The 47001-nt window shown below is 56.9% G+C and carries 50 protein-coding genes (1 of these 50 cut by a window edge); 21 read left to right on the top strand and 29 right to left on the bottom strand.

Annotated elements, in window-relative coordinates; translation table 11 throughout:
- Both H8S11_RS10785 and H8S11_RS10790 read right to left on the bottom strand, forming a co-directional pair.
- A protein-coding gene (locus H8S11_RS10785) for a DNA-3-methyladenine glycosylase I (protein ID WP_186853147.1) crosses the window boundary here: on the bottom strand, positions 1 to 583 show its 5' portion. 8 nt of this gene lie to the left of the window's left edge; only the first 583 of its 591 coding nucleotides appear in the window; it begins with the start codon at positions 581 to 583; its stop codon lies off the left edge, out of view.
- 11 nt (positions 584 to 594) lie between these two features.
- Positions 595 to 1134: a methylated-DNA--[protein]-cysteine S-methyltransferase gene (locus tag H8S11_RS10790; RefSeq protein ID WP_147571086.1), complete on the bottom strand. Its 540-nt coding sequence runs from the start codon at positions 1132 to 1134 to the stop codon at positions 595 to 597.
- Positions 1135 to 1432: 298 nt separating this feature from the next.
- Here H8S11_RS10790 and ychF point away from each other — a divergent pair, with 298 nt between their 5' ends.
- The 4 genes from ychF (at position 1433) to H8S11_RS10810 (ending at position 4401) form a co-directional block, all read left to right on the top strand.
- Positions 1433 to 2521 (top strand): redox-regulated ATPase YchF, encoded by a 1089-nt coding sequence (gene ychF / locus H8S11_RS10795; RefSeq protein WP_186853148.1) that lies wholly within the window; start codon positions 1433 to 1435, stop codon positions 2519 to 2521.
- A gap of 119 nt (positions 2522 to 2640) precedes the next feature.
- Entirely contained in the window at positions 2641 to 3198 is a 558-nt protein-coding gene (locus H8S11_RS10800) for a chromate transporter (RefSeq protein WP_147571088.1), read from the top strand.
- Positions 3195 to 3758, top strand: coding sequence for a chromate transporter (locus H8S11_RS10805; RefSeq protein WP_186853149.1), 564 nt, complete (start codon positions 3195 to 3197; stop codon positions 3756 to 3758). Before H8S11_RS10800 ends, H8S11_RS10805 begins: the two co-directional genes overlap by 4 nt.
- Positions 3759 to 3837: 79 nt before the next feature.
- Positions 3838 to 4401 (top strand): prolyl-tRNA synthetase associated domain-containing protein, encoded by a 564-nt coding sequence (locus H8S11_RS10810; protein ID WP_147571090.1) that lies wholly within the window; start codon positions 3838 to 3840, stop codon positions 4399 to 4401.
- Between the two features lie 48 nt (positions 4402 to 4449).
- Here H8S11_RS10810 and H8S11_RS10815 read toward each other — a convergent pair whose 3' ends face one another.
- The 4 genes from H8S11_RS10815 to H8S11_RS10830 all read right to left on the bottom strand — a co-directional run bounded on the left by H8S11_RS10815 (position 4450) and on the right by H8S11_RS10830 (position 8356).
- Positions 4450 to 5154, bottom strand: coding sequence for a coenzyme F420-0:L-glutamate ligase (locus H8S11_RS10815; protein ID WP_147571091.1), 705 nt, complete (start codon positions 5152 to 5154; stop codon positions 4450 to 4452).
- A gap of 102 nt (positions 5155 to 5256) precedes the next feature.
- Positions 5257 to 6549: a tRNA (N(6)-L-threonylcarbamoyladenosine(37)-C(2))-methylthiotransferase MtaB gene (mtaB, locus tag H8S11_RS10820; RefSeq protein ID WP_186853150.1), complete on the bottom strand. Its 1293-nt coding sequence runs from the start codon at positions 6547 to 6549 to the stop codon at positions 5257 to 5259.
- Positions 6546 to 6881 (bottom strand): cupin domain-containing protein, encoded by a 336-nt coding sequence (locus tag H8S11_RS10825; protein WP_147571093.1) that lies wholly within the window; start codon positions 6879 to 6881, stop codon positions 6546 to 6548. The genes mtaB and H8S11_RS10825 overlap by 4 nt, the downstream gene beginning before the upstream one ends.
- A gap of 56 nt (positions 6882 to 6937) precedes the next feature.
- Positions 6938 to 8356, bottom strand: a complete 1419-nt coding sequence (locus H8S11_RS10830) for an AAA family ATPase (RefSeq protein WP_186853151.1) — start codon at positions 8354 to 8356, stop codon at positions 6938 to 6940.
- 243 nt (positions 8357 to 8599) lie between these two features.
- Here H8S11_RS10830 and H8S11_RS10835 point away from each other — a divergent pair, with 243 nt between their 5' ends.
- The 4 genes from H8S11_RS10835 (at position 8600) to H8S11_RS10850 (ending at position 14740) form a co-directional block, all read left to right on the top strand.
- Positions 8600 to 9601 carry an SH3 domain-containing protein gene (locus H8S11_RS10835; RefSeq protein WP_186853152.1) on the top strand — a complete coding sequence of 334 codons (1002 nt, stop codon included), beginning with the start codon at positions 8600 to 8602 and terminating at the stop codon, positions 9599 to 9601.
- 104 nt (positions 9602 to 9705) lie between these two features.
- Positions 9706 to 10083, top strand: coding sequence for a BlaI/MecI/CopY family transcriptional regulator (locus H8S11_RS10840; protein WP_147571096.1), 378 nt, complete (start codon positions 9706 to 9708; stop codon positions 10081 to 10083).
- 1 nt (position 10084) lies between these two features.
- The gene (locus H8S11_RS10845; RefSeq protein ID WP_186853153.1) at positions 10085 to 12673 is read left to right on the top strand and encodes a M56 family metallopeptidase; all 2589 of its coding nucleotides are present in this window, start codon (positions 10085 to 10087) and stop codon (positions 12671 to 12673) included.
- A gap of 144 nt (positions 12674 to 12817) precedes the next feature.
- Complete coding sequence (locus tag H8S11_RS10850; protein WP_186853154.1) at positions 12818 to 14740, top strand: NAD(+) synthase; 1923 nt, start codon at positions 12818 to 12820, stop codon at positions 14738 to 14740.
- A gap of 96 nt (positions 14741 to 14836) precedes the next feature.
- Here the strand turns inward: H8S11_RS10850 and H8S11_RS10855 are convergent, their stop codons facing one another.
- A complete protein-coding gene (locus H8S11_RS10855; RefSeq protein WP_186853155.1) occupies positions 14837 to 15766 on the bottom strand; it encodes a LysR family transcriptional regulator in 930 nt (309 codons plus the stop codon).
- Between the two features lie 200 nt (positions 15767 to 15966).
- Between H8S11_RS10855 and H8S11_RS10860 the strand changes: the two genes are divergently transcribed.
- Positions 15967 to 16908, top strand: a complete 942-nt coding sequence (locus H8S11_RS10860; RefSeq protein ID WP_147571100.1) for a D-2-hydroxyacid dehydrogenase — start codon at positions 15967 to 15969, stop codon at positions 16906 to 16908.
- Between the two features lie 317 nt (positions 16909 to 17225).
- Here the strand turns inward: H8S11_RS10860 and ilvD are convergent, their stop codons facing one another.
- Entirely contained in the window at positions 17226 to 18887 is a 1662-nt protein-coding gene (gene ilvD / locus H8S11_RS10865; RefSeq protein WP_147571101.1) for a dihydroxy-acid dehydratase, read from the bottom strand.
- Between the two features lie 107 nt (positions 18888 to 18994).
- Here ilvD and H8S11_RS10870 point away from each other — a divergent pair, with 107 nt between their 5' ends.
- The 3 genes from H8S11_RS10870 to H8S11_RS10880 all read left to right on the top strand — a co-directional run bounded on the left by H8S11_RS10870 (position 18995) and on the right by H8S11_RS10880 (position 20460).
- A complete protein-coding gene (locus tag H8S11_RS10870; RefSeq protein ID WP_186853156.1) occupies positions 18995 to 19702 on the top strand; it encodes a FadR/GntR family transcriptional regulator in 708 nt (235 codons plus the stop codon).
- Positions 19703 to 19796: 94 nt separating this feature from the next.
- Positions 19797 to 20090, top strand: coding sequence for a zinc-ribbon domain-containing protein (locus tag H8S11_RS10875; RefSeq protein ID WP_147571103.1), 294 nt, complete (start codon positions 19797 to 19799; stop codon positions 20088 to 20090).
- Position 20091: 1 nt separating this feature from the next.
- On the top strand, positions 20092 to 20460 hold the full coding sequence (locus tag H8S11_RS10880) for a DUF2085 domain-containing protein (RefSeq protein ID WP_147571104.1): 369 nt from the start codon (positions 20092 to 20094) through the stop codon (positions 20458 to 20460).
- A gap of 53 nt (positions 20461 to 20513) precedes the next feature.
- On the opposite strand, the gene H8S11_RS10885 is transcribed toward H8S11_RS10880, so the two are convergent.
- Positions 20514 to 20660, bottom strand: a complete 147-nt coding sequence (locus tag H8S11_RS10885; RefSeq protein WP_186853157.1) for a hypothetical protein — start codon at positions 20658 to 20660, stop codon at positions 20514 to 20516.
- Positions 20661 to 20744: 84 nt separating this feature from the next.
- Between H8S11_RS10885 and H8S11_RS10890 the strand changes: the two genes are divergently transcribed.
- Both H8S11_RS10890 and H8S11_RS10895 read left to right on the top strand, forming a co-directional pair.
- Positions 20745 to 20969: a hypothetical protein gene (locus H8S11_RS10890; RefSeq protein ID WP_186853158.1), complete on the top strand. Its 225-nt coding sequence runs from the start codon at positions 20745 to 20747 to the stop codon at positions 20967 to 20969.
- A 115-nt stretch (positions 20970 to 21084) separates the two neighbouring features.
- Entirely contained in the window at positions 21085 to 21414 is a 330-nt protein-coding gene (locus H8S11_RS10895; RefSeq protein ID WP_147571106.1) for a hypothetical protein, read from the top strand.
- A gap of 77 nt (positions 21415 to 21491) precedes the next feature.
- Here H8S11_RS10895 and rpsR read toward each other — a convergent pair whose 3' ends face one another.
- The 4 genes from rpsR to H8S11_RS10915 all read right to left on the bottom strand — a co-directional run bounded on the left by rpsR (position 21492) and on the right by H8S11_RS10915 (position 23251).
- On the bottom strand, positions 21492 to 21731 hold the full coding sequence (gene rpsR, locus H8S11_RS10900; protein WP_374740045.1) for a 30S ribosomal protein S18: 240 nt from the start codon (positions 21729 to 21731) through the stop codon (positions 21492 to 21494).
- A 44-nt stretch (positions 21732 to 21775) separates the two neighbouring features.
- A complete protein-coding gene (locus H8S11_RS10905; protein WP_147571107.1) occupies positions 21776 to 22258 on the bottom strand; it encodes a single-stranded DNA-binding protein in 483 nt (160 codons plus the stop codon).
- Between the two features lie 12 nt (positions 22259 to 22270).
- Positions 22271 to 22567: a 30S ribosomal protein S6 gene (gene rpsF, locus H8S11_RS10910; protein ID WP_186853159.1), complete on the bottom strand. Its 297-nt coding sequence runs from the start codon at positions 22565 to 22567 to the stop codon at positions 22271 to 22273.
- 198 nt (positions 22568 to 22765) lie between these two features.
- A complete protein-coding gene (locus H8S11_RS10915) occupies positions 22766 to 23251 on the bottom strand; it encodes a deoxycytidylate deaminase (protein ID WP_147571109.1) in 486 nt (161 codons plus the stop codon).
- 246 nt (positions 23252 to 23497) lie between these two features.
- Between H8S11_RS10915 and H8S11_RS10920 the strand changes: the two genes are divergently transcribed.
- Positions 23498 to 23893 carry a hypothetical protein gene (locus H8S11_RS10920; RefSeq protein WP_147571110.1) on the top strand — a complete coding sequence of 132 codons (396 nt, stop codon included), beginning with the start codon at positions 23498 to 23500 and terminating at the stop codon, positions 23891 to 23893.
- Between the two features lie 527 nt (positions 23894 to 24420).
- Here the strand turns inward: H8S11_RS10920 and H8S11_RS10925 are convergent.
- The 8 genes from H8S11_RS10925 to H8S11_RS10960 all read right to left on the bottom strand — a co-directional run bounded on the left by H8S11_RS10925 (position 24421) and on the right by H8S11_RS10960 (position 31636).
- A complete protein-coding gene (locus H8S11_RS10925; protein ID WP_186853160.1) occupies positions 24421 to 25377 on the bottom strand; it encodes a hydroxymethylglutaryl-CoA lyase in 957 nt (318 codons plus the stop codon).
- A gap of 31 nt (positions 25378 to 25408) precedes the next feature.
- Positions 25409 to 26707, bottom strand: coding sequence for a TRAP transporter large permease (locus tag H8S11_RS10930; RefSeq protein WP_186853161.1), 1299 nt, complete (start codon positions 26705 to 26707; stop codon positions 25409 to 25411).
- Positions 26707 to 27216, bottom strand: coding sequence for a TRAP transporter small permease (locus H8S11_RS10935; RefSeq protein ID WP_186853162.1), 510 nt, complete (start codon positions 27214 to 27216; stop codon positions 26707 to 26709). The genes H8S11_RS10930 and H8S11_RS10935 overlap by 1 nt, the downstream gene beginning before the upstream one ends.
- A 105-nt stretch (positions 27217 to 27321) precedes the next feature.
- The gene (dctP, locus tag H8S11_RS14090; RefSeq protein ID WP_186853174.1) at positions 27322 to 27714 is read right to left on the bottom strand and encodes a TRAP transporter substrate-binding protein DctP; all 393 of its coding nucleotides are present in this window, start codon (positions 27712 to 27714) and stop codon (positions 27322 to 27324) included.
- Complete coding sequence (locus H8S11_RS14095) at positions 27690 to 28394, bottom strand: TRAP transporter substrate-binding protein (RefSeq protein ID WP_186853163.1); 705 nt, start codon at positions 28392 to 28394, stop codon at positions 27690 to 27692. The genes dctP and H8S11_RS14095 overlap by 25 nt, the downstream gene beginning before the upstream one ends.
- Positions 28385 to 29314: a transketolase family protein gene (locus H8S11_RS10950; protein WP_186853164.1), complete on the bottom strand. Its 930-nt coding sequence runs from the start codon at positions 29312 to 29314 to the stop codon at positions 28385 to 28387. Before H8S11_RS10950 ends, H8S11_RS14095 begins: the two co-directional genes overlap by 10 nt.
- A 22-nt stretch (positions 29315 to 29336) precedes the next feature.
- Positions 29337 to 30152 (bottom strand): transketolase, encoded by an 816-nt coding sequence (locus tag H8S11_RS10955; protein WP_186853165.1) that lies wholly within the window; start codon positions 30150 to 30152, stop codon positions 29337 to 29339.
- Positions 30153 to 30199: 47 nt separating this feature from the next.
- A complete protein-coding gene (locus H8S11_RS10960) occupies positions 30200 to 31636 on the bottom strand; it encodes an aldehyde dehydrogenase family protein (protein WP_186853166.1) in 1437 nt (478 codons plus the stop codon).
- A 267-nt stretch (positions 31637 to 31903) separates the two neighbouring features.
- On the opposite strand from H8S11_RS10960, the gene H8S11_RS10965 reads away from it, so the two are divergent.
- Both H8S11_RS10965 and H8S11_RS10970 read left to right on the top strand, forming a co-directional pair.
- A complete protein-coding gene (locus H8S11_RS10965; protein ID WP_147571114.1) occupies positions 31904 to 32794 on the top strand; it encodes a LysR family transcriptional regulator in 891 nt (296 codons plus the stop codon).
- 778 nt (positions 32795 to 33572) lie between these two features.
- Positions 33573 to 33953 (top strand): hypothetical protein, encoded by a 381-nt coding sequence (locus H8S11_RS10970; RefSeq protein ID WP_147571115.1) that lies wholly within the window; start codon positions 33573 to 33575, stop codon positions 33951 to 33953.
- Between the two features lie 45 nt (positions 33954 to 33998).
- On the opposite strand, the gene H8S11_RS10975 is transcribed toward H8S11_RS10970, so the two are convergent.
- The 3 genes from H8S11_RS10975 to H8S11_RS10985 all read right to left on the bottom strand — a co-directional run bounded on the left by H8S11_RS10975 (position 33999) and on the right by H8S11_RS10985 (position 37412).
- Entirely contained in the window at positions 33999 to 35057 is a 1059-nt protein-coding gene (locus tag H8S11_RS10975; RefSeq protein WP_186853167.1) for a PTS sugar transporter subunit IIC, read from the bottom strand.
- 122 nt (positions 35058 to 35179) lie between these two features.
- Complete coding sequence (locus H8S11_RS10980) at positions 35180 to 36595, bottom strand: GH25 family lysozyme (RefSeq protein WP_147571117.1); 1416 nt, start codon at positions 36593 to 36595, stop codon at positions 35180 to 35182.
- 304 nt (positions 36596 to 36899) lie between these two features.
- On the bottom strand, positions 36900 to 37412 hold the full coding sequence (locus H8S11_RS10985) for a transcription repressor NadR (RefSeq protein ID WP_147571118.1): 513 nt from the start codon (positions 37410 to 37412) through the stop codon (positions 36900 to 36902).
- 185 nt (positions 37413 to 37597) lie between these two features.
- On the opposite strand from H8S11_RS10985, the gene proS reads away from it, so the two are divergent.
- Positions 37598 to 39043 carry a proline--tRNA ligase gene (proS, locus tag H8S11_RS10990; protein WP_186853168.1) on the top strand — a complete coding sequence of 482 codons (1446 nt, stop codon included), beginning with the start codon at positions 37598 to 37600 and terminating at the stop codon, positions 39041 to 39043.
- 100 nt (positions 39044 to 39143) lie between these two features.
- Here the strand turns inward: proS and H8S11_RS10995 are convergent, their stop codons facing one another.
- The 4 genes from H8S11_RS10995 to H8S11_RS11010 are packed head-to-tail and all read right to left on the bottom strand — an operon-like array spanning position 39144 to position 43834.
- Positions 39144 to 40553 carry a DUF4340 domain-containing protein gene (locus tag H8S11_RS10995; RefSeq protein ID WP_186853169.1) on the bottom strand — a complete coding sequence of 470 codons (1410 nt, stop codon included), beginning with the start codon at positions 40551 to 40553 and terminating at the stop codon, positions 39144 to 39146.
- On the bottom strand, positions 40540 to 41994 hold the full coding sequence (locus H8S11_RS11000; protein ID WP_186853170.1) for a GldG family protein: 1455 nt from the start codon (positions 41992 to 41994) through the stop codon (positions 40540 to 40542). The genes H8S11_RS10995 and H8S11_RS11000 overlap by 14 nt, the downstream gene beginning before the upstream one ends.
- On the bottom strand, positions 41994 to 42857 hold the full coding sequence (locus tag H8S11_RS11005) for an ABC transporter permease (RefSeq protein ID WP_147571122.1): 864 nt from the start codon (positions 42855 to 42857) through the stop codon (positions 41994 to 41996). Before H8S11_RS11005 ends, H8S11_RS11000 begins: the two co-directional genes overlap by 1 nt.
- Positions 42854 to 43834: an ABC transporter ATP-binding protein gene (locus H8S11_RS11010; RefSeq protein WP_186853171.1), complete on the bottom strand. Its 981-nt coding sequence runs from the start codon at positions 43832 to 43834 to the stop codon at positions 42854 to 42856. Before H8S11_RS11010 ends, H8S11_RS11005 begins: the two co-directional genes overlap by 4 nt.
- A 161-nt stretch (positions 43835 to 43995) precedes the next feature.
- Here H8S11_RS11010 and H8S11_RS11015 point away from each other — a divergent pair, with 161 nt between their 5' ends.
- The 3 genes from H8S11_RS11015 to H8S11_RS11025 all read left to right on the top strand — a co-directional run bounded on the left by H8S11_RS11015 (position 43996) and on the right by H8S11_RS11025 (position 46537).
- On the top strand, positions 43996 to 44505 hold the full coding sequence (locus tag H8S11_RS11015; RefSeq protein ID WP_147571124.1) for a hypothetical protein: 510 nt from the start codon (positions 43996 to 43998) through the stop codon (positions 44503 to 44505).
- Between the two features lie 98 nt (positions 44506 to 44603).
- Positions 44604 to 45278, top strand: coding sequence for a response regulator transcription factor (locus H8S11_RS11020; protein WP_186853172.1), 675 nt, complete (start codon positions 44604 to 44606; stop codon positions 45276 to 45278).
- Positions 45275 to 46537 carry a sensor histidine kinase gene (locus tag H8S11_RS11025; RefSeq protein ID WP_147571126.1) on the top strand — a complete coding sequence of 421 codons (1263 nt, stop codon included), beginning with the start codon at positions 45275 to 45277 and terminating at the stop codon, positions 46535 to 46537. Before H8S11_RS11020 ends, H8S11_RS11025 begins: the two co-directional genes overlap by 4 nt.
- Before the next feature lie 314 nt (positions 46538 to 46851).
- On the opposite strand, the gene H8S11_RS11030 is transcribed toward H8S11_RS11025, so the two are convergent.
- Positions 46852 to 46995 carry an acetyl-CoA hydrolase/transferase C-terminal domain-containing protein gene (locus H8S11_RS11030; RefSeq protein WP_243201031.1) on the bottom strand — a complete coding sequence of 48 codons (144 nt, stop codon included), beginning with the start codon at positions 46993 to 46995 and terminating at the stop codon, positions 46852 to 46854.
- Positions 46996 to 47001 lie beyond the last annotated feature (6 nt).

Genomic DNA, 47001 nt, shown 5'->3' on the forward strand with positions numbered 1-47001 from the left:
CCGCTTCAGAAAGCGGGCCGGGTCCGGGACGGTGCTCCAGAAAGCAGCCCTCCTCATGGGACCAAATGACCCCTACGGCCTGGAGGTAGGCGTAGATGATGACTGTCCCCACAAAAGTCATTCCCCGTTTTTTCAGATCCTTGGATACCCGGTCGGACAGCGGGGAGCTGGCCTTCCCCTGCTCACAGACCACCTGGCCCTCCGTCCAGTGCCACAGATAGCGGTCGAAGCTGCCCCATTCCCTCTGAATCTCTCGGAACACCCGGGCGTTCTGGACGGCGGCAGCGATCTTCCTCCCGTTGCGGATGATGCCTGGGTCACTTTTCAAGCGGGCCTGCTCCTCCGGTCCATAGGAGCACACTTTCTCCAGGTTGAAGCCGTCAAAGGCCCTGGAAAAAGCCTCCCACTTATTGAGGACACACTCCCAGGACAGTCCAGCCTGAAAATTCTCCAGGATCAGCATTTCAAAGAGCTTTTGGTCGTCGTGGACGGGGACCCCCCACTCCTTATCGTGGTATTGGAGGTACCGGGGGTTGTTGGGGTTAGCCCACGGGCACCTTGTCTTTCTATCTGGCCAGTCCATGCTCCCCCTCCTCACAGCGCCGTTCCCCGTGTAGGGGTGCTGAGTGTTGTCACATCAATCCCCTCCAAAGAGAGGAGATACCTTTTCTTTTCCAATCCTCCGGCATAGCCGGTCAAGCTGCTGTCGCTCCCTACCACCCGGTGGCAGGGAATGATGATGGAGATGGGATTATGCCCCACCGCGCCGCCCACTGCCTGGGCCGACATGGAGGCTCTGCCCAGTCGAGCCGCCATCTCTTTCGCCAGGTGACCATAGGTCGTCAGCTCTCCATATGGAATCTGGCACAGCAGCTCCCACACCGCCTGGCGGAACTCTCCGCCCCGCGGCGCCAAGGGGAGCTCCGACGGGTCAGGCCTCTCCCTGGCAAAGTACCGCTCCAGCCATGTTCGGGTCATAGCAAAGACGGGCAGGTCATCCCTTTGGACCAGTTCCTCCCGGATGGCGCCGCCAAAATATTTCTGGCCCTCCATCCACAGGCCTGTCAGACTGGTCCCGTCGCTGGCCAGCATAAGAGGGCCGACGGGTGAATCATAGCTGGTCCGGTAGTACATCGTTTTTCCTCCTCTACTCTATGTTTCAAACCGCCCAGGTACGCTCCCGCCTGAAATTGGCTTCTGGCGGTGAGGGAAGGGACAAGGCGGTTAGATTCTTTCATAGAACTATTATACCATATTTCTCTAAAAATCGCCCCGTTTTTTTATCCACTGGACCGGCCTTTTGGGCCACTCCACAGGGAAAATCCAAGCCTCCCCGTCGGATTTCTGCCTGTCACCCCTTGCATCCCCGGCTTAAAACAGATATAATATTTGGGCTGATTCATAAAAATACCATTTGGAAAGAGGGATCGCCTTGAAATTGGGCATCGTGGGGCTTCCAAACGTTGGAAAGAGCACCCTGTTCAACGCCATCACCAACGCTGGCGCCGAGAGCGCCAACTACCCCTTCTGCACCATCGACCCCAACGTGGGCATGGTGGCTGTCCCTGACTACCGGCTGGATAAGCTGTCCGAGATGTACCACCCCAAGAAGACCACACCAGCGGTCATCGAATTTGTGGACATCGCCGGTCTGGTGAAGGGAGCCAGCAAGGGAGAGGGCCTGGGCAACAAATTCCTAGGCAACATCCGCATGACCGACGCCATTGTCCATGTAGTCCGGTGCTTTGATGACGACAACGTCATCCATGTGGAGGGGTCCACTGATCCCGTCCGGGACATGGACACCATCGACCTGGAACTGGTAATGGCTGATTTGGAGATGGTAGAGCGGCGCATTGACAAGGCCAAAAAGATGGCCAAGGGGGACAAGAAGTTCCTTCAGGAGGCGGCCGACTTTGAGGGCCTGCGGGACTGGCTCAACGACGGCAAATCCGCCCGCTCCTATGAAGCGGTGGATATCGCCGCCGAATATCCCGACTGTGAGTTGCTGTCCTTAAAGCCCGTCATCTACGCCGCCAATTTGGACGAGGAGGGATTCTCAGATCCCCACTCCGTCCCCTACTACCAGCAGGTGGAGGAGCGGGCCGCCGCTCAGGGGGCCCAGGTCATCCCCGTGTGCGCCAAGCTGGAGGCGGAAATCGCCCAGCTGGACGGCGAGGAGAAGAAGATGTTTCTGGACGACCTGGGGGTAGCCGAGTCCGGCCTGGACCGGCTGGTGAAGGCCAGCTACACCCTGCTGGGCCTGATCTCCTACTTGACCTCCGGCGAGGACGAGTGCCGGGCCTGGACCATCGTGAAGGGGACCAAGGCCCCCCAGGCCGCTGGCAAGATACACTCCGATTTTGAACGGGGTTTCATCCGGGCTGAAGTGGTCTCTTACGAGGACCTGATGGCCTGTGGCACCATGGCCGCCGCCAGGGAGAAGGGCCTGATCCGCTCTGAGGGCAAGGAGTATGTCGTCCAGGACGGCGATATCATCCTCTTCCGATTTAATGTATAGGACCTGTCCGCCTAGCCAGGAGCACCCCGCGCCCCACCGACACGCCGCGTTGAAGGCGGGGGCCGCCGTCCTGTCTGGGCTCTATATCTGAATATTGATCGCTGAGAGGTAGCTGCTACATGAATATTATGGTCGATCTGTTCGTCACCTTCGCCAAGGTGGGGGTATGCACCTTTGGCGGCGGCTATGCCATGCTTCCCATCCTTCAGCGGGAGGTGGTGGAGAAAAAGGGCTGGGCCACCGAGGAGGAGCTCACCGACTACTTCGCCGTGGGACAGTGCACCCCCGGTATTATCGCGGTAAATACCGCCACCTTCATCGGATACAAGTACAGGGGAATCCCTGGCGGTGTGCTGGCCACCCTGGGCCTGGTCTTTCCCTCCCTTGTCATCATCACCTTGATCGCCGCCTTCCTGTCCAACTTTGCGGATATCCCTGTGGTCCAGCATGCGTTGGCGGGCATCAACGCCGCTGTGGTGGCCCTGATTGCCGCCAGTGTGGTCAAGCTGGGCAAGTCCAACTTGAAGGACGCCCTGTCTGTATGTATTTTCCTGGCTGTCCTGCTGCTGGCCTTCTTTGTGGACCTGTCCCCCGTCATTCTTATTGTGTGCTCCGGCGTGGTTGGCTATGTGGCCCGTATGATAGCCGGTATGAAGAAGGGAGGGGCTGACCAATGATCTTACTGCGCCTGTTTTTTGAATTTGCCAAGGTGGGCCTCTTTGCCGTGGGCGGTGGACTGGCCACCATCCCCTTCCTCCAGGACATGGGGACCCGCACTGGCTGGTTCACCGACGTGGAGCTGACCACCATGATCGCCGTGTCCGAGTCCACCCCCGGTCCCATGGGTGTCAACATGGCCACCTATGTGGGCTTTGAGATCCTCGGTCTACCCGGCGCTGTGGTTGCCACTCTGGGGCTCATCTTCCCCTCCATCGTAGTTATCATCATCATCGCCGGCTTCCTCCAGAAATTCCGCCAGTCCAAGGCGGTGGACGCCGTCTTTTACGGCCTGCGCCCCGCCTCTACCGGGCTGATTGCCTCCGCTGGGTTGAGCGTGGCTGTTTCGGTATTCCTGCTGGTGGGCGGCACTGCGGAGCACACCTTTGCCCTCCACTGGCCCTCTATCGCCCTGGCCGTAGCTATCTTCCTGTGTATGCAGACCAAGAAGCTGAAGAAGCTCCATCCCATTGTCTTTATCGCCGCTGCCGCCGTGATCGGCGCTATATTCCAGTTTTAAAGCGGACAGCGCCCGCCCCATGGAGGGGCAGGCGCTCTCTTTTCACGTTCCACTACCATCTAAATTACGAGGGACCGATATGTACATAGATAAAAACCGCTATACTACCCGCCCCACTGACGACCGCATCCCCCAGGAATTTGCCATCTATGACCGGCTGGAGGAACTGTCCATTCCCTTTGTCCGGGTTGACCATGACCACGCCGACACCATTGAGTTCTGCCAGGAGGTAGAGGCGGTCCTGGGCTCTAAGATCTGCAAAAATCTGTTTCTCTGCAACCGCCAGCAGACGGAGTTCTATCTGTTGATGATGCCGGGCGACAAGCCCTTTAAAACCAAATTCCTGTCCGCCCAACTGGGGTGCGCCCGGTTGTCCTTCGCCGATGACGGCCATATGCGAGACTTCCTTCAGACCGTTCCCGGCTCCGTATCCGCTCTGGAGCTGCTCTTTGACGCCCAACATCAGGTCCAGTTGGTCATTGACCGGGATCTGCTGGCCGACGAATTCATCAGTGGCCACCCTGGCCGCTCCACCTCTACCCTCCAGTTGAAGCGGGAGGATCTGCTGAGATTTGTGGAGTCCACCGGCCACAGCCCCATCTATGTGGATCTGCCCGACCCCCGTATGGAGGATCAGGCATGAAAAAGCCTCCGGCCCCTTGCTAACGGGCCGGAGGCTTTTGTTTTCCTGTTATGCCCGGCGGATGATGCCCATGGGCGTACATTCCTCTCCCTGGCCCAGGGGGTTATCCCCCAGGATCTTGGCGATCTGGTCCATAGAGGGCTGTTTTTCCGAGAAGCCTAAAATATTGGCCCCCAGGTCGTTGATGTCCACGATGGCCACTGGGTGTCCAAGGGCCTTCGCCAGACTCTTGGCCGTCCCCATGGGGTCGGCCGGAGTGAGGACCACATAGTGGTCATAGGGCGGAATGGTGCCCTCCGTAGGGCCGTCGATGCCTCTGGCTTTCGGTCCGGCCACAATGTAGAACCACCCCTTCTTTCCCAGCAGCTTGCCGATGACCGAGCAGAAGGCGGCGAAGAGGATGCGCAAGGTACCGCACTCCTGAAGGGCCATCTCCATAGTCTCCGGAATCCCCAGGCCAATGCCCGCCGGGGTCTTAGTGACATAGCGGCTCAAGGTGACGGCCAGCTTACGGGGCTTAATATCCTCCATGGGGATGGCACGGCACTGGGTACAGGCCACTGCCTTCTCCGAAATGAAGAGAATATCTCCCTCCCTCATCAGATCCTGGGGATATTTTTTCACCACGTCCGCCATATCGTCATCCTTTGTGATCAAGTGTGTCTTGACCGGGATACGCATATAGTCCACCCCATCCACCGCGCGGATCAGGTTTTTCCCCGGATTGGGGGTAAAGTTCATCTCTTCGCTCATTTGTGAAGCGCTCCTCTCAACGGGCAGCGTGATGCCCTAAACATTATCGCCCAGCAGCGGCTCCTATTATAACACCGGCGGCCTTCGAGAGCCACATTTTTTTCACTCCGCCTCCCGCCCCAGCAGGACGCTGCCCTCCACAGCGGTGAAAGTTACCTGTCTGATCTGATTGTGCAGGTTCTCCCCGCTTTGGAGGGCAACCTCTGTATACCGGGTGGTGTGGCCCCGCCACAGGCCGTCCCGCTCCTCCTCAAAGAGGACAGGCAGGGTCCGCCCCACAAACCGCTCCAGGTATTCCCGCTCCATCTGGGCGGCCACGGCCGCTCCCCGCCGAGCCCGCTCCTCCTTGATGGCCTTAGGCACCTGGCCCGCCATCTGGGCCGCCGGAGTGCCCGGCCGCCTGGAGTAGGGGAAAATGTGCATGGCGGAAAATGCGCACCGCTGGATAAAGTCCATTGTCTGCCCAAATTCCGCCTCCGTCTCCCCCGGAAAGCCCACGATCATATCCGTAGTGATGGCCGGGTCCTCGAAGTGGTCCCGCAGCAGGGCCACGCTCTCATAAAACCGCTCTGTGTCATATTTCCGGTTCATCCGCTTCAGGGTGGCGTCGCAGCCGCTCTGCATGGACAGGTGGAAGTGGGGACACAGGTTGTCCAGCCGGGCCGCCCTGGTACAGAACTCTCTGGTGACAGTCCGGGGCTCCAGAGAGCCCAGCCGGACCCGGCAGCCGGGGACCGCCTGACACACCCCTTCGACCAGGTCGATGAGAGCAGTGCCGTCCTTTCGCTCCTGTCCCCATGAGGAAATTTCGATGCCGGTGAGGACCAGTTCCTGGTAGCCCTCCGCCGCCAGTTGGGCGGCCTGTTCCTTCGCTTTTTCCAAAGGCAGGGACCGGATTGGGCCTCTGGCGTATGGGATGATACAGTAAGTACAGAAGTTGACGCAGCCGTCCTCCACCTTCAGCATGGCCCTGGTGCGGCCCTCCAGCCCGCCGGCGGGCAGGACCTCAAAGGCCCGCCTTTTCAGCGCGTCGTCCAGGGCGGTGATGGGCTGGCGCTCCCGCCAGGTCCGCTCCAGCAGGTCCACGAAGCCGGCCCGGTCCCCGGTGCCGGACACCAGGTCAACGGACAGCCCCTCCAGCTCCGCCGGATGCGTCTGGGGATAGCAGCCGCACACGGCAATGACGGCGTCCGGGGCGCGCTTTCTGGCCCGGCGGATCACCTGTCTGGACTTCTTGTCACTCACCGCGGTGACCGTGCAGGTGTTGATGATGTAGGCGTCTGCCTCTCCCTCAAAGGGCACCAGAAGATGGCCACGGGCAGTCACGATCTGCTCCAGGGCCTGTGTCTCGTACTGGTTGACCTTGCATCCAAGGGTGTAAAAGGCGATTCTCATGCGCCGTGGTTGGGAATGATGGCCACCAGGACCAGGTCCTCGGTGCCGTCATTCATCAGGCGGTGGCCATGGCCCTTGGGGCAGTAATGAAAGCTGCCGGGAGCCAGCGGCTCGTCCACTCCGTCACACAGTACCTTTCCGGTCCCGGACAGGATATAGAACGCCTCGCTGTCCACCTCATGGGTGTGCATCCCCAGGTGGCTGCCGGGGGTCAGGCGGATCTGCATGATCTTGTTATTTTCGTCCTGGAAGGTCCGGGTGTACATCTCCCCCTCCCCGCCTCGAGGCTTGGGGACCAGGTTCTCCTGCAGCTTTTCAAACTCTATGAGCATAATTTTTCCTCCTTATGTTGCGCTCTTTCCCTCTGTCTTTCAGGGGAGAGCAGTTCTTACGGCTTGATATCCTGGGGCAGCAGCTCCATCAGCTGCTCCCTGGTGGGGCCGTCCAGCTGGGCCACCCGGTCCGCCTGACGAGCCACCGCCTTCTCAAAGAGGTTGCGTACCTCTCTGGCGTTGCCAAAGTTCTCGTCCCGGTTCCGGTACAGCTCCTCCAGTTCCCTTCGAGCCAGCCCCTCCCCCTCTCCGGACAGGGCATAGCCGTTCTTACGGCACATGGACACGAAAATATCCATAAGCTGGGCGGCGTCGTAGTCCTCAAAGAAGAAATACTTGTTGAATCGGGACTCCAGTCCCGGATTGGCGTGGATGAATCGCTCCATCCGGTCCGTGTAACCGGCCACGATGACGATCAGGTCCTTTCGGTGGTCCTCCATGTTTTTCAGCAGCACCTCGATGGCCTCATGTCCGAAGTCGTTGGCGCTGTCCGTACCGGCCAGGGCGTAGGCCTCATCGATAAACAGCACGCCGCCCACCGCCTTCTGTACCGCCTCCTGGGTCTTCAGGGCCGTCTGGCCCACAAAGCCGGCCACCAGTCCGGACCGGTCCACCTCCACCAGCTGCCCGGTAGACAGCACCCCTATCGCCTGGTATATCTTGGCCAGCAGCCGGGCTACCGTGGTCTTGCCAGTACCCGGATTTCCCATGAATACCAGGTGGAGGGACATAGGCGGGACGGGCAGGCCCGCCTCCTCCCGAAGCCTGCGCACCTTCACCAGATTGATGAGGCTCTTCACATCGGACTTCACCTTGTCCAGGCCGCATAGCCCGTCCAGCTCGGCCAGCAGCTCCTCCAACTTGGGACGTTCAGTGGCAGGCCCTTCCTCTTTCTTTTCCGCGGGCTCCTCCCTCTGCGGCTGGGCAGGGGACGGAGGCGGGACAGGCCGCCGGGCGATGAAGTCGTCCGCCTTCAAGGGGGGACGGTCAGCACGCAGCCCCTCCTGGTCGCACAGGTGGAGGAGAGTGTCGTTACAGGAGTTGACAAACCCCGCCTCGCTCTCGCTCACCACATCGTCCACAGCGGCCAGCAGGAGTAGGACCAGGGTAAGCTGGTCAGCAAATCGCCGGGCCAGAGTGGTTCCCTTCATCCGGTCGTACCGGAGCAGGTCCTGGAAAAAGGCGGGGGGCTGAAACAGGTCAAAGCCGGCCACCCCTGTGGCCACCTCCCAGTACAGGGCGGAGGGCACCGGATTCCCGGCAGAATAGACCGCATTATAAAATTCCACATGTCGGGGAGTGATGGCGCTGGCGTTGTCCGCCTGCCACACCCCCAGGGCATATTGGCGCATATAGCCGTCCACCTGACGGCTGAACGTCAGGCGCAGAGCTGGGTCCGGAATCAATTTGCGGAAGGCGGTGACGATCTCGTTGTACTGCTTATGCACCTCGCCGGCGGTCATAGTCCCCTTCATCGCGCACCCCTCTCTTCCCGCGCCAGCGGCACGGGGGCTTTGTTCCTTTTATTATAAAAGAAAGGGGGGCGGCGGTCAAGGATACACGCCTCCCTTTCTCTCCTTCTCACGAAATTCCGACATAAGATTATGAACATTTTGTTATTTCGACATTTTTCGTTGACGACACTATAAAATCCTTGTACAATGGACTATATCCCCTTGTTGACGCAAGGATATCCTAGCTTGTGGAGGAACTCGATCATGGCAGAAAAACAGGCCCCCTCCCGCCGCGGCGGAGCCAGCACCCAGAATGCTCCCCGGCGCAACGATGTGATACGCTGTGACAAATGCGGCGAGTACTACGCAACTACTTATAAACGCTGTCCCTTCTGTGACGAGCGCCCTGGACGGGGCGGAGGCAGTGGACGGCGTGTGGCCAATACCCGAGGCGGCGGCTACGGAGGACCGGTGAATCCGGTCCAGGTGGTAGCTCTGGTCATCTCTCTGGTCTTGATCATCGCCGCGCTGTTTATCGTCTTTACCAAACTGCTCCCCCTGTTTACCCAGGACAAGGACGGTGGCTCCTCCTCGGCGGGTACCAGCCAGAGCACCTCCATCGGCGGCTCCACCTCTACAAGCTCCCCTGACGGCAGCTCCCCCAATTCCAGCCAGAGTGGCGGAGACCAGTCAGAGCAGCCGGATCCCCAGCCCGACCCCGAACCTGTGGCTGTGTCCAGCCTGACGCTGAATAAGTCCGACATCACCCTCCAGGCCAATGAAACATTTGAATTTGTGGTCAAGGTGGACCCCGCCGACGCCACAGTTGCCTGGTCCAGCAGCGATGAGTCGGCCCTGACCGTCACCCAGGACGGTATGATCACCAATGTGAATACCACCGGTAATCTGGTCAAGGTCACGGTCACCGCCACCGCCGGAGACAAGACCGCCCAGTGTACTGTTTACTGCAGGGGTTCTGGCACCTCCTCCAGCGGCAGCACCGGCGGCCAGAGTGGAAATACTGGCTCCACCGGTGGGAACACTGGAACTACCGGCACCATCGCCCCTAACACGCCCGCCACCATTGTAAACGCTGAGAACGGTTTGAATATCCGCTCCGGCCCAGGCAAGGAGTACGACGTGGTGGCCAGTGCTTCCAACGGCGCCAAGATCACCGTCTTGGAGGAAACCAACGGCTGGTGCAAATTTGACTACGGCGGAGGCAAAATCGGCTACATATCCAAGGACTATGTCTCGGTCGGCTGATATTCATTGAAAGCTGGGGCCCGCTGGGCCCCAGTTTTTCTTGACATTCCAATTAGACAGTTGTAAAATATAGATAGACAAACGTCTAATAAGGAGGTGCCGATATGACCGACGCGCTGACCCGACTTCCCGACGCGGAGCTTGAGGTGATGCAGGCCCTGTGGGCCCTGGACACCTACCCTGCTCACACGGCGGACATCGCCGCCCGGCTGGAGCGGGACTGGAAGGCCCCCACCCTGCTCAAGCTGCTCTCCCGGTTGGAGGAACGGGGCTTCGTCCGGGGGGAGAAGGCCGGCAGAGCGAACCTGTATACCCCGCTGGTCGCCCAAAAGGACTATCTGAAGGCCGAGAGCCGCTCCTTTCTGGACCGGCTCCACGGCGGCTCGCTGCCCAGTCTGGTGGCCGCCCTGCTGCCCGACGCCAAGCTGACCCAGGAGGACGTGGCCGCGCTGGAGGCGCTGCTGGAAAAAGGAGGTCGCTGATATGGCAGAAAATCTGACCCATCTTCTGGCCACCAGCCTGGGCTTCGGGGCCCTGATCGCCCTGCTTCTGTTCCTGCGCCGGCGGCTGGAGGGGCGGTTTGCCCCAACCTGGTGGCGGCAGGTGTGGACCTGGCTGATGGTGGTCATGTTCCTGTACCTGCCCGCCCGGTCCTTTCTGGCCGTCTGGGTACCCTCCCTCGTTGATGTGGCCACCCCCCAGGCGGTGGTGGAGGGGGCTTACGACCGGGTGAACGGCTATTCGCGGGACCACGAGCGGATCGTGGAGGCCGGGAGCGGCGGGGCCGGCGGAGCCATGGCGACCATTGATGGAGAAAATATCTGGTTCCGACACCATGTCCACTATGAGGATGCCGCGGGCCGGGATGTGCTGATCCGGGACAACGACTACCTGCGCACGGTCACCATAGACGGCGCCACCACCTACACCGTACACTGGACCGGGGCGGCCTATCTGGTCTACGAGCTGACCGCCGCCGCCCTCTTTTTCGGGGGGCTGGTCCGCTATGGGCTGTTCCGCTGCCGGGCTCTCCGGCAGAGCACCCTCGCCGGGGAGGAGGATCTGGCCGTCCTGGCGGAGCAGAGGAGGGTGGTGGGCTGTGACCGCCCGGTGGAGCTGTACCGCTGCACCCTGGTCCACACTCCGCTGCTCATGGGATTTCTCCACCCGGTCATTCTGCTGCCCCAGGGCCAGACCGGCGGCAGTCTGGGGACCGCCCTGGCTCACGAGCTGACCCATCTGAAGCACCGGGACACCGGCTATCTGCTTCTGATTTCTCTGGTCCGAAGTCTCCACTGGTTTAACCCTCTGGTATGGCTCATGGCCCGCCGGGCGCGGCAGGATGTGGAGCTGTGCTGTGACTACGAGCTGCTGAAGGCCCGGGACGAGGCGGGCCGCCGGGCCTATGGCCGGACCCTTCTGGACCAGATGACCGCCGGGGAGCATGGCCTGTCCCGGCTGACCACCGGCTTTTCCGGGGACAAGAGGGAGGTCTTTGCCCGCTTCCGGGCCATCATGGACAGCTCCCCCAAGCGCCGGGGCCGGGCGGCCATGGCAGCGGCGATGGCCGCCGCTGTGCTGGCAGGCAGCCTGGTTGGCTGTCAGGCCGAGGCAGATAGGCCGGAGGGGGATGGAGCCTGGATCACCGCCCTGGACCCGGAGGCGGGCACAGTCGCCTATGTCCCCCTGACCCGGGAGCAGTTGTCCGACCCCGACGCCCTGTGGGATGAGGTATTTTCCGGAGATCTCCTGTCCCGTGAGCGCACAGCGGAGCTGGCGGAGGGGGCGTCTCTGCTCCACACCTGGGAGGGGGAGGCCTACTCCCTCAACCCCGTCACCATTCAGCACACCGTTGGCATGTCCCAGGCCGGCGTCCCCGGCGAGGTGGTGCTGGACGGAGCGGGGCGGGCGGTCCGGGTCCAGCTCTCTGACAGCGCCCATTTGGCTTTGGACGGGGCCGGCCTTGACTTTACCGGCTGGTGCGGCCGGATAGCGCTTCCGGGGCCGGGGGCCGCCCTTCTCTCCTCCATTCCCGTGGAGCCGGGCAGCATTTTTTTCTACGACGGCGGGGATAGTGTGACCATCGACCCGCGGAGCGGACAGGGCTCCGACAGCAACCACACCCAGTATACCCTGCCGGTGTCGGCGGAGGCCGCCCAGGACTGGGCAGAGCTGGAGGGGGACGATTTGGCCTATGGATATACCCTCACAGTGGTGGACGGCACGGTTACTCAAATTGAGGCGAGGCCCTCGCCGGGGGCCTACCTTCCGTTGCCTCCCTCTGACGCGCTGGAGGCCATGTCGGACCTTCAGGGCGGGGATATTGTGGATATCTCCTTCTCCGGCGGCCCAGTGACCGTCGGCTGGGCGGAGGGGTTGGACCGGGATAAGCTGGCCCGTATGATCCGTCAGGCCGCCGGGCAGCCTCAGGTTCCAGAGGCTGTCACGCACAGTGACGAGGGCTTTCTGGACTATGGGCTTTGGACACTGAACCTCTATCTCAAAGACGGCAGCCGCCTTTCCCTCTACGCAGGGCGGGCAGAGGATCAGGTCAGCATCTCGGAGACCGTCCATCTGGAAGAATGCCCGGAGCTGTATCACTTGATCCGTTCCGCCTCAGACAGCGCCCAGCACATCGCCGTCACAGACCCTGCCATCCTGGAGGTAATGGATCAGGTGCTGACAGATACCCTGGCCCTGTGGAATACGCCGGACCACGGCGGCGAATACAGGGCGTCCTATCTAGACGCTCAACTCACCGCCCTCTCCCTGCTGGAACCTCCGGAACCACTGGGGGACAGCGTGGCGCTGTACGGTTATGACCTGGGCTTTGTGGTGGATGACCTATTCAATGCCCCATGGGCGGACAGCTCCTGGGTAGACAGCCAGCTTCGCTATCATACCGGACTTAACGCTTATCTGGCGGCAGAGCGTGGAGGGGATGGCTCCGTCCTCCGCTGGGGTACCTTTCTGCACAAGTGCTCTCCGCCCTTTGGCAGTTGGGATGAAGAAATGCGGAGCGCCTTTTCCACCAGCGCCGCCCACGCCCTGGAGCGGGGCGGGGTGGAATAGCACCCCAACGACAGTGCGTGAGGCCGGCGGCAGAAAGCCGCCGGCCTCTTGAAATTTCCCATAAATTACGGTAAGATAACAAAAGAAACTGGGCGGCGGGGCCGCTCTTGTCAACGAGATTCACTCCATAGGAGGTTTTTTATCATGCGGGACGGATTTATCAAAGTGGCCGCCGGTACCCCGGAGATCCGGGTGGCCGACTGTGCCTATAACGCCCGGCAGTGCATCGCCCTGATCCGGGAGGCTCAGGGGCAGGGCGTCAAAGTCCTGGCCCTTCCGGAATTATGTCTGACCGGCTATACCTGTGGCGACCTGTTTTTCCAGGACACCCTGCTCCGCGGCGCCGAAGATGCGCTGGGGCAGATGCTGGAGGCCACCCGTCCCGTGGATATGCTGGTGGCCCTGGGGCTTCCGGTGCGGGCGGAGGGCAAGCTTTACAACTGCGCCGCCGTGCTCTGCCGGGGGAAGCTACTGGGGCTGGTGCCTAAAACCTGCCTGCCCAACTACGGGGAATTTTATGAGAAGCGGTGGTTTGAGCCCGGGCCGGAGGAGGAATTTCTCTCTCTGACCCTGTGCGGACAGGAGGTCTTTCTGGGCAAGCGCCACCTGTTCCGGTGCGACACTCTGCCCGATCTGGTGGTCGGCGTGGAGATCTGCGAGGATCTGTGGTCCTCCGCCCCCCCCTCCGTTTTTCTGGCCCAGTCCGGCGCCACGCTGATTCTGAACCTGTCCGCCTCCAACGAGACGGTGGGCAAGGCGGACTATCGACGGGCTCTGGTTGCCGGTCAGTCCGGGCGTCTGATGTGCGGCTATGTCTACGCCGACGCCGGCGAGGGGGAGTCCACCACCGATCTGGTCTTTGCCGGCCACAATCTGATTGCGGAAAACGGGACCGTCCTGGCGGAGCGCCGCTTTGCGGATGGACTGACTGTCAGCGAGGTGGATGTGGCCCGGATCGCCTTCGAGCGCCGCCGCATCACTACCTTCCCCCCCGCCAGACAGGAGCGGATGGACTGGTCCGAATTCTCGCTGGAGCCGGTGGAAACCTCCCTCACACGCCCCATTGGGACAAATCCCTTTGTCCCCGACGACAGCGGTGACCGGGACCGGCGCTGCCGGGAGATCCTGCATATCGCCGCTCTAGGCTTAAAAAAGCGGCTGGCTCATACTGGGGCCAAAAGCGCCGTGGTGGGGCTGTCCGGTGGGCTGGACTCTACCTTGGCCCTGCTCATCACCGCCAGGGCCATGGATTTGCTAGGCCGGCCCCGCACGGACATCACCGCTGTCACCATGCCCTGCTTTGGCACCACCAGCCGTACCAAGTCTAACGCCCAGCTGCTGGCCGAGCGAATCGGGACCACATTCCAGACCATCGATATCGGCGAGGCGGTGCGAGTCCACTTCCGGGATATCGGCCAGTCTATGGACGACCTATCCGTCACCTTTGAAAATGGCCAGGCCCGGGAGCGTACCCAGGTTCTGATGGATGTAGCCAACCACCAGGGTGGGCTGGTCATCGGTACAGGCGACCTCTCCGAGCTGGCTCTGGGCTGGGCCACCTACAACGGAGACCATATGTCCATGTACGGCGTGAACGGCTCTATTCCTAAAACTCTGGTACGCCATCTGGTGGCCTACTCCGCAGATACGGCGGAGCCCTCCGACCCCGAACTGGCCGCCGTGCTGCGGGATATCCTGGACACTCCCGTCTCTCCAGAGCTGCTCCCCCCCAAGGAGGGGGAGATCGCCCAACGGACCGAGGATCTGGTTGGACCCTACGAGCTGCACGACTTTTTCCTTTACTACGCCGTCCGCTGGGGCTTCTCCCCCCGCAAGGTGTTCCGGCTGGCCTTGTACGCCCTGGGGAACCGCTATGACCGGGCGGCCATCCTGAAGTGGCTCCAAAATTTCTACCGCCGCTTCTTTGCCCAGCAGTTCAAACGCTCCTGCCTGCCCGACGGGCCCAAGGTGGGCTCCCTGACTCTGTCTCCCCGTGGAGACTGGCGGATGCCCAGCGATGCGGTGAACTCCCTCTGGATGGAGGAGCTGGATCAGCTTCAAAGCTGACCGGAAATAGGCTATCAGCCGCTTTTGAGACCCAGCCCAGATCCGCCTGCAACAGAAAAGGCAAACCGCGGCCCCGGTGTTTCGGGGCCGCGGTTTTTACTGCAGCACTTCCTTTGTAATCTCTATAAACCGCTCGCCAAAGTGGGACAAATATCGGTCCTGACGAAATCCAGCTACCAGCTTGCTGAAGGTGGAGGGGTCCGTGAGGGGAAACAGGTCTACCCCACCCGCCGATGCCGTGGGGGATGGAATGGCCCGTAGAAACAGCTCCGGACAAATGGTAATCCCGATGCCAGATTGCGCCATCGCTAAGGTGGTAACCGTATTTTCTGTTTCCAAAATCAGCTTTGGCTTGAAGTAATACCGGCTGAAATACTGATCAATAATATTCCGTGTCCGGTTTCCCCGCTTAATGAGGATAAAAGGCACCTGCTGGAACGCTCCGATATCCGCTCCCTGTGCAAACTGGGCCCGGACCTCCTCCGCTCGCTCGCCAAATAACTCGTCGGTGAAGGCTCTGGGCACCACCATGACTAATCTTTGCTCCGTCAGAGGTTCGGTTCGCACACCATCCATCATGATGGGCTGAAAGCAGATAATCAGGTCCACTCGGCCGTGGGACAGCTCGTCCTCCAACTGGGTAGAGTTTCCCTCAAAAAGAGAAAATTCCACCAAAGGGAACTCCTGTCGAAATTTTGGCAGGATATCCGGCATAAGCGCCAGACCGCAGGTATGGGAGATCCCGACCCTCAGCATTCCTAAGTAGTGGCGGTTGATATCTCCTACTTTGGTCTGATATTGGCTGTACAGGTCTAGGATCTGGGTAGCCGTTTCCACCAGCAGACCGCCGGCATAAGTCAGAGACAGTTTGGGGGAGCGGGTAAAGAGCTTGACATCCAGTTCCCGCTCCATATTGCTGATGTGATTGGACAAGGACTGTTGGGAGATATACAGCCGCTCTGCGGCCCGAGTAATGTTTAGTTCTTCAGCTACCATCAAAAAATATTTTAGATGCAGAAAATTCATACTTAGCCTCCTTGACTTTGACGGAGTTCCTTCACTTTTTTTGTGGTATGCAACTATTTTATCACAGTCAAACAGTTGTGGCAACCATAACCAAAAAAGTGATATTCTTGGCAAAGATTTTGTGGCATAATAGGGATAGTGAAAAAGGAAATCAACAAAAGGTATGTCCAAACATATTTTTAAGGAAGGATTGATCATTTATGAAGTGCCTCATCATTGACGCAGTCCATAGCTCTATTGCCGAGGAGCTCGGCAAGTACATGCAGGTCGATACGAAGATGCTCCCCACCCAGGAGGAGCTGGTCGCTCTGATCCCTGACTATGACGTACTCATCATGCGGGTGGACCCCGCCATTAACAAGGAGATTTTGGACGCTGCCAAGAATCTAAAGGTCATCGGAGTCTGCTCCGTGGGTCTGAACCACATTGATATGGACACGGCGAAGGAGAAGGGCATCCAGGTCATCAACGCCCCCGGCTTGAACGGAAACGCCGTTGCCGAGCTGACCATTGCCAAAATGCTGGATATCGCGCGTCATACCATCCCTGCCTGCTATGACGTGAAGGTAAACAAGAACTGGGACAAGTATAAGTTCGTAGGCTCTGAGCTGCGTGGCAAGACTCTGGGCGTGCTGGGCTTCGGCCGCATTGGTCAGCGCGTGGGTGAACTGGGCCGTGCCTTCCTGATGAACGTGGTCGCTTATGATCCCTATCTGCCCGCCCATGTGTTTGAGGAGCAGAAGGCCACCAGCATGACCATCGATGAGGTGTTGAAGGTGTCTGATTATGTGACGATTCATATGCCTCTCACCGACGAAACCAAAAATCTGTTCAATGCTAAGTCCATCGCCGAGATGAAGGACGGCGCTGTGGTTCTGAATATGGCTCGCGGCGGCATCGTCAACGAGAAGGATATGTATGAGGCGCTGAAGTCCGGTAAGCTGGGTGGATACGGCTCGGATGTCATGGAGAACGAGCTGGCTGCTGGCGGTTTGACTGAGGGTGCCGGCTTTGACTCCCCCCTGTTTGAGTGTGATAACTTTATCGTCACCCCCCACCTGGGTGCCCAGACAGTGGACGCCTCCCGTGACATCGGCGCTCACATTATCGCCAAGGTGAAAGAGGCCCTGTCCCTAACCTAATCTTCCCTATTTTATTTAAGCTCTCCGGCCAAGCCGGAGAGCTTATTTTTGCCCTGTTTAGGCGAGCAGCAGCTGCTCACCACCGGGTCTGTTTCAATCTCTGTGTTGTCTTTGTTGAAGTCCTTCAGGTTCCATTGTCTGAGCCTGTTCTGGGTAATCCATCTTGTGACGATCCCTTTCATGAAGCGCCGAAAAGCGTCCGCAGTGGGACGGTTTCACGTGATTTCCCAAAATGATATGCAAGGCGACTTTTTAACAAAACACTGGGGCTCCCATATAGGTGGGAGCCCCCTCTTTGTTTCTATCAGACGCACTGTTTATTCCAAAATAGCGCCCCTGTCAGCGGACGACACCAGCTTGGCGTACCGGGCTAGATAGCCGGTCCTGATCTTGGGTTCGGGGCAGGACCACTTGGCCTTCCGGGCAGCCAGCTCCTGGTCAGGCACCTTCAGAGTGATGGAGTGGTTGGGGATATCGATGGCAATTCGATCTCCCTCCTCCACCAGTCCGATGGGACCACCGCTGGCCGCCTCCGGGGACACATGGCCGATGGAGGCGCCCCGGGTGGCGCCGGAGAAGCGGCCGTCGGTGATGAGAGCCACGTCCTTGTCCAGTCCCATTCCGGCGATGGCGGACGTGGGGTTGAGCATCTCACGCATACCAGGTCCGCCCTTGGGTCCCTCATAGCGGATGACCACCACGTCCCCGGCCGCGATCTTGCCATCATAGATGGCCTGGATGGCATCGTCCTCACAGTCAAACACCCGAGCGGGGCCTTCATGAACCATCATCTCAGGGGCCACGGCGGACTGCTTCACCACACAGCCGTCGGGGGCCAGGTTGCCCTTCAAGACGGCGATGCCGCCGGTCTTGGAGTAGGGATTGTCAACAGGCCGGATGATTTCGGTATTCCGGTTGACCACACCCGCCAGATTTTCCGCCACTGTCTTGCCGGTGCAGGTCATCAGGCTGGTGTCCAACAGACCGGCTCCGGCCAGCTCCGCCATCACGGCGTAGACGCCCCCTGCCCGCTCCAGATCCTCCATATAGGTGTCCCCGGCGGGAGCCAGATGGCACAGGTTGGGGGTCTTGGAACTGATCTCGTTGGCCATGTCAAAGGACAGCTCAATACCGCACTCGTGTGCGATAGCGGGCAGGTGGAGCATGGTGTTGGTGGAGCAGCCCAAGGCCATGTCGATGGTCTCGGCATTGTGGAAAGCCGCCTCGGTCATAATATCCCGTGGGCGAATGTCCTTGGCTACCAGGTCCATGATCTGCATTCCGGCGTGCTTGGCCAGCCGCAGACGGGCGGACCAAACAGCTGGAATGGTACCGTTGCCCCGCAGTCCCATACCGATGGCCTCGGTCAGACAGTTCATGGAGTTGGCGGTATACATGCCAGAGCAGGAGCCACAGGTGGGACAGGCGTTGTTCTCATACTCCTCCACCCCGGCCTCGTCCAGCTTGCCGGCGTAGTAGGCGCCCACCGCCTCGAACATATGGGACAGGCAGGTGCGGCGTCCGTCATTTAGAGTTCCGGCCAGCATGGGGCCGCCGGACACGAAGATGGTGGGGATATTTACCCGGGCGGCGGCCATAAGCAGGCCGGGCACGTTCTTGTCGCAGTTGGGGATCATCACCAAGCCGTCAAACTGGTGGGCCATAGCCATGGCCTCGGTAGAGTCAGCGATGAGGTCCCGGGTGACCAGGGAGTATTTCATGCCCACATGGCCCATGGCGATGCCGTCACACACGGCAATGGCTGGGAACTCCACTGGAGTTCCCCCGGCGGCCCGGATTCCGGCCTTCACAGCCTCGGCGATCTTATCCAGGTTCATGTGGCCGGGGACAATCTCATTGTAGGAGCAGACTACGCCGATCAGGGGCCGCTCCAGCTCCTCCTTAGTATAGCCCAGGGCATAGAGCAGAGAGCGGTTCGGGGCGGCAGGCACGCCTTTTTTTACAACATCAGAGCGCATACAGTAAGCCTCCTTAAAAATCAAGCCATCAGTTGTCTGATAACTATTGAATTGTCTGACCATATAGTATATCATGGGGGAAAGGATGTCAAGAGGAGGCGGACACAATGGGCTCAAATTTATCCCAGCAGACTGCAGAACGGCTCTATAACCAGATCGTGGCCGAGGGGCGGCTGTCCCCAGGAGACAAGCTGCCCAACGAGGTAGACCTGTCCCATGAGCTGGGGGTCAGCCGGGCCACCCTGCGGGAAGCCATCCGGGCGCTCACCGTCCAAGGGGTGTTGGAGGTCCAGCGGGGCCGCGGTACCTTTGTGTCCCGGCAGGTGGCTGAGATTGAGGATTTTGGCTTTGGCCGCCTGGAAGAAATCAGGGGCCGACTGCGGGACCTGTTCGAGCTGCGGGCTATCTTTGAGCCCCAGGCCGCCCGTCTGGCCTGCGTCCGGGCCACGGAGCAGGAGCTGGCTGAAATTTTGACCCAGGGAGAGCGGGTGGCTGCCCGCATTCAGGCGGGCGAGGATCGGACCCAGGCCGACCTGGAATTCCACGGGGCCATCGTCCGTGCCACCCACAACGCTTTTATGATGCGCCTGCTGCCCATCATCAGCCAGGCAGTGGAAACGGCCATCGGATCCGCCGGAGAAGGCCAGGAGAACCTGGCCCAGGCCACTCTGCGGGACCACGCCCTGCTGCTGGAGTTTTTTGCCCGAAGGGACGGAGTAGGAGCGGAGCACGCCATGGCCATCCACATGGCTCACGCCATGGACGAGATGGGGTTGGAAGCCGGGCAGCATTCCGGATCCGGGTGTCATAGTTGAGAAAATGAGCGCTTTTTCTTGCCTTTTCAGGAAGAATCGTCTACAATGACTTTGAAATATCCGTATTATGCAGTTTGAAAAAGGAGGAATCCAAATGGCATATTGCAGACATTGCGGCGCTCCCATAGCGGATGGAACCATCACCTGCCCCCAGTGCGGTGCCTCTCAGTCCTCCCTTCCCCCGGTGGTAGACAATGGCGGCCTTGGATGGGGGATTCTGGGCTGCTGTATCCCCATTGTCGGCCTGGTGCTGTGGCTGGTCTGGAAGGACCAGAAGCCCCGGACAGCCAAGGCCGCCGGTATTGGAGCACTGGTCGCTGTGGGCCTTGGCGCGCTGTACTATGTGCTGATATTCATGCTTGGGATCGGGATCGTCCTGGGCAGTTGAAATGCTGGACTGGTTTGACAAGTGGCTGCCAATTCTGTTTGGCTGCCACCAACGGGCAGACCGCTCCTTTCACTTCCACGGAAGACAGTTCCCAATCTGTGCCCGGTGTACCGGTGAGCTTGCAGGCATCCTGGCTAGTGGACTCACCTTTGCCCTCTGGCACCCTGGCTGGAAGCCCGCCCTGCTCTTGCTTGTCCCACTGGTGCTGGACGGCGGACTTCAGGCGCTGACCCCTTATGAGAGCGGCAATGGGCGCAGGCTGGTGACCGGGACGCTCTTTGGATACGGACTGACCTGCCTGTTTTTTCTCTCATCCCTGTGGGTACTGGAATTGGGGATGGCATTTGGGACAGGCTGGATGGACAGATAGGGAAATTGGTGTTTGTAAGAAATGCCAGTTCGATTGGAATAGGAAGTCGGTCATCAATGAAAGAAATCGCAAAAAGGCCCAGAATGGGGATCCTTCTTCTGCTGGCTGGTTGCGCCCTTTTCATCGGAGCATTGGGATTTGTATTCTTTCGCCCTGTCGGGATTGCAGACGGTCAGGACGGGCATTTTCAGCGTGGACATCCTGTATTTCCCCCAATGGAATGTATCTGACGGGGGATAAGCTGTCAGGCCGGTGCGGAGGAAACGGCCCTTCTGTACCGGGCCTTGTCTGAAACCAAATTCCGCCGCAGGCTGTTTTCTGGCCCCTATACCCCTCCAGAAGAGGCGTCCTACTGTTTTGTGGCCATGACGGGAGAGAGGGAGCATTTTTTCCTGGACCTGTATTGCACGGAGGACAAGGTGACCCTCCAGGTCCAGACCTCCTCCGGAACCTACCAGGCCATTGATCCGGAGAAAATTTATGATGTCCTTGCCCCCATTTCCCTATAGAATGACCGTCAGGCAATCGCGCTTCCGCACAGCGGTCGTTCCTATCTCTCCCCTTCACAGCAGAGAGCATCACGCAGGCTTAGTGGAGTATAGCCTTTATTCAGGGGGAATTGGCATGAAAAAGTTGTATTATAAGCTTCTATGTCTTGGAAACTGGGGTCTGAGCCTCTATTTACTTCTGATTTCCTTTCACTCTGCGGCTCCCCTGCTTGGAGCGAGCGCATTAGAGCATATTCTTTCCTCCATCTCTTGGTATCTGTTGATACTGCTCATCCTTCTTGGTGTACCTGCGCTGTATTGCTGGTATAAGCTCCGCTCCAGCCGGTCGGATGATATTCCGCCTGAGTATGTGAAACGCTCCCAACAGCTCCTAAAAATCGTGATAATCCTGGCTCTTGTATCTGCCTTTGCTATTTTTCTTCTCAGGATAAAGGCGGGAATTTGACCGGGCCGCGTGTATCATACAGCTACAACAAAAAGCCGCCCATGGATGAACCATGGGCGGCTTTTTAATAGACACGATCAATCGGTCACATAGGGCAGCAGAGCGATCTGACGGGCCCGCTTGATGGCCTCGGTCAGCTGACGCTGATGCATAGCGCAGGTGCCGGTGGTGCGGCGGGGCAGGATCTTGGCCCGCTCGGAAGTGAACCGGCGCAGCTTGGCGGCGTCCTTGTAATCGATGCACTCCACCTTGTCCACGCAGAAAGCGCAGACCTTACGGCGCTTGCGGCCGCGGGGAGCTCTGTTATCACGTTCCATAGCCATGGGATTGACCTCCTTTTTACGACCATACATGGTCAAAGTTAGAACGGCAACCGGCCGTCATCATCAGAGAGATCGGCAAACTGGTCCCCGTCCGCGGGCGGAGCGCCATAGCCGGAGTTAGAAGCGGGAGCGGACCAGCCGCCGGCGGCAGAGCCGCCCTGGCTATACCCGGAGGAGAAGCCCCCTCCGTCCCCATCCCGCTTGGAGTCGCCGAAGTAGACCTGGTCGGCCACCACCTCGGCGGAGCGGCGCTTATTGCCGTCCTTATCCGTCCAGTCACGGATCTGCAAACGGCCTTCCACCACGGCCATACGGCCCTTGGTGAAGTAGCGGCTGACGAACTCGCCAGTCTGACGCCAGGCCACCACGTCGATAAAGTCAGTGGTCCGCTCGCCGGTGGACTTGTCCTTGAAATCCCGGTCTACGGCCAGGGAGAAGGAGGCCACGGGCGTGCCAGTCTGGGTGCGCCGAAGCTCGGGGTCACGGGTCAGACGACCCATGATGAAGATTTTGTTGAGCATATCCGCTCCCCCTTACTGGTCTTTGCAGACAATCATGGAGCGCATCACACCATCGGTGATCCGGAAAATACGGTCCAGTTCAGCGGGGATAGCGGCGGCGGCAGTAAAGGTCATCAGGACGTAGTAGCCCTCCATCAGATCGTTGATGGGATAGGCCAGACGGCGCTTGCCCCACTCGTCGATCTCGGACACGGTACCATTGGCCTCGACCACGGCCTTGAACTTTGCCACCAGGGCGGAGATCTGCTCCTCGCTCAGGTCGGGCTGCAGGATATAGACCGCCTCGTAGTTCGCGTTGATTTTTGCCATGTTTTGCACCTCCTTATGGACATATGGCCCCTGAAGTCTTATGCCAGGGGCAAGGATGTTGTCTGACGACATCGGCAGACCTAATTATTATACACGCTGCCGTGTAAATGTCAAGACAAAATACAAATTTTGTCCATAAAAATGCCGCCTTCATGTTCCATAGGCGGCATTTCCCTACAAACAATGGGGCAAAGGGGATCAGCCCTGCTTTTCCGGGAGAGAATCATCCTCCCGAATCCAGTCCTCCACATGGACCACGGAGTAATCCTTATCTGTGTTGCGGATAACCACCCGGTCGATACCCGCGTTGATGATGGTCCGGCGGCACATGGAGCAGGAAGTGGCGTCATGGAGCAGCTCGCCGGTAGACGCCTCCCGCCCCGCCAGGTAGAGGGTGGAACCCAGGGTGTCCCGCCGGGCAGCGGAGATGATGGCGTTCATCTCCGCATGGACGGAGCGGCACAGCTCATACCGCTGACCAGATGGGATATTCATGGCCTCCCGGGTACAGTAGCCCAAGTCCATACAGTTCTTCCTCCCACGGGGAGCCCCATTGTAGCCCGTGGACACAATCTCGTCATTTTTCACGATGATAGCGCCGTAACACCGGCGCAGGCAGGTGGACCGCTCCAGCACGGTCTCGGCAATGTCCAGATAATAATTTTCCTTATCGATGCGCTTCATACGAGGTCCCCCTGTCCTCTGTTTGGATGGTGACAGTATATCCTATTTTCCGCCCGGACGCAAGAGTCTTCGGCCTGATACTGGGTCGTCAGGCGCAAAAAGGCGCCGGAGGGTGGCAAAGGGCTACGGAATTTACATTTTGTTTACGAATGGTGCCTTGACGATTACATGGAGAAAGACTATCATAATATCGTACATTGGCAGGCGGACACGCCTGCCTCCTGTTTCCTAAGGGGGCACACATTTATGATCCGCAACGCGATCCAACGGTTTATGTATGGCCGGTATGGTAACGACCAGCTGAACGTCTTTTTGATTGGCACATATCTTGTCCTATACCTTTTGTTCCTGCTCACCAGGTTCGAGATTCTCTATTGGGTTTGCTGTGTGCTGATAGTATTCTCCCTGTTCCGCCTTCTCTCCCGGAACCTGCCCCGGAGGCGGGAGGAAAACGCGCGGTTTTTGAAGCTGGCCGGTCCAACCATCCAGTGGCTTCGCCTGCGCAGGACCATCGCCCGTGATAAGGAGCATCGGTATTTCAAATGTCCCAACTGTGGACAGCAGCTCCGGGTCCCCCGAGGCAAGGGGAAGATCACAGTCACCTGCCGGGGATGCGGAGCCAGTTTCCAGGAAAAAAGCTGATATAAAGCCGTGGAACTTGAGGGATACCCCTGGTAAGGGCAACAGGATATTCCTCCATCAGAGTGTATTTAAAAAGGGCCATCTGCCTTGATATCAAGGCAGATGACCCTTTTTAAATATCTGATTATTAATGTGGGAATTCAAACTACTGATTTCATTCTTCTAGTAGAAATTCAACCCTCTTTTAAATATTTTGTCTGTCATATAGAGCAGATAAGAACACTTAGGGGTTGGTGTCAATCTGTATATCACTCTTTTTTCTTCGAAGTGCTTTTCCAAATCCGAGTATAGCGCGCATAATAGATACCCACAATTACCGCGCAGAACATAGTCCACAAGGTACCTATACCCTCATGGATAGGGATAAAATAGAACAACCCGGCGCAAATGCCTGCTACACTCACTGTACAGCCTGCAATGGCTTGCGCGGCAGGAGAGGGGCTTTTCCGATAAAATCGCTTTCTCATATCGTTCCCTTTCGCTTGAATAACCCAAAAGCATTCTGTCTCAGCCGGAACACTTTTGTTTTATTTTAATGTCTGATTTCTAAGCTGTCCAGTGGGCAGTTCAGAAATCAGATCACTGGACTTTCCGGCCCGCAGCAGATAGCTGTCGGTTCCATGGTTCAGCAGTTGGACGAGCTGGCGGCTGACCTTCATAGCCTGATCCAAATCCACGCCGGTTTTAATCCCTATTTCATCGCACATGTGGACCACGTCTTCCGTAGCCACGTTGCCTGCTGCACCCGGCACAAAGGGGCAGCCGCCCACGCCTGCAAAAGCGGAATCGTACCGGGTGAAGCCCGCCTGCATTCCAGCCATGATGTTGGCGATCCCCAGTCCCCGGGTATTGTGGAAGTGGAGCCACCAGGCCACCTGGGGATAGCTCTTTGCCATATCGGTACAGATTTGATATACCTGTGTGGGGTAAGCCTGACCAGAGGCGTCGGACAGGGAGATCTCCGTCACGCCCACGGCCAGATAGGCGTCCACAATTTCCTTTACGTCGGACAGAGGGATCTCCCGGTCCCAAGGGGAACCGAAGGCCATAGAGATCGAGCCGGAGACCTCAATTCCCACAGACCTTGCCGCGTCCATACAGCCGTAGAAACCCTCCACTGTCTCCGCCGGAGTCCGATTTAGGTTGGCCAGATTGTGCGCTTTACTGGCGGAGACATTCAGCTTGACCTTTTTGCAACCGCAGGCGGCGGCCCGCTCCACACCTTTTAAATTAGCGACCAACGCGCGGTACTCCACACCTTCTTTGCGCTTCAAATTTTGAAATACCTCATCGGTATTGGCCATCTGAGGGACCGCTTTAGGGCTCATAAAGGATCCCACTTCAATTACGGAGAAACCTGCTTGTACAACACCTTCGATCAGCACTAACTTTTCCTCTGTGGTCAAGATCCTCTTTTCATTTTGCAGGCCGTCGCGAGGTCCAACTTCACAAATTTTGATTTCTTCCACCAGATTCAATGGCATAGAAACCCTTCCTTATCCTGTATCGTTGTTTTTATCCGTTCATCATATTAGGAATAAATGTAATCAGCTGCGGGAACACAACCAAAATGGCAACATCGACCAGCGTAATTAGGACAAACGGGATAATTTCGCGGATAATCCCCTCTACCTTGGCGTTAGAGGAATTGGCCGCTACATACAGACAAACGCCGACGGGAGGAGTCAGGTTGCCTACGGCTATATTGCAGATTACGGTAACACCAAAGGCAACTGTATCAATTCCGGCGGCCTGAACAATGGGCAGTAGAACAGGGATAAACATAATCTGCATGGCGGTGCCCTCCAGAAAGAACCCCCCGATAAAGAACACCAAGTTGACAATAAACATGACCCAGATTTTATTGCTGACCGAATCACCGAACAGATTTAAAATAACTTGCTGGAAGTTATTGCTCTGCAAAATCCAAGCAAAGAGGCTGGATGTGCCAATGATAAACATGACATTTGAGGCACCAATTATTGATTCCACAAACATCTCTGGGAGGTCCTTTATCCTGATAGTCCGATAGACCACCATCGCAACAATCAAGGTATAAGCCACTGCTGTGATGGCAGATTCAGTAGCGGTTACAATGCCAGTCAGGATGCCACCTACGATAATGACCGGAGCGAAAATCGGAAGCAGGGCATGCCGCAACGTCTTCAGAACCTGGGTAACAGAGAAATGGTTGCAGTGGTTTTTATCATAGCCGCGTACATAGCAGGTGATCCCGCAGACCAGCATAAAAGAAACACCAATCATGATACCGGGGATAATACCACCTAGAAATAGTTTCCCAACTGAAATACCAGTAATACTGGCCAATACAATCATGGGCATACTGGGGGGAATAATGATTCCTAGCGTACCAGAACTGGCCATCAGGGCCGCGGAGTATTCTCTTGGATAGCCGCTGCGCTCCATACTCGGCACCATAATAGAACTCAAAGCCGCGGTATCGGCGGGAGCGGACCCGGAAATACCGCCCATCAGGATGCCGGTCAGAACACCTACATAGCACAGACCACCGCGCAGCCAGCCAACCAGCGAGTTGGCAAAATCAATCAGTTTTTGGGTAATTCCACTGCGCTCCATAATAGAGCCCACCAGCATAAAGAAGGGAATGCCCATCAGTGTCACACTATTTACGCCGTTAAAGATACGCTGGGGCGCAATCATCAGCGGGACCTCTCCCTGCATAACCAGTTCAGCGATTGCGGACAGCCCCAAAGCTACCGCAATGGGAGTACCAGTAAAGATGACTAGTATCAGGAAGAGAACAATCATCAAAATCAACAGGGTAGAAACCATTATTTGCTGCCCTCCCCCTTCTCCTCGTCACCATACAGGTCGTTTATGATCCCGGCAATACTATAAAATAAGCTGAATGCGCCACACAGAGGAATACAGAGATAAACCAATCCATAAGGGATAGACATAATTGGAGAATACATTCTCATGGTACTGGCAGAGTACTTAAAACCATAAATGGTCAATACCAGAAACAGCAGAATAGTCAAAATCTCACTGATTATGGAAAAAGCCCGTTTCAGCTTGGGCGGATATTTTTCCACCAGAAATTCCACACCTAGATGCTTTTTCCGGTACACACCGATGGCAATTCCCAGAAACATGATCCATGTAAAAATAAATCTACTTCCTTCTTCAATAGACGCGACCGCACCGTTGAGAAAGTTTCTAGAAAATACATTGATTAGGAGAATTACAAGCAGTACGGCAAAACTAACTGTAGCAAAGACAAAAAAAACCTTATAAATGCCGCGGGAGATTTTTTGTAGTTTTCGGTTGAACGAATGCATAAAATATCTCCTTTCGATCTTATTGATTTTCAATTCTAACATTGGGAACCGCGGAGCTTCTGGCCTGAACCAGAAGCTCCGCAATCTGGAAGAAAGGAGCACACATTAATACTGGAAGTTCTTGATTTGGTCAATCAGATCTGCGCCATAGGTATCAGCGAACTGATCATATACACTGGCAGTTGCCACACGCCAAGCCTCTTTATCGGGGTTCTCATTAATTGTCATTCCCTTTTCCTTTAAAAACTCAATCTGTTCAGCCTCGCTCTGGCGAATTCCATTCTTTTCCACCAGGCCTGCGTCCTTTGCAGCCTGCATTACAATTTCTTGGTCCTCATCGGTCAACTTTTCCCAGACATTTCCATTCATCAGCAGGCCCATAACTGTGTAAATGTGGCCATCCAGAACCATATACTTCTGCACTTCGTAAAAGTTATCATCACAGAAAGCAAAAATAGGGCCTTCCTGACCGTCTACAGTATTGTTGGAACAAGCCAGATAGACTTCTTTATAGCCGTAGACGCACCCAGAGCGGCAGCTGTGGCAGCCTGAATGGGGTTATCAGGAATACGAATCAGCTGTCCAGCCATATCCTCGGGACCATTGATTTCTCCCTTGTTAGTTGAGTAATGACGGAAGCCGGAATCCCAGTAATCTAGGATCATAACATGATTGCTGTTCCAGATATTGTCTCGGAAAAGCTGCCCTGGTTCACCTGCAAAGACAGCGTCTACATGGTCACTGTCAATAAAAAGATAAGGCAAGCTAAACACATTAAAATTAGAATCCAGTTTTGCTACTGAGCTGGAGCCTACCAGACAAGCGTCTACTGTGCCCATGGCCACACCCTCAGCCATCTCACCCTCGGTGCCCAGAGCCTCATCAGCAAAGACCTCGACCTGAACCGCCCCCTTGGTATTCTCCTCAACCAGCCGTTCAAACTCAGCCAAGCCAGCATAGAAAAAAGATTCCGCATTGTGGCTGGTACCAACCTTGAACGTCACATAGGTTTCACGGCTTCCATCCGCATTGATAGCAGAGGATGAATTGTTATCGCTGTTATTGTTGTTACCTCCGCAGGCTGTCAGTGACAGTAGAAGGACAGCTGCTAACATTGCGCTTATAGTTTTTTTCATTTTTGCGCTCCTTTCTATCGCATATCTTTTGATTACTTCCATTCCATTGCCGCTTTTACGATGTCTCCAGTGTCAATTCCAAGGCACTGGCGAAGGTAAGCACGATTGCCCACCTCACCAAACCGGTCCCGAATGCCAATGCGGCGCATAGGGGCCGGATAGTTTTCCGCCAGTACCTCAGCTACCGCGCTTCCCAGGCCACCGATAATATTGTGGTTTTCCACTGTAATGATCCCTCTAGTTTCGCGGGCAGCCTGAATGATTGCCTCCTGATCTATCGGCTTAATGGTATGCATATTTAGAACCCGTGCCTCAATCCCATTCTCCTTCAGAATTTGGGCCGCTTCCAGGCACTGAGTCAGCATAATACCGGAAGAAATCAGAGTGACATCACTGCCCTTACGCAGTATATCAGCCCTACCAAGCTGATAGCGGTAGTCATCACCGTAAAAACAAGGAGCCACAGCCCGGTCATAGCGAAGATACACCGGGCCGTCCAGATCCAATAGGGCTGGAATCATCTGACGAAGCTGCATACCATCAAAGGGCTCCACAATGGTAGTATTTGCGATTCCTCGTACAGCGGCAATATCGTCGTAGCTCTGATGGGTCCCGCCATTAATTTCAGCGACAATTCCGGGAGACAGGCCTACCAAAACCGCATTCAGTTTACTATACGCCAGAGAAATCGTCAATTGATCCAAAACCCTGCGCGTCATAAAGGGACCAAACGCATGGACAAATGGACGTTTTCCACTGACAGCCAGCCCGGCCGCCACGCCCACCATGTTGGCTTCCGCAATTCCTACATTAAACGCACGGTCAGGATAGGCCTGTTCAAAGTCCCGTGTACCGGAGATCTGTCGGGAATCTGAGTTGACGATACAGATGCGTTCATCCGCTTTTGCCAAGTCGATCAGGGTATCGCAAAAAATTTTTCTCATTTCAACTTTGCTTTCCATGATTTCACCTCCTGATCACCGTTTACTGCAGGTCCTGCAGAGCATCTTTTAGATCTTCCGCAGTCACCGGCATACTATGGGACTTGGTCGTCCCCTCTATTTTTTTCCAGCCTTTTCCTTTTATGGTGTGGAGCACAATCATATTGGGCTTGTCCATACAGGTTTTTGCCTGCTCAATAGCGTCATAGATGGCCTGGAGGTTATGGCCGTCGATTTCCTGAACGTTCCAGCCAAATGCGCGCCACTTAGCTGCCGCATCAATCATGGAGTTGACCTCATCTACCGGGGCGTCAATCTGTTGGCCGTTCAGGTCTAGAAAGCAGGTCAATGAGCCTAGTTTGGCCTGTGCTGCATACATACCAGCCTCCCAGATCTGGCCTTCCTGACTTTCGCCGTCACCAATGATACAATACACTCTGGCGCCGTTCCCATCGATTCGGTCAGCCAGCGCCATGCCTACGGCGGCAGATAGGCCTTGCCCCAGAGAGCCGGTGGTCATATCAATTCCAGGAGTCAAAAGCCGGTCACAATGACTGGGTAGCATAGTACCTGGCTTATTCAGGGTATATATTTCCTTCCGATCAAAATAACCCTTCATGGCCAGAATGGAATAAACTCCGGGACCTCCATGTCCTTTAGAAAGCACAAAGCGGTCTCTCCCAGGCATTTGGGGATTTTTCGGATCGATATTCATTTCCTCGTAATAGAGTACAGTAAGTACGTCCACAATATCCAATGCGCCGCCAACATGACCTTTTCCCAGGCTAGCAATCATTTCCATTGTGGTCCGACGAGCCTCCTTCGCCAGTTCAGTCAGCTCCTGAATACTATGTTGCATCACAAAGCTCCTTTCAACAGTTAGATGACCACAGGAAAATAGTCGGATCACTCCTCATCCATGCCATCTTTATAAAATTTACCGAACAGCTCCTGAAGGGAGGGCATATCCTCGGGGATAGGACGGGCCACCCAAGTGGTATTCATATAGTGTTTCAGGGCAATGTTCTCGGAAACGATGTTGCCGCCCCAGGTCCCGCAGCCCATGGAGGACGTGGGAGGCATACCGTTGGTGGCGGATCCGGCATTACCTTTGTTATTGGGCTGGCGCACCATGATGCGGGAGACAGGGGCCGCCTTACCCAGACGGTCAATGTGGCCGTCATCCCAAGAGTAAATACCGCAGGAGTGGCCCTTGCCGCCTACTTCGAAGATGGCCCGCATCATGTCCAGGGCATTTTCAAACTCTCCCTCATACTTGAACAAAGCCAGCAGAGTGGTCAGCTTCTCAGAGGAGAAGAAGTATTCTTTGCCAATCTGATCAATACCACCACCCGTGACCATAATAAATTTCCGGTCCTCGGGAATCTCAAACCCGGCAGCCTCAGCCAGCTTCTGAGGGCTGATGGCCACAGTGCCGGGAAGTCGGTGCCCCATCTCGTCCCACATGACACTCTTGAGCTTCTCCGCCTCTTCTTCGTTAGCTAGATAGCCGCCCTCGGCCTTGAGCGCGTCTACCATTTTGTCATAGATAGATTCGTGGATGACCAGGTTTCCGTCACAGGAACAACCGGAACCGAAATCAGAGGTCTTGGAAATGCGGGTGTTCTGCGCTGCCTCACGCTGGCGCTCAGGAGTATCAGCAGTATTATCGATAATCACAGTAGCATTGCCCGCACCGGATCCATAGGCGGGCGTGCCGGAGGAGTAAGCGGACTTGACCATGGGCCGGCCACCGGTGGCGATAACCAGATCGCAGCGTTTCATCAGTTCCTGAGTCAGAGCGATAGAGGGCTGCTGAATACCCTGGATGATGTCGGCGGGGGCGCCCTCACGGAGCAGGACTTCACGAATGATGTCAATGCACTTGTTGGTCACCACTTTGGCCCGTGGATGAGGGCTGCAGATGATAACGTCTCGTGCCTTGATAGCGTAGATTACCTGGCCGGCAGGTGTCAGACAAGGATTGGTAGTAGGTACCAGAGAGGCAATTACCCCCACTGGCTTGGCATATTTGACCAGCCCCTTCTCCGGGATTTCTTCAATAGCGCCGACGCTTCTGCTCCGCATACAGTCGCGCAGGATCAGCTTCAGCTTGTTGCGTTTGTTGCGCTTCGTCACCTTATCGCCCAAGTTGGTCTCATCCACGGCCTCATCGCTGAGCTGCGCCCAGACCTTCAGATCATAAAGAGCCGCCGCAACCGCCTGGCACAGGTGATCTACTCTGTCCTGATCGTAAGTCTCAATGATTGCCGCAGCCTTACGGGCTCTGGCAACCATTTCTTCCAACATTTCAATCTGTTCTGTAGTGATCTCTTTTGCCATAGTATTCAACACTCCTTTGATAATTTTGCTGTAAATAGCTCTTTTATCTAACCTAAATTTAACATTTAGCACAACCTTATGTCTAATACTTGTTTTGAATTGGATTTATAGAGGAAAATCTATAATTATTTCACCTCTGCCTGTCAGGAGCAGTCCCAACACCAGTGATCTTTAACTACTCTTTGCCTGATCCAAGCTTGACAATTTCCCATCTATCCAATATTCTTTATGTATTAATACATTCTTTTTATAGAAAGGTGGGTTACTATGACGCTGCTCCAGCTGCAATATTTTCAGGTTTTGTCACACAACCTGCACTATACACGCACTGCTGAGCAGTTGTGTATTTCTCAGCCCAGCTTGAGTTACGCCATCAATGAGTTGGAGAAGGAATTGGGGGTCAAGCTGTTCCAGAAGGAAAACCGGAAGGTTACTCAGACAGTCTATGGACAGCAGTTTCTTCCCTATGTGGAGCAAGCTCTTACTCTTCTGCAGGACGGTTCTAATGTGCTGCGGCAGATGGCCAACAACGCCCCCCAGATTGTCCGATTAGGATATTTTCACAGCGTTTCCGCCTCCATGATCCCCGCTCTGGTGGATGGATTTTATCAGCAGGAGGAAAACCGCCAGATTCGCTTTCATTTTACAGAAAGCGCTTCCTATGATATCCTGAACCAGATCCGTTCTGGCGCACTGGATCTGGGATTCAGCCTTCATCAGGCCGAGTGGGCGGAGTCGGTAGGGGTTATCCGTCAGCCACTTTATCTGGCAGTCCCCGCCAACCATCCTCTTTCCGGCCACAGTTTTGTTTCCTTTGATGATTTTGCTCACGAGCCGCAGATTATGCTGGAACACAGCAGCAACCTGCGGTCCAATATGGATCAGGTCTTTTCTCAGCATGGGATCATTCCTAATATTGTGTTTGAAGTGCGGGAGTGCAATGCCGCGTTGCAGTATGTCGGGTTGGGATTTGGCGTGTCCGTATTGCCGCAGGTACCGGCCATGGATACGGATAAGGTCTATATCGTTCCTATTTCTGATCAGGAGAAGGAGTTCGTGCGTACCATTTACCTTACCTATCCTAAGATCCATCCCATCTCTCCTGCCGCCCAGAAGGTGCGCGATTATATCATTCAAAATTGCGCGCTCAACACTTGATATTCTGACCCCTATGCCGCCTGCGGGCAGATTTTTTCGACGAGTCACGGAAAGATGGCGCTCTCCATCTCCGTCTGAGGAAAAAGAGGACTTTCGGCAATGTTGCCGAAAGTCCTCTTTCTGTATTAAGGTTATTACAATGTTCAGAAGGAGGATCCATTTGCAAACCGGATCATCTTGAACGCAAAACGTCAACGCAGGAATCCAACTCACTGAGGCACAAATGTCCCACAACAGAGTCATCCAGGTAGCGTCTGCGTTTCCACCTAGGCCCACAAAGCTCCGAAGGGCAAGCTGAAAACCTGTATTCCAAAAGAAAATACTGAAGCAGTACGCCGCTGAACGCTACTTACCCAATCCGAAGTTCTGTGTGGATGATGGATACTCCAGATTCGTTTAACCGCCTGGGCTGAAACCCACTGAACATTGGGGAAAGGTCTCCATATTCGGCGTCCGATACACCGCCATTCATGACAATGTGGATACGGACAGACGCAAGGACTGCACGGCCCATCACATCCGGTCGTGTATATCCTGGATAAGATAAGTGCTGGATGAGACACAAAGCATAGCAGAACCCGCATAGACGGAAAAACCTTGTAGATACTTCTGATGTCATATCTGTCGGGGCTCCAGATACCTAAGAAGTTATCCCAACTAAAGGAGTCACAACAGTCACGCGGCATTTTAATGGAAAAATTTTTTTAGCGTGAAACAAAACCCTTCTATTTTCGTCTAATAAAGTAGAGGGTATTCCTGCGTAGAGGAGGAAAGAACATTGAAAAGGGCGCTGAAAGGTTTGCTGGCTTCCCTGCTGGTACTGGCCTGTCTGGGGATTGCCGCGGTTGGCGTTTTGCAGGCCACAGGTTGGAACCTGATATGGGGTCAGTATCTCCAAGCTGGTGACGGTTCTCATATTATGATTGACCGGCACGGTGATCCCATCATTTTGGGAGACCGCTCTAGAACCGGGAACCTGTTCCATGGATTAAGGGATGGAGACACGGTACTATTCCTCTGTTCTGACATTCAGGAGAGCTATCCTGCCCGCTCACGGGCCTATTGGTGCTTCCGCCTGGAGCGTGGCACTGCCTCCAATCTCCCAGTGGATACGCTGGGCCAGTTGAAGGAACTGGGCTGGCTGCCAGCTACATTTTAAAAAAAGAGGGCAGGCCCCGGTGGGGCCTGCCCTCTTTTTTTGCCATCACTGAGGCAATACCAGGTCTCCCTCGCGGATCCAGCCGATCTTCCGCAGCATCTCACAGAAGAACCAGGACAGGACGGCAGGGAGAATAAAGCAGATCAGAGCCATACCCAGCCAGTCAAAGGGGGTGATGGCCGCCTTAACTCCGAGAGCCACATCGTTGACCCAGCCCGACCATACGCCGATCTGTCCCACGAAACCGCAGGTCCCCATGCCAGAGGCCACGCCGCCAGCGGGGTCGTTCATCTGGAGGTGAAATACACAGGTGGCGATGGGGCCGGTGATGGCGGAGGCCAGCGTGGGGGGAATCCAGATTCGGGGATTCTTCACGATGTTGGGCATCTGGAGCATAGAGGTACCGATACCCTGGCTGATCAAACCGCCCCAGCGGTTCTCTTTAAAGGACATAACGGCAAAGCCCACCATCTGGGCACAGCAGCCGGCCACCGCCGCGCCTCCGGCCAGGCCGGTGAGGGTGAAGGCGGCGCAAATAGCGGCGGAAGAGATGGGCAGAGTGAGGGCAATCCCCACCAGTACGGCTACGACAATCCCCATCCAGAAGGGCTGGAGAACAGTAGCGTCCTGGATGAGTTGGCCAAAGGCTTTGGCCGCGGCGCCGATGGGCGGGGCGATGAGCAGGGACAGGCCCGCGCCTACGAATACGGTGACGGCGGGGGTGACCAGGATATCCACCTTGGTTTCTTTGGATACCATTTTGCCAATCTCAGCGGCGATGATGGCAATGAACAGAACAGCCAGGGGGCCGCCCGCGCCACCCAGTTTGTTGGCGGACCAGCCCACAGCAGTCAGGGAAAAGAGGACCATCGGATCGGCTTTCAGGGCGTAACCGATGGCCACCGCCATAGCGGGACCGGACATATCAAAGGCAAACTGTCCCACATCCACCAAAAAGGAGAGGGACAACTGCTGGCCCAGGGTCTTGATAATGGTGCCGATGAGCAGGGAGCAGAACAGGCCCTGGGCCATGGCCCCCAGGGCGTCGATACCGTACCGTTTGGCGGATATCTCGATGTTTTTCCGTTTTAGAAACTCTCTCATTCGTAACGCGCCTTTCCCACACAAAATAAAAAAGCTGTACAGGTGTCAAGACACCTGTACAGCCCATTATAGCGCGTGAACTCAGTTTGTCAAGAAAATTCCTCCGGCTGGGGATCCAGGCTTCAGTTCTTTCCCCAGTCCGACCAATCAGTGAGGCACAGGTTCAGATCCACCTTTACCGGGATGCCGGGGACCGTGCCGCTGCTAGAATACTGCCACATATGGTAGTGGTAGCGGAAGCTGGTGGGCACCCAGCCGGTGGTGTAGTGGGCCAGCCAGAAGGGCCAGTCCTGGAGCTGGGCCAGGTCCAGGCCGCCAGCATAGATCTTGGATGGGCTGCCGTAGGTCATGGGGATATAGCCGGCCTCCTCGATGATGTCACAGAAGACTTTGGCGCATTTGGTCACCGTTTCTCCGTCGGTGTCCTTTGTCCGGGAGTCGGAATCACTGACCTCCTCCCAGTCGAAGACCACGGGGTAGGTGATATCATAGCCCTCGATCCACTCCAGAAGCTGGAGGGCCTCCTCCCGTGCCTCCTCCTCCGTGGTAGCCTGGGAGAAGAAGTAAACGCCCACTTCCAGGCCGTTCCTCAGGGCATTTTGGATGTTATAGTCAAAATAGGCGTCCTTGTTGATGCTGCCCACAGTATAACCCCGGTAACCCGCCCGGATCATGGCGAAGTCCACCCCGGCACCGGCCACCTGGGTCCAATCGATCTGCTTCTGGTGAGAGGACACATCCACCCCAATGTAGCTGGGGGCGTCCCCCGTATAGGTCAAAAAGCCGTTCTTGACCACAAATCTGCCGCTGTCATAGTCGTTGCTTGGAATGGGGCCAGGCTCCGTTTCCGGTACATGGATGAAGGACAGGTCGTAATTCATCAGGATGACCGCCCCCTGGGCCCGGGTAGCGGTGCCGGTGGGGTCAAACAGGTTGCCCGGCTTGCCGGAGATGAGACCCACGGACCAGGCCCACTCTACCGCGTCGATGGACCAGCTGGCGATGGATTTCCGGTCCGCGAAGGGGGCGGCCACCTGGGACAGCGGCTCCCCCAAGGTATGCCAAAGGATCACAGCCAGCTGCTCCCGGGTCACCTTGTCGTCGGGACCGAACCGTCCGTCATCATAGCCGGTGACTAGCCCCTCCTGCCAGGCCCAGAGGATGGCGTCGGCATCGGGGTCGTCCAGGTCCACATCGGAGAAGGGACTGGTCAGTGCCTGGTCCTGTTGGTCCAGGTCCTCGTCCTCCTCCGTCCCGCTCTCGAACTCCTCCCGCTCCAGGGACACCTGGGGCCGGTCATAGATCTGATAGAGGGCGGCGGCCACCATGGCACGGGTTAGAGGAGCCTCCGGCAGGAACTCCAGCGCATCGGTGGCCTCCATCATCCCCTTCTCCCAGCAGTACTCCACCGCGGCGGTGTACCAGGAGTTCTCGGGCACGTCGGAGAGCTTCGTCCCGGCTGCCGAGGCGGGCAGAGGCAGGGTCATAGCCACGGCCAGCAGGCCGGCGGCAAGGGATCTCAGAGTCTTGTGTTTCATAGCGTTCCTTTCTGTCTGTCGTAGAGTGTGGTGAGTGTTGGGTTAGGTGCAGTATACTCAGCTTGTCGAAAGAGCCCTCCCGCAAGGAATTCCGGTGCCCGCAGGCGGCGGAATAAATTTTGAGGCCGTCATTTCCGGCCACATACGCATTGGAAATAACACTTTTTGCGGGGGTTGGGCTGGGAATGATTCGGGGCCCACCCTGCGCGCGGCTTTTCTCAAAAAAGTGACTATACCACTTTTCGACAGTCTCAGTATACTACGGCAGAGCCAGGCTCTGCCAATGGTATCTTTTGGATGGAGCTCACCGCTCCAGCAGGATGCCCTGCCGAGCCAGCGCCTCTCGTACCCGCTCATAGGCCCCCTGGTCCGGGCAGGCCAGGGTATGAAGGTGGATCCCCTCGGTTAGCTGGGAAAGGGGGGCAGCGGCCTGACTCCGGCACCGGGCGATGAACTGCCCCACCTGATACCGGTCGGATAGCTGGAGCGGTCCGGTGAGCTGGCCGTAGATCGGATGGTCCACGATGACGTCCAGCACCGTGCAGCCCTGGTCTACCATGGCGTTCAATTCCGCCTCCATGGCCTGTCCGTCGTGCTTCACAGCGATCTGCCGCACCAGGCCGGAAGGCGCGTTCTGTACCATATAGCCTCTTGGGGTGGCGGTGATTCCCTGGCCCCCGGCCCGCAAGATGGCCACATCCCCTACAATGATCTGACGGCTGACCGAAAACTCTCTGGCCAGAGCAGTGGCGCTGACCGGGCTCCGGGCCCGCTCCAGCCGTCGGGCAATGGCCTGTCTTCTCTCCTGGGCGTCCATAGCCCTCCCTCCCCTGTCTTGTCATATGCAGTAAGTATATCACTGAGAGGAGAGGTACGCAACGGCACAGACACAGATTTTTCCGGGAACTTTCCGGGAAACCTTGACTTTTCCGCTTGGAATCCATACAATGAACAAGATAAGTCTTCCAATCTCATATCACGATATAAAAGGACTGAAACGACATGGCTCAGAACCCCAACAAAAAGCAGGTGGAACAGATCACCGACATGGAGGTAGACTTCGCCCAGTGGTACACTGACGTGTGTAAAAAGGCGGAGCTGATCGACTACTCATCCATCAAGGGCATGTTCATCTACCGCCCCTACGGCTACGCCATCTGGGAGAACATCCAGCGAGAGATGGACCGGCGCTTCAAGGAGACCGGGCACGAAAACGTATATCTTCCCATGCTCATCCCCGAATCCCTGCTCCAGAAGGAGAAGGACCATGTGGAGGGCTTCGCTCCTGAGTGCGCCTGGGTGACCATGGGGGGAAGCGAGAAGCTGGAGGAGCGCTACTGCATCCGTCCCACCTCCGAAACACTGTTCTGTGAGCACTACAAAAATGTCATCCACTCCCACCGGGACCTGCCCAAGCTGTATAACCAGTGGTGCTCCGTCCTACGCTGGGAGAAGACCAGCCGCCCCTTCCTGCGCCACCGGGAGTTCCTGTGGCAGGAGGGCCACACCATGCACGCCACCCCGGAAGAAGCCCGGGAAGAGACCATGCGGATGCTCAACGTATACGCCGACTTTATGGAGAATGTGCTGGCCATGCCTGTGGTCCGGGGCCGTAAGACGGACAAGGAGAAATTCAACGGCGCCGAGGAGACCTACACTGTGGAGTGCATGATGCACGACCGAAAGGCCCTTCAGGCGGGCACCAGCCATTACTTCGGCGACGGCTTCGCCCGTGCCTTTGACATCACCTTCACCGGCAAGGACAACCAGCTCCACTACCCCCACCAGACCAGTTGGGGCGTGTCCACCCGGATGATCGGCGGCATCATCATGACCCATGGCGACAACAACGGTTTGGTCCTGCCCCCCCGCGTCGCCCCCATCCAGGCGATGGTCATCCCCGTAGCCCAGCATAAGGAGGGCGTGCTGGAGGCGGCCAACGCCCTGCTGGACCGGCTGAAGGCCGCCGGCATCCGGGCAGGCCTGGACGACAGTGACCAGTCCATGGGCTGGAAGGCCGCCCAGTACGAGATGAAGGGCGTGCCCCTGCGGGTGGAAATCGGTCCCAAGGATATGGAGAAGGACCAATGCTGCGTCTGCCGCCGGGACTCTGGGGAGAAGGTCTTTGTCCCCTTGGCTCAGTTGGAGGACCAGGTGAAGGAGCTGCTGGACTCGGTCCACGACGGACTATTTGCCCGGGCCCAGAAGAACCTGGAGGACCACACCAAGGTGTGCCACACCCTGGAGGAGGTCAAGGCCTTTATGGAGTCTGAGGGCGGCTTCGCCAAAACCATGTGGTGCGGCGAGCTGGACTGCGAGCTGAAGATGAAGGAACAGGCCGGGGTCAGCTCCCGGTGTATGCCCCTGAAGCAGGAGAAGGTGGGCGACGTATGCGTCTGCTGCGGCAAGCCCGCCAAGCACTCCATCCTCTGGGGCGTGGCCTATTGATCGCTGGCATACAGAAAAACAGGGCCGCCGTTTTTTAGAACGGCGGCCCTGTTTTATGCCTTTTGCCCCATGGGGCGCGGTCTGTCCGGCGGACGGAGCTTCAGTTCAGCACGATGGCCTGGACCGCCTCGATGAGGTCCACGGCCCCGGAACGGGCCACCAGGGAGACCGGCTCCCCGTCCACCACCGCCAGGCAGTGCTCGCCGTCCCAGCGGTACAGCTCCACCGCCACCTGCGGGAATGCGTCGTTGTCCAGATAGACGGTCAGGGCAATCTCCTGCCGCTGGGAAGGCCGCTCGTCAGTAAAGCTGTCGGCACTCAGGCTCTCCAGCGCCTCCTGGAACGCGGAGATATCCACTTCCTCCCCCTGGTAGAGCCAGGTCCGGTCCTCGCCCTCGCCCTGGGCGGTAAGGGTATGGCTGGCCCCCTCCAGAGTAACTTCGATCTGCCGGATATCCCCAAAGTCGGCGGACAGCACCTCCTGGTGCCGCAAGTCATCGTAGGAAGCGGCCATCAGCTCCTGGTAATCCTCCGACGTAATTTGATAGACGATCTGGGAATCTCCCACTCGCAGATAGGCGGTAATCGTCTCCTCTTCCTCCGTTTCCCCGGTATCTGCCGCCTCCTGGGCGGCCAAGCGCTCCTCCGGGTCCCGGCTGATGTGGAGTATAAGAGTACCGGAGGCCTTTTCCTCTGCCCTGTCCTCGGCTGTATAGTCCACGGTCACCGTCAGCTCCGGCTCATCCAGGCCATAACTGGCCAGTTCCTCCTCAGTAGCATGATAGGTCACATAGTTGTTGGGGGCCAAGTAGCTGATATTATGCAGGTAATCCTCTACCCGCCCAGTGTCCAGCGGGAGCGTCTTTCCATCCCGCTGGGTAAAGTAAATGTCCTCCTCGCACCAGCTTGCGGAGTTGTCCTCCTCATAGGTGACTGTATAGTTCTCCACCCCGTCAAACCGCAGCCGGGTCACCTGATCCAGCTCCGGGATGTCGTCGTGGTCTATCATGTCGCGGAGCCCCGCGTCAAACTGGTCCAGGGGGTCGCTGGCGGCCAGATACACCTTTCCATCCCCAATGGACACATATCGCTGGGAATCCATGGCGCTGAAGTCGCCGAGCAGTATCTCGTAGTTGTTCTCACCTGTACCCAGCGTAATGGTGCATACTGGGTCATCCAGGCCGTACTGGCTCGGATCCTCCACCTCCTCAATGACGAAGGCCGCCGCGAAGGATTGGAACGTCTCCAGCAGCTCGCCTACCTTTTCTCCGTCCACGGGGAACGTCTCATCTCCATCATAGAGCCAGTCCCCATCCCGGTGAAACGACAGGGTCTCCCCCTCATAGGTCCAGGAGAGGGTCTGGACCGCGTCACTGTCGATTTCCAGGACGACCTCTCCGCTGGTTTCAATCCGCTCCTGGCGCTCTTGTACCTGGAGGGCGGCAAATGCCGCAACGCAGCACACCGCCAGGACAGCTAGTAAAATCACGATCCGTTTAGACCGGTACATTTTGCGCACGCCTCCTCTTCAAGACCACCCAGATCCCGATGCCCAGATACAGCAGGGGGAACACGCCGATCATCACCACCTGAAGCAGAGAGGACACAGCGTCGTTGATAGTCAGATAATTGTAATTCAGGGATTTGCTCCGGATGGCCATGGCCTCGCTCTCTCCAATCAGAGAGGACACCGCGTTCATCGCCAGGTCCCCGTTGGCCCCGGAGGAATAGGCGTTGTACATATCATCCAGGAACGCAGAGGAGGAAAACCAGATGATCTGACCTCCATTCCCACAGTCGATGGACACCGCCAGAGCAAAGGGGCCGTCGATATCCCCCTCCTCCTTCTCGTAGGTGTCCAGGTCATAACCGGCGGCCTTGCTGAAGGAGGCGGCCGAGGTGGTGAGCAGGGAAGTCACCCCGCTCCCCTCCCCGTCAGCCGACACCGTCAGTCCCTGGGCGATGGGCATGATGGCCAGGTAATTCTCCTCGATCAGCGAATCGGTAATCCCGTGGCTGTTCATGTCGGGCAGCAGGATATAGGGGACCTGGAAGGCGTAGTGCTCCCGGTCGCCCTCCACCACTACGCCCTCATTGGGTGTCACACCGTAGCTGGCAATCAGCCCGTACAGCTCATCCAGAGGGTCTTCCTGGGTGGGGCCCGCCATGACCAGCAGCTTGCCGCCGCCGCTGGTATACTCGTCCAGCATCTCCACCTCCTTCTGGGACAGGTCGCTCTCCGGGCCGTAGATCATGACACAGTCGGCATCCTCCGGCACTGCGTCCACGGTGAGCAGGGAGAGAGGATCGACTTGGATGTTTTCTTTCTCCAGCTGTTCCTGGAAGGTGGCGGGCAGCTCCGCCTCCCCGTGTCCCTCCAGTAGATAGAGCTGGGGCAGCTCCTTTGCGGTCACATAGTCGATGGCGGAGGTGATGGCCCCCTCACCGTCAAAGGAGGTATTGTAGGAGTAAGAGTATATGTCCGCCTCCTGGATATAGATATCGTTGTAGCTGATATAGCGGCTCCGATCCCCACACTCCACGATCAGGCTGTTGTTAGTCACCGTCTCGTCGGTGTACTGCTGGGCGAAGGTAGGGAATACGTCCGGGTTCTTTTTCACGACCTGGATATGGTCAGAGAGGCTTTCGTACTTATTGAGCAGGTTTTCGATTACGTCGTCCTCTTTCCCCGACTGGACCACCCAGTAGATCGTTACATCCTCCTCCAGCGCGTTGACCACCACCTTGGTGTTGCTGGTGATGGAGTAGAGCTTGGTGGCGCTCATGTCGTACTTGGTCAGGTTGGAGGGGAGGGCGGAGACAAAGACATTGACTGCCACCAGAATGGCCAGCACCACCGCGGTGACGACAATGGAATAGGCGCCGCCCCGAAAGGCGTTCTGGTTTCCCTCTCTCTGTGGGGCCGATTGGAAAAGTTTTGGCTTGCGCATCAGTTATACCTCCTCTTCTCCAGGGACTGGACCGACAGGAACAGGAAAAATACGATCACAGCAGCATAGTAGACAATGGCTGTCATATCGAAAACTCCGTTGACAAAGACATAGAAGCGTTCGAACAGTGACAGCTGTGTCATGATCTTGGGGAGCAGCCCCTCAAAGGAGGCCGCATCCATCTGATAGGCGACCACGGTGACCGCCAGAAGGAGAAAGCTGACGCCGTAAGCCAGCGTCTCATTTTTGGTGAGGTATCTTATGATCCCCCACAGGGCCAGGATCAGTACACAAATGGCCACCATAGACCCGAATGCGGTGGAGGACACATACTCAGACAGGCTTACGCTATAATAGTTGAACAGGATGACCGCAATGCCGATGCCGGCGGCAAAGCCCTGGTTATCCGTAAGGGAGGAGAGGAACATCCCCAGCGCGATCAGCGCGGCCCCCAGGACCAAAAAGGCCAGGATAGAGCCGTAGGAGGTGGGCAGGTATACGTCCCCGTATTGGGAGAAGATCAGCGGGTACAGGGAGATCAGACACAGGGGGACGGCATAGACCACCAGCAGAGCCAGATACTTGCCCAGGACCACCTGCACCGTGGTAATGGGCAGGGAGTAAAGCAGCTGATCCGTCTTTTGTCTGCGCTCCTCCGCGATGACCCGCATGGTAAGGATGGGCACGATGACCACGAAGATCAGGCAGCCATAGCTGAGTACGAACTCAAAATTGCTGACCGCGGCCTGAATGTTGTAGCGCAGAGCGCCCAACCCAATAAAGGCCAACAGAAAAGCGCCGAAGATATAGGCTGTCAGCGAGTGAAAATAGTTCTTCAGCTCATGTTTCCATACTGCTATCATCCCTGCTCCACCTCCCCTTCCGCTCCATTTTCATCATGAGGAGATGCCTCCGTTAGCTCCAGGAACACGTCCTCTAGGCTGGCTTTTTTCAGGCTCATCTCCAGCAGGGGGATTCTCCTGTCGGCAAAGGCAAAAAAGATAGCCCTAGATGCCTCGTGGATGCGCTCCAGCCCGGTGTGGATGCAGGCTGTGACCAAGCCCTGCTCTCCCTCTCTCCAGTCGATGTCCGTAATTCCGGGAACCCCAGACAGGGCGGCCTTGACCTCGTCCTCGGGCGCCTCCGCCGTGATGGTGATCTCGTTTGGCGTCATCAGAGTACGCTCCAGGTGTTCCGGAGTGTCGAAGGCCACCAGCTTTCCGTGGGCGATCATGATGATCTGGTCACAGATGGTCTGGACCTCGGAAAGGATGTGAGAGCTGAAGATCACCGTGTGGGTCCGTCCCAGCTCACGGATCAGGTCGCGGATCTCAATGATTTGGAGCGGATCCAGCCCCACCGTGGGCTCATCCAGGACAATGACCTGCGGGTTTCCCAGCAGCGCCTGGGCAATACCCACCCGCTGCCGGTAGCCCTTGGACAGAGCGGAGATCCGGCGGCCCCTCATCTGCTCTATTCCAGTCTGCTCCATGACCTCCTCTATTTGGTTCTTCAGCTCCAGACCATGCAGCCCTTTGGCCTCCCCCACGAAACGCAGATACTCCTCCGGGGTTTCGTTCATATACAGAGGCGGCTGCTCCGGAAGATAGCCAATGAGCCGTTTGGCCTGATTCGGCTGCTCAAAAATGTCGTATCCTCCGATTCTCACATGACCCTCCGTCGCTGACAGGCAGCCGGTCATAATGTTCATCGTAGTAGACTTCCCCGCTCCGTTGGGCCCCAGGAATCCATAGATCTGTCCGCTCTCGATCCTAATGCTTAGATCAGAAACCGCGGTGATATCCCCATATCGTTTGGTGAGATGTTCGATCTCGATCAAGGACGTTTCCTCCTTTTCTTTCAATGGAGCCATTATAAAGACAGAACTTAAAACCAAGTTAAAAAAGGTCCGCCACCTTTTTTAAGTAGATTTTGAGTTTGACTTTTACAATGGCAGGCAGAAACCCGCCTACACGGCGGGCTGACAGGAGGTATGAAAAATTGAAATCGATCTATCGCACGGCATATGTCTTGTTGTTCACATTTTTGCTCTTGTTTTCCGGAGGGTGTACTGATACAGTAGAGGCAGACCATTCCTCCTCATCCTCCGCGCCTCCCCTCGCTTCCTCCGGCGACACCGGGGAAGGAAGCCTTACCATCCTCGCCAGCTTTCAGCGGGAGGACGGCAGTCCCCTGACCGAGCAGTCCATCCGGCTCTCCGCGGGTGACAAAAGCGCGGAATATCCCCTGGATGAGTGGGGGGAGCTGCGGGTTTCCGGCCTTCCGCGGAAAATGACTCTGGAGGTGACCGTTCTGGATAAGGAGTCGGGTCCTCTGGGTACCATCACCATCTCCTTCTCCGAGGGCACTGTCATTGACGCCTCTACCGATCAGGAGGGGGCGGGGTATGTGGTGGTCAAAGAGGACACGGAAGCGGTTGATCTGCTCTTTGTCCTCTGTGACGATGGCTCCATCCAATGTGATCTGGACCTGGGCCGGGACATCGCCTGACTGGACAGCATGCGCAGGGGGATGGCCGCTCCGCATCGAGGTAATTTAGCCGTGGAGCGTATCACTTTGGGCTTTTCTGCCCAAAAGGAGGGATCTGAATGCGGATCTTGATCGCCGATGATGAGGCAGAGATGACAGACGTTCTGGAGGCTCTCTTGAGTCGGGAGCACTATGCGGTGGATATCGTCCATGACGGGCAGGACGCCTTGGACTATGGGCTGACCGGGAATTACGACTGTCTGGTCCTGGATATCATGATGCCGAAGCTGGATGGGCTCCAGGTCCTCCGGGCACTCCGGGACCGGGGCATCTCAACTCCTGTACTCCTACTTACCGCGAAAAGTCAAGTGGCCGACCGGATCGCCGGATTGGACAGCGGTGCGGACGACTATCTCCCCAAGCCCTTTCACCCCGGCGAGTTTACGGCCAGGGTGCGGGCTCTGACCCGCCGGGGCACGGAGTACACCCCCGACCTGCTCTCCGCTGGGAACATCACCCTGGACCGCACCACCTTCGAGCTGCGCCGCGGTCCCTCCTCCATCCGTCTGGGCAGCAAGGAATTCCAGATGCTTGAGCTTCTGATGTGTCATATCGGTTGCCCCATCTCCACAGAGCGGTTCATGGAGAGGATTTGGGGCTATGACAGCGAGGCGGAGATCAATGTGGTCTGGGCCTATATCTCCTATCTTCGGCGGAAGCTGGAGTCTCTGGGCGCTAATGTCCGCATCGTAGCCCGCCGTGGGCAGGGATACCTGCTGGAGGAAATCTCATGATCCGCTCTCTGCGCCGGAGGTTCCTCCTCATCGCCATGCTCTCTCTGCTGGGGACGCTGGCCGTCCTGTGCACTGCCATCGGCCTTGGCGCCCACTACACCGCCACGAGCCGGGCAGACCGCGCCATCACACTGCTTTATGAGAACGACGGCGTATTCCCTGCCCCGGCGGAGACTCACGACCCGGCTGCGGCCTTTGGGTTCCACATTACCCAGGAGACTCCCTTCGAGACCCGCTATTTCATCGTGGAATTGACCGCCGACCAGGAAGTACGGGGCGTCGATATCGACCATATCGCCGCCGTCGACCGACAGGCCGTAGTAGAGAGCATCAACGAGATCCTCTCCTCTGACCGGCCTCGGGGCTATGCCAACTACTACCGCTATGGCATATTTCATCATGAGGATGGAGGAAGCACTATTGTCGTGCTGGACTGCTTTCTCCAGCTCCAGTTCGCCTATAACGCCCTCCGTATCACTGTCATCGTGGCCATCTCCTGCGCCGTAATCGTCTTTCTGCTGCTGATGCTACTGTCCAAACGAGCGGTGAGACCCTTCGTGGAGAATCTGGAGCGGCAGAAACGGTTTGTCACCGACGCCTCCCATGAGCTGAAAACGCCGCTGGCTATTCTGGCGGCGGACGTGGAGCTGCTGCGTCAGCCGAATACCGAACAAAAGTGGATCGACAGCGCCCAGGCACAGATTACCCGGATGGACAAGCTGATTAAAAACTTGGTGGAATTGGCCCGGACAGAGGAAACCATAGAGGACAGCGCCGTTACCTCCTTTTCTCTCAGCGAGGTGGCTCAGGCCAGCGCAGAAGGCTTTCAGCCGCTGGCAGAGGCGGAGGGCAAACGCCTGGAGGCCCACATCCCACCCGCTGTCGAGCTCCGTGGGGTGCAGGAAAATATGTTTCGTCTGTTTTCCATTCTGCTGGACAACGCGGTCAAATACTGTGATCCAGGGGGAACGATTCGTCTCTCCCTGGGCCAGCGGGGACGGAATATCTATCTCTCTGTCTCCAACCCCTGCGCGGGGGCGGATACCGCCCAGTTGCCCCGCTGGTTCGACCGCTTTTACCGGGCGGACTCCTCCCGCGCCCGCGCTACCGGCGGCTATGGGATCGGCCTGTCCACTGCGAGGGCAATCGTGTCCCGGCACCGCGGCCGGATTACCAACCGCTGTGAAAACGGCCAAGTCACTTTCTCTGTCGTGATCCCACAGTTTCCAAAGGTTAGAAAAAGCGCAGTACATAGATGAGCATCTGCTCTCCGAGACATAAGGAACAGGGACTTTGATATGCGTGACATATATACTTTAGGGCGCAGAAACAGTATCACGCCCTCCGGTGGGGCAAGGGCCACATCGGAGGGCGTGAAGGCCATATTTTACGTTTTCTTTCTCAAGTCAGTTGGCATCCATTTTTATCACTAAACATAACTTATATCCTCTCCATTTCAGCAATACCAAGCTCCTCCATGGTATGTGCATCTTGACCGCATCAAGACGACAAATGCATGGAGTATGCGAAACGCTATGATGCTGCCCCTAGAGATCACGATAGTTCTTCTCTATCAATGGAAGTTATCTTTAGCGTATTGAAGCAGTTCCTCCCGGAAGTCAGGGTGAGCAATAGCGGCCATGGCAGCGGCTCTCTCGCCTAAAGACAGGCCATGCAGATGGGCCACGCCGTACTCAGTAGCCACACACTCAACCATGGTGCG

It is taken from the genome of Flintibacter hominis (genome assembly GCF_014287965.1).
GTDB classification, from domain to species: domain Bacteria; phylum Bacillota; class Clostridia; order Oscillospirales; family Oscillospiraceae; genus Lawsonibacter; species Lawsonibacter aceti.

What these genes read in the sequence shown, in the direction of transcription:
- H8S11_RS11005 (WP_147571122.1), bottom strand. Translation starts at nt 42,857, where the DNA reads ATGATAGCAGTATGGAAACATGAGCTGAAGAACTATTTTCACTCGCTG.
- H8S11_RS10860 (WP_147571100.1), top strand. Translation starts at nt 15,967, where the DNA reads ATGAAGTGCCTCATCATTGACGCAGTCCATAGCTCTATTGCCGAGGAG.
- H8S11_RS10805 (WP_186853149.1), top strand. Translation starts at nt 3,195, where the DNA reads ATGATCTTACTGCGCCTGTTTTTTGAATTTGCCAAGGTGGGCCTCTTT.
- ilvD (WP_147571101.1), bottom strand. Translation starts at nt 18,887, where the DNA reads ATGCGCTCTGATGTTGTAAAAAAAGGCGTGCCTGCCGCCCCGAACCGC.
- H8S11_RS11020 (WP_186853172.1), top strand. Translation starts at nt 44,604, where the DNA reads ATGCGGATCTTGATCGCCGATGATGAGGCAGAGATGACAGACGTTCTG.
- H8S11_RS10960 (WP_186853166.1), bottom strand. Translation starts at nt 31,636, where the DNA reads ATGGCAAAAGAGATCACTACAGAACAGATTGAAATGTTGGAAGAAATG.
- proS (WP_186853168.1), top strand. Translation starts at nt 37,598, where the DNA reads ATGGCTCAGAACCCCAACAAAAAGCAGGTGGAACAGATCACCGACATG.
- H8S11_RS11000 (WP_186853170.1), bottom strand. Translation starts at nt 41,994, where the DNA reads ATGCGCAAGCCAAAACTTTTCCAATCGGCCCCACAGAGAGAGGGAAAC.
- H8S11_RS10855 (WP_186853155.1), bottom strand. Translation starts at nt 15,766, where the DNA reads ATGAATTTTCTGCATCTAAAATATTTTTTGATGGTAGCTGAAGAACTA.
- H8S11_RS10965 (WP_147571114.1), top strand. Translation starts at nt 31,904, where the DNA reads ATGACGCTGCTCCAGCTGCAATATTTTCAGGTTTTGTCACACAACCTG.
- H8S11_RS10915 (WP_147571109.1), bottom strand. Translation starts at nt 23,251, where the DNA reads ATGAAGCGCATCGATAAGGAAAATTATTATCTGGACATTGCCGAGACC.
- H8S11_RS10920 (WP_147571110.1), top strand. Translation starts at nt 23,498, where the DNA reads ATGATCCGCAACGCGATCCAACGGTTTATGTATGGCCGGTATGGTAAC.
- H8S11_RS14095 (WP_186853163.1), bottom strand. Translation starts at nt 28,394, where the DNA reads ATGGAAGTAATCAAAAGATATGCGATAGAAAGGAGCGCAAAAATGAAA.
- H8S11_RS10835 (WP_186853152.1), top strand. Translation starts at nt 8,600, where the DNA reads ATGGCAGAAAAACAGGCCCCCTCCCGCCGCGGCGGAGCCAGCACCCAG.
- H8S11_RS10975 (WP_186853167.1), bottom strand. Translation starts at nt 35,057, where the DNA reads ATGAGAGAGTTTCTAAAACGGAAAAACATCGAGATATCCGCCAAACGG.
- H8S11_RS10935 (WP_186853162.1), bottom strand. Translation starts at nt 27,216, where the DNA reads ATGCATTCGTTCAACCGAAAACTACAAAAAATCTCCCGCGGCATTTAT.
- H8S11_RS10985 (WP_147571118.1), bottom strand. Translation starts at nt 37,412, where the DNA reads ATGGACGCCCAGGAGAGAAGACAGGCCATTGCCCGACGGCTGGAGCGG.
- H8S11_RS10885 (WP_186853157.1), bottom strand. Translation starts at nt 20,660, where the DNA reads ATGTCCACGCTGAAAATGCCCGTCCTGACCGTCTGCAATCCCGACAGG.
- H8S11_RS10870 (WP_186853156.1), top strand. Translation starts at nt 18,995, where the DNA reads ATGGGCTCAAATTTATCCCAGCAGACTGCAGAACGGCTCTATAACCAG.
- H8S11_RS10800 (WP_147571088.1), top strand. Translation starts at nt 2,641, where the DNA reads ATGAATATTATGGTCGATCTGTTCGTCACCTTCGCCAAGGTGGGGGTA.
- H8S11_RS10925 (WP_186853160.1), bottom strand. Translation starts at nt 25,377, where the DNA reads ATGCCATTGAATCTGGTGGAAGAAATCAAAATTTGTGAAGTTGGACCT.
- H8S11_RS10790 (WP_147571086.1), bottom strand. Translation starts at nt 1,134, where the DNA reads ATGTACTACCGGACCAGCTATGATTCACCCGTCGGCCCTCTTATGCTG.
- mtaB (WP_186853150.1), bottom strand. Translation starts at nt 6,549, where the DNA reads ATGAGAATCGCCTTTTACACCCTTGGATGCAAGGTCAACCAGTACGAG.
- H8S11_RS10875 (WP_147571103.1), top strand. Translation starts at nt 19,797, where the DNA reads ATGGCATATTGCAGACATTGCGGCGCTCCCATAGCGGATGGAACCATC.
- H8S11_RS10880 (WP_147571104.1), top strand. Translation starts at nt 20,092, where the DNA reads ATGCTGGACTGGTTTGACAAGTGGCTGCCAATTCTGTTTGGCTGCCAC.
- H8S11_RS10850 (WP_186853154.1), top strand. Translation starts at nt 12,818, where the DNA reads ATGCGGGACGGATTTATCAAAGTGGCCGCCGGTACCCCGGAGATCCGG.
- H8S11_RS10955 (WP_186853165.1), bottom strand. Translation starts at nt 30,152, where the DNA reads ATGCAACATAGTATTCAGGAGCTGACTGAACTGGCGAAGGAGGCTCGT.
- rpsF (WP_186853159.1), bottom strand. Translation starts at nt 22,567, where the DNA reads ATGGCAAAAATCAACGCGAACTACGAGGCGGTCTATATCCTGCAGCCC.
- H8S11_RS10840 (WP_147571096.1), top strand. Translation starts at nt 9,706, where the DNA reads ATGACCGACGCGCTGACCCGACTTCCCGACGCGGAGCTTGAGGTGATG.
- H8S11_RS10825 (WP_147571093.1), bottom strand. Translation starts at nt 6,881, where the DNA reads ATGCTCATAGAGTTTGAAAAGCTGCAGGAGAACCTGGTCCCCAAGCCT.
- H8S11_RS10930 (WP_186853161.1), bottom strand. Translation starts at nt 26,707, where the DNA reads ATGGTTTCTACCCTGTTGATTTTGATGATTGTTCTCTTCCTGATACTA.
- rpsR (WP_374740045.1), bottom strand. Translation starts at nt 21,731, where the DNA reads ATGGAACGTGATAACAGAGCTCCCCGCGGCCGCAAGCGCCGTAAGGTC.
- H8S11_RS10830 (WP_186853151.1), bottom strand. Translation starts at nt 8,356, where the DNA reads ATGAAGGGGACTATGACCGCCGGCGAGGTGCATAAGCAGTACAACGAG.
- H8S11_RS10980 (WP_147571117.1), bottom strand. Translation starts at nt 36,595, where the DNA reads ATGAAACACAAGACTCTGAGATCCCTTGCCGCCGGCCTGCTGGCCGTG.
- H8S11_RS10845 (WP_186853153.1), top strand. Translation starts at nt 10,085, where the DNA reads ATGGCAGAAAATCTGACCCATCTTCTGGCCACCAGCCTGGGCTTCGGG.
- H8S11_RS11025 (WP_147571126.1), top strand. Translation starts at nt 45,275, where the DNA reads ATGATCCGCTCTCTGCGCCGGAGGTTCCTCCTCATCGCCATGCTCTCT.
- H8S11_RS10905 (WP_147571107.1), bottom strand. Translation starts at nt 22,258, where the DNA reads ATGCTCAACAAAATCTTCATCATGGGTCGTCTGACCCGTGACCCCGAG.
- H8S11_RS10895 (WP_147571106.1), top strand. Translation starts at nt 21,085, where the DNA reads ATGAAAAAGTTGTATTATAAGCTTCTATGTCTTGGAAACTGGGGTCTG.
- H8S11_RS10995 (WP_186853169.1), bottom strand. Translation starts at nt 40,553, where the DNA reads ATGTACCGGTCTAAACGGATCGTGATTTTACTAGCTGTCCTGGCGGTG.
- H8S11_RS10950 (WP_186853164.1), bottom strand. Translation starts at nt 29,314, where the DNA reads ATGGAAAGCAAAGTTGAAATGAGAAAAATTTTTTGCGATACCCTGATC.
- H8S11_RS10810 (WP_147571090.1), top strand. Translation starts at nt 3,838, where the DNA reads ATGTACATAGATAAAAACCGCTATACTACCCGCCCCACTGACGACCGC.
- H8S11_RS11030 (WP_243201031.1), bottom strand. Translation starts at nt 46,995, where the DNA reads ATGGTTGAGTGTGTGGCTACTGAGTACGGCGTGGCCCATCTGCATGGC.
- H8S11_RS10815 (WP_147571091.1), bottom strand. Translation starts at nt 5,154, where the DNA reads ATGAGCGAAGAGATGAACTTTACCCCCAATCCGGGGAAAAACCTGATC.